The sequence below is a fragment of the Dysgonomonas sp. GY75 genome, assembly GCF_015234155.1.
GTDB classification, from domain to species: Bacteria; Bacteroidota; Bacteroidia; order Bacteroidales; family Dysgonomonadaceae; genus Dysgonomonas; species Dysgonomonas gadei.
Genome location: NZ_JADCLQ010000001.1, coordinates 111132 through 166053, shown reverse-complemented (window position 1 = coordinate 166053; position 54922 = coordinate 111132). Strand labels below are relative to the sequence as shown.

The 54922-nt window shown below is 39.4% G+C and carries 44 protein-coding genes and 1 pseudogene (1 of these 45 running past the window's edge); 27 read left to right on the top strand and 18 right to left on the bottom strand.

Going from position 1 to position 54922, the window contains the following annotated elements:
* Positions 1–12: 12 nt before the first annotated feature.
* The 6 genes from IR083_RS00795 to crcB all read right to left on the bottom strand — a co-directional run bounded on the left by IR083_RS00795 (position 13) and on the right by crcB (position 9967).
* Positions 13–1191: an IS4 family transposase gene (locus IR083_RS00795; RefSeq protein WP_242052319.1), complete on the bottom strand. Its 1179-nt coding sequence runs from the start codon at positions 1189–1191 to the stop codon at positions 13–15.
* Between the two features lie 187 nt (positions 1192–1378).
* Positions 1379–2149, bottom strand: a complete 771-nt coding sequence (locus tag IR083_RS00790) for a M15 family metallopeptidase (RefSeq protein WP_006800432.1) — start codon at positions 2147–2149, stop codon at positions 1379–1381.
* Between the two features lie 69 nt (positions 2150–2218).
* Positions 2219–2611 carry a DUF1573 domain-containing protein gene (locus IR083_RS00785; RefSeq protein ID WP_006800433.1) on the bottom strand — a complete coding sequence of 131 codons (393 nt, stop codon included), beginning with the start codon at positions 2609–2611 and terminating at the stop codon, positions 2219–2221.
* 152 nt (positions 2612–2763) lie between these two features.
* On the bottom strand, positions 2764–3414 hold the full coding sequence (locus IR083_RS00780; RefSeq protein ID WP_194222853.1) for a murein L,D-transpeptidase catalytic domain-containing protein: 651 nt from the start codon (positions 3412–3414) through the stop codon (positions 2764–2766).
* A gap of 44 nt (positions 3415–3458) precedes the next feature.
* A complete protein-coding gene (locus tag IR083_RS00775; protein ID WP_194222852.1) occupies positions 3459–9476 on the bottom strand; it encodes an alpha-2-macroglobulin family protein in 6018 nt (2005 codons plus the stop codon).
* Between the two features lie 134 nt (positions 9477–9610).
* A complete protein-coding gene (gene crcB, locus IR083_RS00770) occupies positions 9611–9967 on the bottom strand; it encodes a fluoride efflux transporter CrcB (protein WP_006800436.1) in 357 nt (118 codons plus the stop codon).
* Positions 9968–10129: 162 nt separating this feature from the next.
* On the opposite strand from crcB, the gene IR083_RS00765 reads away from it, so the two are divergent.
* The 9 genes and pseudogenes from IR083_RS00765 (at position 10130) to IR083_RS00725 (ending at position 21553) form a co-directional block, all read left to right on the top strand.
* The gene (locus IR083_RS00765) at positions 10130–10825 is read left to right on the top strand and encodes a LamG domain-containing protein (protein ID WP_194222851.1); all 696 of its coding nucleotides are present in this window, start codon (positions 10130–10132) and stop codon (positions 10823–10825) included.
* Positions 10826–10836: 11 nt separating this feature from the next.
* Complete coding sequence (locus IR083_RS00760) at positions 10837–11400, top strand: hypothetical protein (protein WP_194222850.1); 564 nt, start codon at positions 10837–10839, stop codon at positions 11398–11400.
* A 613-nt stretch (positions 11401–12013) separates the two neighbouring features.
* The gene (locus tag IR083_RS00755; RefSeq protein WP_194222849.1) at positions 12014–12994 is read left to right on the top strand and encodes a ketoacyl-ACP synthase III; all 981 of its coding nucleotides are present in this window, start codon (positions 12014–12016) and stop codon (positions 12992–12994) included.
* Positions 12995–13142: 148 nt separating this feature from the next.
* Positions 13143–14033, top strand: a complete 891-nt coding sequence (locus IR083_RS00750; protein WP_194222848.1) for a GLPGLI family protein — start codon at positions 13143–13145, stop codon at positions 14031–14033.
* A gap of 21 nt (positions 14034–14054) precedes the next feature.
* Positions 14055–16697 (top strand): TonB-dependent receptor, encoded by a 2643-nt coding sequence (locus IR083_RS00745; protein WP_194222847.1) that lies wholly within the window; start codon positions 14055–14057, stop codon positions 16695–16697.
* Positions 16698–16892: 195 nt separating this feature from the next.
* The gene (locus IR083_RS00740) at positions 16893–17840 is read left to right on the top strand and encodes a glycoside hydrolase family 43 protein (RefSeq protein ID WP_044216377.1); all 948 of its coding nucleotides are present in this window, start codon (positions 16893–16895) and stop codon (positions 17838–17840) included.
* Between the two features lie 753 nt (positions 17841–18593).
* Entirely contained in the window at positions 18594–20075 is a 1482-nt protein-coding gene (locus tag IR083_RS00735; RefSeq protein WP_006800444.1) for a DUF3943 domain-containing protein, read from the top strand.
* A 4-nt stretch (positions 20076–20079) separates the two neighbouring features.
* Positions 20080–20484 (top strand): GNAT family N-acetyltransferase, encoded by a 405-nt coding sequence (locus IR083_RS00730; protein WP_006800445.1) that lies wholly within the window; start codon positions 20080–20082, stop codon positions 20482–20484.
* Positions 20485–20611: 127 nt separating this feature from the next.
* Positions 20612–21553 (top strand): annotated as a pseudogene (locus IR083_RS00725) (aldo/keto reductase).
* 82 nt (positions 21554–21635) lie between these two features.
* On the opposite strand, the gene IR083_RS00720 reads toward IR083_RS00725, so the two are convergent.
* Positions 21636–22253, bottom strand: coding sequence for a peptidylprolyl isomerase (locus tag IR083_RS00720; RefSeq protein WP_006800448.1), 618 nt, complete (start codon positions 22251–22253; stop codon positions 21636–21638).
* Between the two features lie 104 nt (positions 22254–22357).
* Positions 22358–23539: a MalY/PatB family protein gene (locus IR083_RS00715; protein WP_194222846.1), complete on the bottom strand. Its 1182-nt coding sequence runs from the start codon at positions 23537–23539 to the stop codon at positions 22358–22360.
* 88 nt (positions 23540–23627) lie between these two features.
* On the opposite strand from IR083_RS00715, the gene IR083_RS00710 reads away from it, so the two are divergent.
* Positions 23628–23765: a hypothetical protein gene (locus tag IR083_RS00710; protein ID WP_006800450.1), complete on the top strand. Its 138-nt coding sequence runs from the start codon at positions 23628–23630 to the stop codon at positions 23763–23765.
* 128 nt (positions 23766–23893) lie between these two features.
* Here IR083_RS00710 and IR083_RS00705 read toward each other — a convergent pair whose 3' ends face one another.
* Complete coding sequence (locus IR083_RS00705; protein WP_006800451.1) at positions 23894–24529, bottom strand: peroxiredoxin; 636 nt, start codon at positions 24527–24529, stop codon at positions 23894–23896.
* A gap of 264 nt (positions 24530–24793) precedes the next feature.
* On the opposite strand from IR083_RS00705, the gene IR083_RS00700 reads away from it, so the two are divergent.
* The 12 genes from IR083_RS00700 to IR083_RS00645 all read left to right on the top strand — a co-directional run bounded on the left by IR083_RS00700 (position 24794) and on the right by IR083_RS00645 (position 36410).
* On the top strand, positions 24794–25993 hold the full coding sequence (locus IR083_RS00700; RefSeq protein ID WP_194222845.1) for a hypothetical protein: 1200 nt from the start codon (positions 24794–24796) through the stop codon (positions 25991–25993).
* Positions 25994–26088: 95 nt separating this feature from the next.
* Positions 26089–26688 carry a riboflavin synthase gene (locus IR083_RS00695; protein ID WP_194222844.1) on the top strand — a complete coding sequence of 200 codons (600 nt, stop codon included), beginning with the start codon at positions 26089–26091 and terminating at the stop codon, positions 26686–26688.
* Between the two features lies 1 nt (position 26689).
* A complete protein-coding gene (locus tag IR083_RS00690) occupies positions 26690–27244 on the top strand; it encodes a nitroreductase family protein (RefSeq protein WP_194222843.1) in 555 nt (184 codons plus the stop codon).
* Between the two features lie 11 nt (positions 27245–27255).
* Positions 27256–27978, top strand: a complete 723-nt coding sequence (locus IR083_RS00685) for a porin family protein (RefSeq protein WP_194222842.1) — start codon at positions 27256–27258, stop codon at positions 27976–27978.
* A 41-nt stretch (positions 27979–28019) separates the two neighbouring features.
* Positions 28020–28625 (top strand): DUF2238 domain-containing protein, encoded by a 606-nt coding sequence (locus IR083_RS00680; protein ID WP_194222841.1) that lies wholly within the window; start codon positions 28020–28022, stop codon positions 28623–28625.
* A 37-nt stretch (positions 28626–28662) separates the two neighbouring features.
* Entirely contained in the window at positions 28663–29601 is a 939-nt protein-coding gene (locus tag IR083_RS00675; RefSeq protein WP_194222840.1) for a DMT family transporter, read from the top strand.
* A gap of 153 nt (positions 29602–29754) precedes the next feature.
* The gene (locus IR083_RS00670) at positions 29755–30957 is read left to right on the top strand and encodes a hypothetical protein (RefSeq protein ID WP_194222839.1); all 1203 of its coding nucleotides are present in this window, start codon (positions 29755–29757) and stop codon (positions 30955–30957) included.
* Positions 30958–31098: 141 nt separating this feature from the next.
* Entirely contained in the window at positions 31099–31608 is a 510-nt protein-coding gene (locus IR083_RS00665; RefSeq protein ID WP_194222838.1) for a hypothetical protein, read from the top strand.
* Positions 31609–31618: 10 nt separating this feature from the next.
* Positions 31619–32692 carry a tRNA 2-thiouridine(34) synthase MnmA gene (gene mnmA / locus IR083_RS00660; protein WP_194222837.1) on the top strand — a complete coding sequence of 358 codons (1074 nt, stop codon included), beginning with the start codon at positions 31619–31621 and terminating at the stop codon, positions 32690–32692.
* Between the two features lie 93 nt (positions 32693–32785).
* Entirely contained in the window at positions 32786–33421 is a 636-nt protein-coding gene (locus tag IR083_RS00655; RefSeq protein ID WP_006800461.1) for a trimeric intracellular cation channel family protein, read from the top strand.
* Positions 33422–33524: 103 nt separating this feature from the next.
* Positions 33525–35510, top strand: coding sequence for an OmpA family protein (locus IR083_RS00650; protein WP_194222836.1), 1986 nt, complete (start codon positions 33525–33527; stop codon positions 35508–35510).
* Complete coding sequence (locus IR083_RS00645; RefSeq protein WP_194222835.1) at positions 35511–36410, top strand: DUF4835 family protein; 900 nt, start codon at positions 35511–35513, stop codon at positions 36408–36410. It abuts the gene before it with no gap.
* A gap of 57 nt (positions 36411–36467) precedes the next feature.
* On the opposite strand, the gene IR083_RS00640 is transcribed toward IR083_RS00645, so the two are convergent.
* Both IR083_RS00640 and IR083_RS00635 read right to left on the bottom strand, forming a co-directional pair.
* Positions 36468–37754, bottom strand: coding sequence for a hypothetical protein (locus IR083_RS00640; RefSeq protein ID WP_194222834.1), 1287 nt, complete (start codon positions 37752–37754; stop codon positions 36468–36470).
* A gap of 120 nt (positions 37755–37874) precedes the next feature.
* Entirely contained in the window at positions 37875–38627 is a 753-nt protein-coding gene (locus IR083_RS00635; RefSeq protein ID WP_194222833.1) for an RNA methyltransferase, read from the bottom strand.
* Between the two features lie 299 nt (positions 38628–38926).
* On the opposite strand from IR083_RS00635, the gene IR083_RS00630 reads away from it, so the two are divergent.
* The 5 genes from IR083_RS00630 (at position 38927) to IR083_RS00610 (ending at position 47296) form a co-directional block, all read left to right on the top strand.
* The gene (locus IR083_RS00630; RefSeq protein WP_194222832.1) at positions 38927–41332 is read left to right on the top strand and encodes a BamA/TamA family outer membrane protein; all 2406 of its coding nucleotides are present in this window, start codon (positions 38927–38929) and stop codon (positions 41330–41332) included.
* A gap of 135 nt (positions 41333–41467) precedes the next feature.
* Complete coding sequence (locus tag IR083_RS00625; RefSeq protein ID WP_006800467.1) at positions 41468–42289, top strand: tetratricopeptide repeat protein; 822 nt, start codon at positions 41468–41470, stop codon at positions 42287–42289.
* A 605-nt stretch (positions 42290–42894) separates the two neighbouring features.
* On the top strand, positions 42895–43758 hold the full coding sequence (locus tag IR083_RS00620; RefSeq protein WP_242052318.1) for a phBC6A51 family helix-turn-helix protein: 864 nt from the start codon (positions 42895–42897) through the stop codon (positions 43756–43758).
* A gap of 281 nt (positions 43759–44039) precedes the next feature.
* Positions 44040–45476 (top strand): PDZ domain-containing protein, encoded by a 1437-nt coding sequence (locus IR083_RS00615; protein ID WP_194222831.1) that lies wholly within the window; start codon positions 44040–44042, stop codon positions 45474–45476.
* Positions 45477–45682: 206 nt separating this feature from the next.
* Positions 45683–47296: an ABC-F family ATP-binding cassette domain-containing protein gene (locus tag IR083_RS00610; protein WP_194222830.1), complete on the top strand. Its 1614-nt coding sequence runs from the start codon at positions 45683–45685 to the stop codon at positions 47294–47296.
* 228 nt (positions 47297–47524) lie between these two features.
* On the opposite strand, the gene serB is transcribed toward IR083_RS00610, so the two are convergent.
* From serB to IR083_RS00575, 7 genes are all read right to left on the bottom strand, one after another.
* Positions 47525–48745: a phosphoserine phosphatase SerB gene (serB, locus tag IR083_RS00605; protein WP_006800471.1), complete on the bottom strand. Its 1221-nt coding sequence runs from the start codon at positions 48743–48745 to the stop codon at positions 47525–47527.
* Positions 48746–48777: 32 nt separating this feature from the next.
* Entirely contained in the window at positions 48778–50118 is a 1341-nt protein-coding gene (gene argH, locus IR083_RS00600; RefSeq protein WP_194222829.1) for an argininosuccinate lyase, read from the bottom strand.
* Between the two features lie 3 nt (positions 50119–50121).
* Positions 50122–50562 carry a hypothetical protein gene (locus IR083_RS00595; protein WP_006800473.1) on the bottom strand — a complete coding sequence of 147 codons (441 nt, stop codon included), beginning with the start codon at positions 50560–50562 and terminating at the stop codon, positions 50122–50124.
* Between the two features lie 15 nt (positions 50563–50577).
* A complete protein-coding gene (gene pyrE / locus IR083_RS00590; RefSeq protein WP_006800474.1) occupies positions 50578–51207 on the bottom strand; it encodes an orotate phosphoribosyltransferase in 630 nt (209 codons plus the stop codon).
* An 832-nt stretch (positions 51208–52039) separates the two neighbouring features.
* Positions 52040–52747, bottom strand: a complete 708-nt coding sequence (locus tag IR083_RS00585; protein WP_006800475.1) for a lipid-binding protein — start codon at positions 52745–52747, stop codon at positions 52040–52042.
* Between the two features lie 15 nt (positions 52748–52762).
* Entirely contained in the window at positions 52763–53476 is a 714-nt protein-coding gene (locus IR083_RS00580) for a BT_2262 family domain-containing protein (RefSeq protein ID WP_006800476.1), read from the bottom strand.
* Between the two features lie 18 nt (positions 53477–53494).
* Positions 53495–54922 carry the 3' portion of a SusD/RagB family nutrient-binding outer membrane lipoprotein gene (locus IR083_RS00575; protein ID WP_006800477.1) on the bottom strand. It continues 96 nt past the right edge of the window, so only the last 1428 of its 1524 coding nucleotides appear in the window; the start codon falls outside the window, past its right edge; it ends in the stop codon at positions 53495–53497.

Sequence of the window (54922 nt, the reverse complement as noted above, 5' to 3'; positions counted from 1 at the left end):
CACTAGTGTCCACTAAAAAAAATTAAGACATAATTGAGTATCATTTTGATAGTTTATCTGCGTATCATTATTATTAAAAAGATTTTCTATTGGCATTCTTTCAAATAATGATAAACTAAGTATTCGTAATATTTCATAAGTGGACACTTTTATTTTTAATTCATGTTTCATGATTGTAACAAGACAATAGGTTATTATAGCAGAAAATATTTGAATTTTGACGGCATTTTCAGAAGTCCCATAAAACTCCTTTATTCTCAAATGTTGTTTTATCCATTTGAAAAAGATTTCTATATTCCAACGATATTTGTATAGAGTGGCAACTTCTTCAGCTGTTATATCCAGATTGTTTGTCAAAAAAGAAAAAGTAGTTTTCAACTCCTTGCTATAATATACAACAGATCGTAATTTATCGGGATATCCTTTTTGAGCGATTCTGGATGTAAAGATAATAATCTGATCAGCCATGATTCCCGTTTGGGGATTATTATAGTTTTTGTCGGTTAATACTTTATATTTCATATTCTGTTTTTTCCTTACTACAAAAAAAGCATCTATAAGATTAATTGCATATAATTGAGGAGTACTCACATATGCTTTATCAAAAAGATAGAATGCATTGGTTTCGTATGGAATAATATCCATCAGGGTGCAATCGCTGGTTAATTGATCGGTAATGACATTGAAAGTTGGAATTTGGTTCTTTATATCATATAAAGTATACAATTTAATTCCCCCTGTTCCTTTTCGTTGCTTAGCCCACCAGAATGTATTGATACATAAAGTGATTATTGAAGAATCAAATGCATAAATATTACTATCTGTTTCCAGGTCAACAATCTGTGTATTATTGGATTTTATACAATCAATGAGCTTTAAAGAAAATTTTTCAAAAACATCTATACTACGTACTTCATTGGCTTTAGATAAATTACTACGTGTTACGCTTTTTCCAAATCCAAGATGATAAAACTTTTTCTTATGCGCATCAAGTATCCCTATCAAATCCCGAAGGCTTTCCCGATTAGATAACTGACCAAAAATCAGAACTAAAAGGTGATTCCAACAAGTAAATGATTTTACATATTTATTGCCTTCGTATTTATCGACTAAACAATCAAAAGCTCTCTTGGGCAGAAATCTACATAATTGAGTAAAAACGTAATGTCCATTGTGCATTCCTACTATCATTTTGTTACTTCTAACAAAAATAGAGATTTGAAATGTACACGTAAAAAAAACGAATATTATTAATTGCATATCAAATAATTACATCGCTTGTTAATGTTTTTTAGTGGACACTAGTGTATGCAATACGCCCCTACATGAGGCTGAAAAACAGCTTTATGAATTTTGATGCGTTTGCCCTATATAAAAATCAGTCTTCAATCAGCAACTCCGGCCTGTATTCGAAGTGCATTGTATCGTAATGATACCACTTCCCACCCCATATAAAACCATGCTTTTCGAAGATATCTACAATCTGCTGTGGTATACGGTTCTTATATTTCACAGCTATGTCTTCTGATGTACAACGGCAGTCCCATTGCCAATAGTTAGAATATTTGACGTTCAGGTCAATTGCTGTACCGAAACTATGTGAACTCAGACGATCAGTTCCCCGTACTTTCCTCCAGTTGAAAGTCCCGGCACTAAGAAGATAGTCTTTAAGTTCGGGGTATTTGTCCAACTCATCCGAAATTTTCTGAAGTTGCTTATCTACTCCGTTTATATTTGTTACCCTCAACTTCTGATTTATAAGATCGGGGCACCATGTGATTGTGACAAGATTCTGTTGTACTTCGGATGGAGTAGATCCATACATTTTCTTTAGTAATTCCTCGTTGCGTATCCGCCCCGGATCATGGTTCTTTGGTATATTCTTCAGCTCTCCTTGTTTGTAATCATAAGTAAAGATATCCCCTAAATCGGAGCTGTTCATCAGTTCGCTATGGCTTTTTTGTCCTCCTTCATCGTATCTGATTTTAGAACCGTCATACATGATAAGAGACGATCCGTCATAGCCTTTAACCCGTGAGGGATAAGCCTGCATTAACTTTCGCACCCCTGAGGGATATGTCATATCCTGTGCTCCGGCATAAAGCGTGCTAAATAAGAGAGATAAGACTAAAGATAGATAGCTTTTCATGTATTTCCTATAAATAAAAAAGGATATACCCCACACAGGATATATCCTCTTCTTATATTCTATCTCTGATTATTTGCGAATAACTTCACCTTTGATATTCAATCTGTAGATTGAATCCGGAACATTTGAAAATACCGTAACGTCTTTACTGAATGTTCCCGGACGACCGGTAGTAGAATAAGTAACTTTAATCTTACCTTCTTTACCGGGCAACACAGGTTCGTTTGTATAATCCGGCGTTGTACAACCACAACTAGCCTGCACTCTTTGGATAAGGAAAGGCGCTGTGCCTGTATTTTTAAAAGTGAATTCGCAACTTACCGAACCGGCGCTCTCTGCAACTTTTCCAAAATCGTGTACTGCTTTTTGGAAAGTAACCTTAGGCGCTTTTTTACCGTCCTGAGCTGCGATAAAGCCTGTCGATAACACTAATGCAAACAGGATAAGTCCAATTTTTTTCATATTTCCAATTCTAAAATTTACTAATTAATTCTAATGTAGTTTCTAAGTTCATTTAATCTAAATAATTCACAAATGTAATAATAATATTAACTAGATGTTTAACTTTTTAGATTATTTTGCATTAGCACTTAATTCTCTTATTCGGGTTCTTCTTAATTATATATCCACATCAATACAGGCTTTTTAGATACTCTGAGCATCTCATCCACTTTACGCATCATCTCGTTGCTAACAACAGGGCATCCCTGGCTCCAGCCCAAAGGCAGATGTTTGGGATGAATATTGTGATCAGCAACGGGAGTATGTGAATGCAATACTACCCAGCGCTTGAAGGCATTACTATTTGTCTTATCGAGACCATGCATCTTATAATGTACATTGATGCCCCAACTGCTATAGGCACGTGCTCCTATCTTATATTTTCCCAACGAAGAGCAATAACTGCCTTCCACATTACTGAATACAGGCTTCGACTGCGTACTTTCCATTCCATAGCCATGACAGCAAAGACTTGAATATTTGATGGTATCTTGAGCAAAATCCCAGACAAAAAAGCGCTTCTTCCCGGAATGGATACTAAAATCGATGAGATAGCAGTATTCAGTATTGAAACCTTTCGATTTGCAATAGACCAAAGCCGAATCTGCTTTCGATTTAAGACGGGTAAAAGCTGCCTGACTTTCGTCTTCTGTATTTCTATGCTCCGTCTGATTTATCCCACTGTTACAGGACTTGTATCTGATAAAAGATACAAGTCCAACCAGTAGAAGTATGGCTAATATGATAGAGCCAAATATTTTCATATGTATGTAGTTTTAGGTGTAAAAGGTATTTTATATCAATATCACTATTCTTTCACCGTCACCTTTATTCCCTGCGTATGCGATGCAAATTCCGGTGCATACATACATTGAATCGTGGTGATTCCATTTGCATATTCCCCTGTACGATTTACATACACAGGATATTCCAATACATAAGTGCCTTTAGGCAGATGGTCGAAGTAGAAATTAGTGGATGCGTCTTTCCCCATCTGATAGTATATCAGACCGCCTGCCCATCTTGTACCTGAAATAGTTTGCTGCGGCTCGAAACACGGCGCACGCATATCTTTCAGTTGAACGAAATCCATATCTCTGTCGGTGCGTACTGTAAGACGGACAATCACTTTATCGCCGACTGTCAGCGGATTCGACTCAGTTATCAGGGTCAAACCTTTTCCTGCTGCCGATACATTTTCTTTAAATAACTCCTTACTTACATTCAAATCGCCTTTTTGTACTGTTATCTTGTCCAGATTTTCGTAATACTGCCAGTACATAGCGCCATAAGCAGGTTGAGAGGTGGAGGTGGTTACTTCCACTTTCCCCATATCATTTGTTATTTCCGACTTATTCCATGTTTGTTTGAAATAGCCTGTTCCCAGTTCTTTATTCTCCGGTTGGACAATCTGGCTTCCTACCTTAATTGCCGTCGGAGTGGGTTCTGTTACAAACCAGTCCGTACCTGAGCTTAACAAGGCACTAATGGCATCAATAGACGCATGAGTGGATTCCCATACTTGTGTACGCTTCTGATTCAGCAACCAGCGTTTCATCAGATCCATTTCCTCTTTAGATGCGCCGTTTTGTTCCAAAGCGTCCATCAGGAACGTATGTACACTGATGGCGGAGAGAGACATAAATACATTGCTGCGGTTGTTTGGCCAGTACATACCTAGTTTGACGTTTTTAACCGCATGTTCTTTAATGGATTTTACAATCTTATTTGCCTGCTCTTTTTCTCCGTTTTGTTTCAGCACAACAGACAGGATAGAACGTTCATACATGTTCAATTTAGTCCAGTTCTTAGTTGCCACGTCTGTATAGAAACGCTCGGCAGCACGAGCTTCCTGCGAAATAGGTATATCACGATAGAATGAGCGTACATAAGCAAATTCGAGCTGATTGGTAGAAATAGTTGTAACCTTTTCCCAATCTTTATTATACTTTTTCAGGTTTTTGAAATCTTCCGCAATCTGATTATCAATATATTTCAATGCTTTCATTTGCATTTCTTTTATCTCCTGCGGATACTCCACCTGCCCTGTTTTTTGCAAATTAGCATATCCGTAAAGCATATACTGAGTTACCGAACGGCTCGGATAAAGTCCTTTGTACCACGACCAGCCTCCGTCATTTGTAATTAGTTCTGCTAATTTCCTTGTGGCCGCATCGGTTTGTTGTTTAGTATTATTCAGATCGAATAATAATGATAAGCGTTGCATTTGCTCTGTTTCATCTTTGGCATCGAGTACCCAAGGGGTTTCTTCCAGTAAGACAGCTTTCAGTTCCTCATCTTTTTGAAGTTTGGAAACGAGCGTTTGCTTATCTGCTCCCTGTTTTTGCCAAGCCTGTATCATAGAAGCTACTTTCGGATACTGGCGAACGATTGAAGATCCCAATGTATTCACATAATAACTCGCAAACCAGTTCACGGCGTTTTCATTCGACGGATTGCTCATAGCAGGCAATGCCTGTACCGCATACCATGCCGGATTGGATGCGTATTCCAATGTCAGGCGATAGTTGCTCGCTGTGTTTGATGTATTGTTATATAGTTTATCGAATGTGAACGTACTTGTGCCCTGCTTCGTAATATCTATCGGCATGCTTTCGGTTACCAGCATACGATTGGATAATACAGCCAATACATGTTGCTCACCGTCACTGAACGATTCGTTTTGTGCTACAATGCGGCAACCTATCAGCTCTATGCCGGCAGGAATATCGAATATCCAGCTAACTGATGTAGAGGCATCTTTTTCGAGAGAGAATGTTTGTTTTTGGTTTGCAAGGCCTAAATCAATTACTTTATCAGTTGCAGGGTCAAAGAATTCGATATGTACATCTCCGGATAAAGACTTATCCGAGAGATTTGAAATTTTAGTGGAAATACTTGTCTTATCTCCCTGACGGACAAAACGAGGCATATTAGGCGTCACCATCAGTTCTTTACGGGTAATCACCATCTGCTCTAATGTACCTACACGTGCATCTTTATCGTGAGCCAATGCCCTGAAACGCCATGTAGTATTGCTTTCGGGTACAGTGAACGATATAAGTGTCTCGCCTTTTTCGTTAGTCCTCAACTGAGGGAAGAAAAACGCTGTTTCGTTGAAGTTCCGGCGGATTTGAGGGGCAGAAGTAACCGGATTTGAAGAATCAAGTTTATCCAGCAAACCTTCTACACCTCCTGCCGAATCAGCGAGGGCTACAGATTCGTTAAGCATTCCCTGTGGTGCAGCAACAGATGCTACGCCTCTAATCATTATTCCAGGTTCTGCATTAACTGTAATTCCGGCAACTCTGCCTTGCAATGCTTGTGAAACCGAACCTGTAAACATTACTTTCTTCATAGAACCATATCCTATAACGACAGTTTCATTATCGGGATAGTTCATATATTTCAGAGGTATATCCCCCAAAAGGTTATTTCTTCCGTATGAATATATATAACCGAACCAATTGACGATATCTTTTGTCCTTTCGAAAATGTTTTCTGATTCCGGTTTATAGAGGAAACTAAACTGCCGGGTATAATCGTTACTATACCCTGGAAAACTGTAATTTACAGGCGTTACATATTCCCTGCTTGTGTAGGGACGATTAAACGACCACGCCGTATATGGATATAGCTTATCCAGAGAAGTATCGTACATCGAAGCGAGCAATTCAGCCAAAATAGGTTGGCTTGTTGTATCCTTCACGCTTATAGTCCATGTTTCGGCCTGTCCCGGACGAAGCTTATCGCGGAATACTTCCAATTTAATGTTCAACTGCGTATCCGGCAAATCTGTTTTCTTGTATAATGAAGCCTCTTTGTTATAAAGTTTACCATCCCTCACGGATGTGAATGTCATTTTCAGTTCATCACCATACTCATCTTTGTAAGGCACGGTGAATGTCTGGTTCGCATCACTGAGTTTTACGAAACGTTTTTCAAATACCTTCTTATTATTATACAACTGATAAAGGATATATGAATCTTTTTCCGATGAACCGAATATCACTTCGGCCGGCTTGTCTTTCTCAAATAACAGATTCTTTGTTACCAGCCATTCATTTGTCTTTACAGGCGGTTTCTTATCGGCATAAGAATAGAGTACGAAATTCTGCTTTTCACCCACTTCATTGCTTTTGCTATCTAATGCTTTCACCTGTAACTGATATTTACCCGACGCCAATGATTTCAATCTGGCTTTCAGTTCGGTTTGCTCTCCGGTTTTGAATGAGCCGGACAATACATTGCCTTGTATCAGTATCGAATCGTTGTCATCCAGCGCATATATTTCATAAGTCCCCGAAGTTTCTATATCCTGCGCCTGCAAATTACGGGCAGCGATTTTGAGTTCGTAATCACTCGCTTTCTCCATCTGTTGCGGTATATCAATATTGATAACCATAGACACATTCCCAACTGTCAGGGTATAAGTGTTCGACTGTGTTTCGCCGTTCACATCCGTAACTGTAGCTGTAATGTTGAATGTATATATCTGCTTGTCATTGATAGAACGCAGAAGCGCCCTGTTACCGTCTCCGGCTTCGGGGGTAAATGTAATTTCGAACGAACCGTCATCATTTGTTTTCACCGTGCCATCGGTAAAAGGCGTGGTATTACCTGAACGCCAATACCAAAAGCTAAATTGCTCACGGCTTATATTGTATTTCACATCGGCGCCCTGTAAACTGATGCCTGAGAAGTTTTTGGCATAACCTTTCAGCGTTACCTCTTCCCCGAATGTATAAGTTTTATCTACTTTGTCGAAGGTGATTTCAAAGGTAGGGCGTTTGTATTCTTCTACATTAAAATAGGCAGAAGCATCGTCTATCTCGATATGATATCCTCCCAAAAGACCTGTTTGAGGCAAAACAAATTCGCCGGATATAGAGCCGAATTCATTTGTTATTATTTCTTTTTCAGCGATAGATTCACCGTTTGCATTATATAGTTCTACGGTGTATTCTTCGTTTGCCAGTAATTTAGAACCATTATCTATGGCTATTGCTTTGAAATAAACGGTCTGCCCCGGACGGTAAATAGCCCTGTCCGTAAATATACTGATGGCCTCTTCATCTCCGTCTTGCTGAATCTGGTTCCATCTGTAATTCTGAGCTGATAGGGTTTCTGCCCGCAAGCAGGAATCAGCTCCTAATTCAACCTTATATGTAGCTATATTATAACGGTACTGATCTGTACTGATCGTCTTATCATTGTAAACGGCAAGCCCCAAAGCATCTGTTTTAAGTATTGTTATTAACTTCTGAGCAGTTTTACTATTGGGATATTCATAGGTATATATTTTAACTGTGGCATCTTTTACAGGCTTGCCTGTGATTCGGTCTACTACAAGTATTTCGTATTCATCTTTAGCGCTGTTACGGGATAAGGCGATTAAAGAAGATACGGTAAAATCGAATGTATTATTGATTTGTAAATTTAAGTTATCATTCGCATTATCATTTTCCAAACTATCTTTCGAACGACTACTAAAAGAATATTTTCCGACAGGTAAGACACCTAAATCTACAGACAATGTGTCCTGCTGATAGGCTGCTTTTGAAATCAAATTCAATTGAAGATCTTTCACCGGATTATACTTTCCGTTTTCTACCTTATATAATTTGAAGTCCGGCTTTTCCGCCAAAGCTTGTAAATTCTTATGTATCAATGTCAGCTGAAACGGTTGTTTCGGATACTGTAACTGATTTCCTTTTATTGTGAGAGACGGATATTCCATTTCATTTAATCTGGCTTGAAGCACTTTTGCCCCATATGATGCCGGATATTTATCTATTCCTTTCTTTATCCATGTGTAAATCTTTTCGTTTATATCAGCTGACTGCAAATCGAGTATTTGCATATTTGGATATGAATCTACTATCTTGTTTATAATTTCAGTAGATGCTTCACTGTTCTCATATTTCTTTTCCAATGCGATGAAAATATCTAATACTTTATCACCGGACAATGTACGGGAATTCCGGCTAAGATAGTTTGCCTTATCAATCTCGGTGAAAACAAGTGTCGGTATCATATTACGACTCAACAAATCTTTCATATATTGCTGATAATACAGATAGATGACTTGCCGCTTATCCGCTCCGGCGCTAATATTGAGTTTGATATATTCATCCGCCGGGGCTGCCAGTTGCTCCAGACTTGCCCCCGTAAGCGTTACATCATATTCCCGGTAACCCATCGCCTCAATACCCTTAGCTATCTGAATAGCGCGTTCCATCAGGAAGTCGTACAGAGTAGGATAGTATTTCTGACCGTCGGTACCTAATAGTATTATATCGTCATAAGCCTTGGTTGTGGATTGTTTAAGCGCCATAATATCTTTCACCGATAAATCCAGGTTTTCGATAATCTTATTCATAAAGATATTGCTACTCCACTCTTTCATATCTTCAGGGACAACATCCTGTAGATTGGTTCGCTGGTTTATCTGCCACTGGTTGCTGTTATAATAATCGGAATATAACTCAGCTAACATAGAATGCAACAAAGCTTTTTCGTCGGCATTGGTAGTCTGAGCCAATAAAGCCTGTAAGTCTGTGAAGATGGCCTCACTATCGCTCCTGTCTATTTGTTTCTTATATTTATTTTTACAGATCAGGGCTTTGATCACTTGAGTAGTATTCTTATCAGAAATAGCCTTTTGCAGAATTTCATCTACAGATTTTGCTGCCGATTGCGGAAGACTTTGTTGCTCATAATCTTCTACTTGTTTCCACTCATTTTCATATTTCTTATTTGATATTTGTGCTATCATGCTGATGCTCAATAAAAAGAACAGACTAATCAATAATTGCTTCTTCATATTATTACGTTTTGTATTTTCTCTCAATATATTATAGACGGATTTTAGGTGTATTATTCACAAGGAAAAGCGTTAAAATTAGTTATGAGTGTAAATCATGAGTTATATACTTTCAACTCATCACTTACATCTTATCATTTACTAACATACATGCCCAACCATACGGCACCGATGCCCAATACACAACTGGATAAGGTATAAACAAATGCCAGCGTCATCTGGTTGTTGTTAGCCAGCGTTAAAGTTTCGCTGGCAAATGTGGAAAAAGTTGTAAAGCCTCCGCAAAATCCTGTTATAAGCAGAAACCGGAGATTATTGGAAGGTAAAAGGTTTGCGAATAACCCGATACAAAAGCAGCCCAGAATATTGACTGCAAATGTCCCGACAGGAAACGGGAACGGTTCTGATCGCGTTACCAGTACTGAGGCAAGGAAACGCATAACGCTGCCTACTGCTCCTCCTACACTGACTAAAAGAATCTGCTTTAACATAGTTCAAATTTACATGTTTATTTTTAAATAATAGATAAGCTGTTAAAAATACATTTAACAGGATTTGCTATTTATAACATTTTATGTTCAAGATCGTTTCAGGCAATATCAAATTCTATTAACTTTACTGACTAATCTTTTATACTCAAACTGATCATTACTATGAAAAAATATCTGTTTTTATTTGTCTGTATTATTTTTACATCCGGAATATATGCACAAAATCTGAGAAAGGGACTGGTTGCACATTTTCCGATGGATGGAAATGCCCTGGATATGAGTAAATATAAAAACAACGGAATAGCCGAAGGCGTAATCCCAGCCAAAGACCGTTTAGGAAATGAGAACTCGGCCTACCAATTCGGTGGTGATGCCCTAATAAAAATACCGCATTCGAAATCCCTGAATATTAAAAAAGCGATAAGTATTGCCATTTGGATAAAAATGGACAGATATAAATATGGGGGTATGCGTATAATAGATAAAAATACCGCAGGAGGTATAGACGGTTATATGTTCGATACTTATAACTCATATACGAATGAGGGTACCGGATTACGTTTCGGAATGACAAACTTCGGCGCTAATTATTTTGACCGTATTCCTGTTAACGAATGGGTACATATAGCTTTTGTTTGCGGGAAAGGTAAATTCCAGTATTATATAAATGGCGAATTGAAGAAAACATCGAAAGCTCCCCTGAACTATTTCGGACAAAATACCCTTCCATTGATTATAGGTATGAGCCAGGGACAGTATGCCCGAGACGAATATTTCGAAGGGTGCATGGATAATTTGAGGTTATATAACCGCATGTTGACAGAAGAAGAAATAAAACTCATCTATAACGAACAGTGATACGGGTAGAAATGAAAGATTTAATACTATATATTAAAAGTTTTTTTATAGATAAGCACATACGATTTATTTATAAAAATAATTTTAAAAACCGTATTAAGTTGTTTTTTGCACGCCTGTTTTGGAAAAATCCATATAAAAATACAAAAGCCTGCTCTATTTACAAAACAGAAAAGAGTTATAAGATTATTACAGTATACCCTGTATCGTCAGGGCTTTTAACTGAAAAAGAACCTGTTTATATTTTACCGCTAAGTATAAAAGCCGAAGAGCTGAAAGATGCGATCTTTGATGCTGTAAGCGCAAGCAAATTAATTAGTTATAAAGAATACAAAAATACAGCAATAGATTATTTGAAAATGTTAAAAGAAAAATCATTGAAAAATTTATATACAAATTCAAAACATTGCTCCGTTTATTTGAAGAACAATACTGTAGATGTACATTTTTCTAAATATTCAGAAAAATATAAATGTTTAGAATATGATGAAGAACCAAATCTTATAATTGAATATTCAGAAGAAAATAAGTTGAAAATCGTAAATGAAATTATTGAGATTATGAATCATAAGTAATGGGAAAATTTATTGCATCGTTCCCGTTGTAGGAGTGAAACAGCGGCATTAGCCAATTATCATTCGCTCGTACATGCAACCAAAAAAATGAAGATAGAAATATGTAGAAAAAAGAAAATGTTTATCTATATATAGCGGATAGCCTTTAGCTGTTAGCTTGTAGTTCTTTGAAAGATTGATTCGTAAATCTGTAGATTAGCATATTAGCAAATGAGTGAAATAGTGTAACCTTTGTAACCTTTTAACAAGTAATAAGTTTTAAGTAATGAGTACAAAGTTGAAAGAACTGTATTTATGTTTACCCTAAAGTCTCTTGTGCGATAGCCTAAGCTAACGGCTAACAGCTATCAGCTAAAAGCTGAAATATGTGTTACCTTTGTTACCTTTTAATCATACGTAGTTAAAAAACATAAAATAGACAGAATCAAAACAGTAAAAAACTGTCAGCTGTGTCAGATTTTAACCAAATATAGTTAATAAACGTAAATTTGATAATGAATTATGAGTTTTAAGTAATAAGTACCAGGTTGAATTACCTGTATTTTTGTTAACTGATGACTGTTAACTGGACAGTATAATCTTTTTGTAAATTATTATAATTAGCGTATAACAAATGAATGCAATCATTAATTCAATAGGGATTTATGTCCCTGAAAAACCGATAGACAACCATTATTTTGAAAGTATAATAGATACTACTGACGAATGGATAACCACCCGCACAGGTATCAGCCAGCGATTTTATGCTGCGGAGAACGAATATACCAGCGACCTATGTATAAAAGCAGTGCAAAACCTTGCGTCCAAATACAATAAGGATTTATCCGACATTGATTTTATCATTGTGGCTACCACGAGTGGTGAACAGGTTATGCCCAGCATGGCAAGTCAGGTGCAAACCCGTTTGAATATTCCGAATGCGGGATGTATAGATGTTTATGCTGCATGCGCAGGGTTCGTATACGGCATTATTCTCGCCAAAGGGCTGATAGCCGCGGGCACACACAAGAAGGTACTGGTAATAGGTGCGGAAACACTTTCGAAAATCACCGATTTTACCGACCGGACTTCCTGTATACTGTTCGGAGACGGTGCAGGGGCTGTTATAGTGGAAGCCAGTGGCGAAAACCATATATTCGATGCACTGACCGAAACAGATGGCTCGCATGGGAAAGACCTGTATCTCGCGCATCAGAATGTACCGATAAACGGAGAGCCTGTTATTCCCGACCGCAACTTGCACCAAAATGGCAAAGTTGTTTTCAAATGGGCGGTAAGTACTTTAGTCGGAAAAATACAAGAACTGACATCCAGGAACCACCTGAAACTGGAGGATATAGACTGGCTTATACCGCACAGTGCAAATATCCGGATACTCGAATCGGTATGTTCAGGCTTGAATATCCCAATGGATAAATGTCTGGAAAGTATCAGAAATTATGGTAATACTTCGGCCGCATCCATTCCTATCGCCTGGTATAACGGCATAGAATCGGGTAAGGTAAAGCTGGATGACAACTTGTTGCTGATCGGCTTTGGCGGAGGATTGACCTGTGCCGGAATATGCCTGCAAAATAAGATTGAAAAAAAGTAAGAATATCTATCTGACTCACAAGAGGAAATGTATTTAGTTTCATTTCCTCTTTTTTATTTCGTCCCTTTTGTCTAAAAAAATAGACAAAATATTTTTATGTCTATTTTTTTAGACTACATTTGTGGTATAACTAAATTAATATCGCAATATGAAAAAGACAATCTTATTATTAGTATCATTAGCCCTTGCAGCAACTGTATGTTCACAACAGGTAATATCTGTCCGGAAAATAGATAAAGGAGACATAAAACAGGAAAAACTCGATGCCGCAACAATCCGCTGTTATTATAAATTCACACAACCTGTCACAGCAGATAAGGAAACTCATCAGCAAACAGATACGATGACTCTGGATATCGGTCGGAAAGCTTCCCGCTATTATGATGCTGCGCGTATGAAGCGGGATTCATTATTCGGAGACTTTATGAGTAACAAGATAAATCCATCCACAATACAAAGCATGTCTGTACTAAAAGACGGAGATATGTCCGTGTTGAATAACAAAGGTGGAACAACTTTCGATTCTACTACAAAAGGAGAGACCGCTCAATTATTCAAAAAACGCCCGACGGGAGAAATAATTACAATTGACAGGGCAGATAATGCTCCCAAAAAATACAAATGCACCGAAACTATCCCTGCACAGCGATGGAATATCTCGGCCGATACACTGACCATACTAGGCTATATCTGCCAGAAAGCGAATACGGAATTTCGCGGACGGAATTATGAAGCATGGTTCTCACCTGATATTCCGGTAAATGACGGACCGTGGAAGTTTTATGGATTACCGGGATTGATAATGAAAGTATCAGATTCGGAAAACCTGTTTTCATTTGAGATTATAGGCTTGGAAAATCTTGATAATCCGGTTGATATTACTATGGCTCAGGAAGATTATATGAAAGCCAGTATAAAAGATCTCGAAAAATTAAAGAAAAAACAATCGGGAGGTACTGCCGTAAATGTTAACGGAGGGAATGTAATAATGGTACAGAAAAAGAATAATAAAGAATACCTGTCCTTAGAAATTGATTAAACTCCAAGTCCATAAATATAAATGATGAAAAAATATCTCCTCACTCTCTTTATCCTTATATCCGGTTTCACACATGCGCAAACCGTCATCAAAGGGATTGTACTTGATGAGGGCAATAAACCTGTGCCGGATATCAATGTTACTTTACAGGAAAAAGGGCGCTCCCTGATGCTCGGCTATGTATTGACTGATGAGACCGGAAAATATAAGATAGAGTATAAGGGTAAGAGTGACAGTATTGTTATCATTGTTTCGGGCTTTAATATCGGCAAACAATCGAAAACAGTTAGTAACCGGAGCCAGGATGCAGACTTTTCTATTATACAGGAGTCTATCATATTGAATGAGGTGAAAATAAAGCCGCCGAAAATAAGGCAGGCGGGAGATACGTTGAATTATATGGTGGAAAGTTTCAGCGACGCCAATGACCGTACAATAGGTGATGTATTGAAAAAAATGCCCGGCATACAGGTTAAAGACGACGGAGCAATACTTTACCAAGACAGGCCAATAAATAAATTTTATATCGAAAATGCGGATTTATTACAGGGCCGTTACGGCATAGCCACAAACAATATAGAAGTCAAAGATGTATCCACTGTACAGGTAATGGAAAACCACCAACCGGTAAAGGCGCTGAAAGACCGTGAATTTTCGGAAGATGCTGCTATAAACCTCAAGTTGAAAGATTCAGCCAAAGGCACTCTTATCGCAAATGCACAGGCAGGTGTAGGCGCCGCACCCCTGCTTTGGAACAATGAGTTGACAGGAATGTATATTGCAAAAAAATTGCAGAATATAACTACCTATAAAGGTAATAACTCCGGCGATGATGCCGGGCGGGAGCTGAATTCGTTCTATTCGGGCGACGCTTCACGAATGAAAAGTAGCAGCCTGCTGAATGTACAGGCCCCGTCTTCCCCATCGATCAGTGAGAAGCGATATCTGGACAATCAGGCGAATATGGCTTCATTTAATAATCTGTGGAGTCTGAAAACGGATTACCAACTGACTGCAAATATCAACTACCTAAACGATTACCAGCAAAAGAGCAGCTATGCATATACAGAAAACTACCCGCCAAACGACGAGACAATAAAGATAGAAGAACTGCTAAATTCGAGATTGAGAAAAGAAAGAATGGACGCTGATATACAGTTGAACGCCAACAAAGAAAAATATTATTTCAACAACCTGCTGAAATTCGAAGGAATATGGGACAGGGAGCGGGGCGATGCCATTTCCACGGATAGTGTTTATCAGCACTTGAAAAAGCCAAACTATGGCATCAGTAATACATTCAACCTGGTAAAAACGAACGAAAAACATACATGGACTTTCTATTCCTTCAACGGGTACAATACTTCGACTCAGACATTACGTGTACAGCCCGTATTGTATCAGCAATTGTTCGACCCTGTGCCTTCGCCGGAAGCCATGGTGCAAGAGGCCGAACGGAACGACTTCGCTTCATACAACAGAGTTACATGGGGGCTCGGCAAGGGTATTATAAAACAGAATTATACATTCGGATTCGACGCGGACTTACAGCAGCTCAAATCGGCATTACAAGCCGATACAAAAAGTGGATCCGGTAATTTGCCCGACACTCTTAGAAATGACATAAAGCAAAATAAGTTTGTATGGAAATTCTCACCCAATTATACATATTCAAAAGGATATAAACTGAACATATCATTGTCGTTACCGCTCAGTTATACAATATTGGACACGGACAACAATGTATCGGATAAAAAAGAGAATAAGGGCTATTTGTTTTTCAATCCCTCTCTGTTTGCCAATTACAAATTATCGGCTTATTGGGATAGCTATCTGAATGCCAGCTATAGTAATTCGACGGGAAGCCTTAATAATATATACACAGGATATATTATGTCCTCATACCGGAATTTATTGCGCAACGACGGGAAATTATTCAGACAACAATCCCAGAATTACAGCCTTGTGCTAAATTACAGGAATCCGATAACAACCTTGTTTGGGATGGCAAATATATCATATTACCGGAATAAGGTCAATCTGCTTTACGACTATTATTACAGTGGTATATTAAAATTGCAATCGACCATAGATATGCCGAATACAACAAGCGGAATAAATGCAAGTGTGCACGGCAGCAAAGAAATTGAATCCATAAACACAACTGTTTTTATAGGTGGCGGCTACAACAACAGCCAGTCTTCACAAATAAATCGGGGAGAACTTATCGATTATTCCAGTCAAAGCTTTTCGGTGTCGCCGCGCTTTTTGACGAAGTTTAGTTCGAGTGTAAGTTTCGAATATTCAATAAAGTATACGCAAAGCCAGAGTAAGATAAAAGATAGTGGCAGAAGCTTCGATCCTATACGCATAACATCACAAAATGCACAACTGAATATTTTCCCGCTGAAAGGGCTGGTAATAAACCTGAGATATGAGAACTTCTATAATAATACAATCACTTCGGGCAACAGATCTATGTCATTCGGTGATATAGGAGCAAAATATAAATGGAAAAAAGCAGAAATAATCCTCGATTATACCAATATTTTCAATTCCGGACAATATATATCCACATCATACAGTGATGTGAGCAGATATTATTATTCTTACAATTTACGTCCGGCAGAAGTATTGTTGAAAGTGCGGTTCAAACTGAAATAGATTATTCAATGAATAGCTTTATTCCATATTTTAGAGTCTGTTTAACTTTTCGTTGTTGAATAATAAACGACTAAAATTGAATGATTATTCGACTCTTGTTCCTTCATTAATCCCTACATTTATCGTAAAAAAAATTGTATTATGAATAGAACAAGACTGATTCTTTTGGTGTGCTTATTTCTCTCTTCGTTTACGATGACTTCTTATAGTCAGGAAAAGATCCGCACGAATATTCCTCTGGACTCGATTGTATTGAGTGACCCGTGTATTTTAGCCGATCCGGCTACAGCTATGTATTATATGACCGGAACCGGAGGCAAGCTTTGGAAGAGTAAAGACCTGAGGCTCTGGGATGGCCCTTACACGGTAGCGCAAACCGATCCGGACTCATGGATGGGACCACGGCCTATGATCTGGGCGGCGGAGATCCATGCCTATAAAGATAAGTTCTATTATTTTGCCACTTTTACCAACCGTGCCGTAAAAATAGACACTGTAGCGGGAAATATAATCGAACGCAGGGCTTCACATGTATTGGTCAGCGACAAGCCTGACGGCCCTTATGTCCCGATGCAGGATAAAACATACCTGCCTGCGCACATGCCTACATTAGACGGTACCTTCTGGGTAGACAAGGATGGTAAGCCTTATATGATATATTGTTACGAATGGCTGCAAAACCAGAATGGGACAATGGAAAAAATAGAACTCAAACCCGATTTGAGCGGCTCTGTGGGTGAAGGCAAACTGCTTTTTCGTGCCAGCGACTCACCTTGGAGCAGAGAGAAAGATAAGGATGGGAACGACCGCCGCAATAAGGTCACAGATGGTCCCTATCTGTTCGAAACAGGTACCGGACGATTGGGTATGATCTGGACAAGCTGGATATATGATGTATATACGCAAGGGGTTGTTTACTCAGAAAGTGGAACCCTCGATGGCCCGTGGATACACGAACCGGAACCGATCACACCTCCCAATTTCGGGCATGGTATGCTCTTTCGCACACTCGACGGTAAGCTATTGATGTCTGTACACAGCCACAAAGAGATGCAGGATAGACACTACCACCGTGTACCTCATTTGTTTGAAGTGGATATTACGGGTGACAATCTGGTTGTAGGCAGGCAGTATATTCCTTAATCCTGATTAATTTTTTTCCAAAGAAAAGCTATATTAAAATATCAGTACATAGTATAAAATTAATATCTGAAAATATATAAACAGATTAAATAATAATTATCTATATGGCAGAACTTATAATTATAAATATTATAGGTTCTGCGCTCTTTGAAATAATCCTTTAGTGTATTGACCTCCTGAAAAATCGATAAATAAAAAATGAGTAAAAGTTGTAACTTTTGTTACCTTTTTGCTCCTTAGTGTCTTTGTTGAGTTTTTAACCACGAAGTAAAAGGAGTAACACGGAGTTTTTTGTTAACAGAATACTTCGCTTGGCTCAGTATGACAAGATAATTATTAATTTTTCATTCTTAATTATTAATTGTTTTTCGTGTTACCTTTGTTACCTTTTAACTATATATAGTTAGCGAATGTAAAAAATGCAAGATAAAATAATGAAAAAAGTGTCAGATGTGTCAGGTTTTAACGAAATATAGTTAATTAATGTAAATTATATAATAAGTAATGAGTTAGAGTTTTCGTCTTTACGAGAGAAACTTTTTAGGGAAGAAACGCTTCGCTTCGCTCATTATGACAAACAAATTATTAATTTTTCATTTTTAATTATTAATTGATTTCCGTTACTTTTCCTACAGAGAAAAGAAGTTACTACTTTACACTCCATTTACTAAACTTTTTAACATTATTATTGTTGAATCTTTAATTATCTTATCTTTGCATTCTTAAAATGATTTAAATATCAGACATACATTTATGTATAAAAGACTTCTCACAACCTCCGGTATATTCATTATCACTGCAATATCCGTATATTCCCAGTTTGCCATACACAAAACAGTAGTTCCTGCCCAACCTGCCGACTCTATAGATATCGCTTTCTATTCCAAAAAGAAAGGGCTTGGAGCTGCGACCCAGATATTTTCATTCAATATGGGTTTATGGGCTTTTAACAGATATGTCGCCAAACAGGACTATGCGTATATCGATATCCATACCATCAGAAAAAACATCAAGCATAAGTGGGTATGGGATAATGATGATATGGGCAATAATATGTTTCTCCACCCCTACCATGGCAATCTTTACTTCAATTCGGCCCGTTCGCGGGGATATAACTTCTGGGAGTCTGGAGCCTTTGCCCTTGGGGGAAGCGCTATGTGGGAGTTGTTCATGGAAAATGAATATCCATCGGTTAATGATATTATAGCCACACCTATCGGAGGACTTGCCTTAGGTGAAGTATTTTACCGTACATCCGATCTGGTTCTCGACGACAGGAGGGATGGCATGAACCGTTTCGGACGCGAATTAGCAGGGTTCATTATAGCACCTACACGAGGCCTTACCCGTGTACTGAATGGTGATGCTTGGCGTAGGCGTGCCACCACAGGTAAGCAATTCGGGATACCTGATGTATCTGTAGAAATAGCTTCGGGCGTACGTATACTTGAGCTGAAAGGTGAAATACTGGACAAAGGGGTCGGTGCTGCCGTCGATATCAATATCGAATATGGTGACCGTTTCGCTACAGAAAACGAAAAGCCTTACGACTACTTCTCGTTCCGTAGCAACCTGAATGTTCAGGGCTCACAACCGCTGCTCAGCCAATTGAACATCTTGGGACGCCTTTATGTAACAGAAGTGATCGATAATGAAAAAGACTTTCTTAGCTTCGGATTTTATCAACATTTCGATTATTACGACTCTGATACGATATCCGATGTATCGGGCAAAATCCCTTATAAATTCTGTACTCCTGCTTCTGCAGGTTCGGGATTCATATATGAAAATAAGCGATGGAAGGATTTAAGATTCACAGCCTTTATGCACGGCACACTTGTCCTATTGGGTGGTACACTCAGCGACCATTATGTAGTGGACAAACGAAATTACAATCTGGCAAGCGGATTCAGCTCCAAAATAGGAGGAAGCCTTACCTATAAAAACAAAATAAGCGTGTCTACCTCTTACGAGATGTATCGTATGTTTACATGGAAAGGCTATCCGGAAAATGTAGACTGGGAAAACATAAATGTACACGAGTTTGATTATCAGGGTGACAAGTCGCAGGCAATACTCCATGCTTTTACTCTAAGAGCCGATCTGAAAATGACCGATCATCTCTATCTGACCGGGATATATAGTAATTATACCAGAGATACGAATTACAAGTACTTTGAAGACGTTTTCTCCAAAACATCCGAAGGCCGTTTACTGTTAAGCTATAAATTCTAAAAATATGATAATAACCGAAGTACCATACCATGATGTGCTCACCATGCGCCAACAAGTGATGTATCCCGATAAAGATACAGAATTCGTAAAATTATCTGATGATGACCGGGGTTTACACATCGGAGTGTACGAGAAGGACGAACTGGTATCTGTTATGTCCATTTTCCTTCATGGAAGAGACGTACAATTCCGTAAACTCGCGACACGTAACGACATGCAGGGTAAAGGCTTTGCCTCGGCCCTTATGCAGTGGCTTATCGATTATGCCAACGATATGAAGCTAAACCGGCTATGGTGCAACGCCCGTATAAATGCAACCGGCTTTTACTCGAAATTCGGATATGAGGAAACGGATGAGCGCTTCTCAAAAAACGGATATGAATATGTAGTTATGGAACGAAAATTCTAATTTGAAAATTAGCTTATTTTAAATTAGCGAATATGTGAATAAAATTATTCTTAACACTAATTCTAATATCAAACTTTTCCTACACCCCATTTGTTTTAACATCATTATTAACTAGTTATACACTAAAATGGAAAAAAGAAAAATAGGAAAATCAGATCTGGAAGTCTACCCTTTCTGCTTGGGAGGAAATGTTTTCGGCTGGACAGCCAATGAGAAAGCATCATTTGAAATTCTTGATGCATACATCGATGCAGGGTTTAATTTCATAGATACGGCAAATGTATATTCAGCATGAGTGCCCGGTAATGAAGGAGGAGAATCGGAAACTATTATTGGTAATTGGCTGAAGAAATCAGGAAAAAGAAAAGACCTTATTATTGCTACTAAAGTAGGAGCCGCATTTTCTCCGGATAATAAAGGCTTGAAAAAAGATTATATATTAAGACAGGTAGAAGATTCTCTACAACGCCTGCAAACAGATTATATAGACCTCTACTTTTCTCATTACGACGACCTGTTTACTCCTCAGGAGGAAACCCTGGAAACTTATTCCCAGCTGATAAAAGATGGTAAAGTCCGTTATATAGGGGCTTCGAATATGAGTGCAGAAAGACTTGTAGAATCTATTCATAAAAGTAAGGATAACGGATATGCCGAATATATCTGCCTCCAACCTGAGTATAATCTCTATGACAGATATAAGTATGAAACAGAGTACGAGCGCATAGTAGAAAGATACGGACTGGGTGTAGTCAGCTATTATTCTTTGGCTAGCGGTTTTCTTACAGGCAAATACAAATTTGATGAAGAGGTTAAAGGAAATAGATCCGATGCCGTAAATGAGTATATGAACGATAGAGGAAGACGTATTCTGGATGCATTGACTCTGGTCGCGGAACAGTTAAATGCCACACCAGCCCAGGTCGCTCTTGCCTGGCTTATAGCGCATCCATCTATTACTGCACCTATAGCCAGCGTTTCCAAAGCTACCCAGCTCGATATACTGAAAGCTGTTGATCTGAAATTAGATGAAGAGACTGTTGACAGGCTGAGCAATGCCAGCGAATAAGAAAAACATTCAAAGGTCATATATAGAAACAAAAAGGACAGGCCTTCAGACCTGTCCTCTTCTATATAATCAAAATCTTATTTTAGTGTCCGCCACAACCACAGCCTGAACCGCAACCGCCGGCCATTTCTTTCTCATCATGGCTACCGCATCCGCAAGAGTCTTCTTCGCCATCTCCGCAACCACAACCGGAACCACATCCACAACCTCCCTGAGGAGCAAATAATGCCGCTATTTCTTCAGGAGAAGATTCTCTGACATTAAGAACCTTGCCCGAGAAGTTCAAAGTTTCACCTGCTAACGGGTGGTTGAAGTCCATCTTGATAACATCGTCCTTAACTTCTACTACAGAACCGTTCAGGCGGTTACCATTCGAGTCCATCATCGGTACCATATTACCTTCGAAGATCACTTCCTCATTTAATTTGCCGTCTTGCTCAAATATATGGCGGGGTAAATCTACCAATGCGTCATCGTCGTATTCACCGTATGCTTCGTCCGGAGTAAGTACGAAATCGAAAGAATCGCCTTCTGTCAATCCGTCCAGGTTCTTTTCAAAAGCCTCAAGCATCGAGTTTGTTCCGTAGATAAATTCAAGTGGAGTCTCAGCTGTAGCTCTTTCCATTAGTTCACGTTCTTCACCTTCACCTACATTCAGATCATAAGATAAAGAAACAAACTTATTTGTTGAAATTTTCATTTTAAGTATTTGTTTGTTTAATTAATAACCAAAGTCCGTTGAGACTCTTTTGTTTATTCTTTGATGACAACAATCGTGCCTGATTTCGCTTTAAAACAACTTTCTTAGCCTATTTGTTTGGAATCTATCGCCTTTTTAAGATTATCCAACGCTTTCCGGATATTAGCCAAAGGTGTGCCCACATTTAGGCGCATGTATCCTTCTCCTCCCTGTCCGAACATGGTTCCATCGTTAAGTGCCAATTTGGCATCCTTTACAAATAGCGAAACCAATTCTTTTTGCCGAAGCCCGAGCCCTTTACAATCGAGCCAGACAAGGAAAGAAGCCTGTGGCATCATAACCTTTATCTGAGGTATATTCTCTTTCAGGTATTCATCTACAAAAGTAATGTTTTTCCAGATATAGTCCTTAGCCTCTGCAAGCCACTCATCGCCATGTTCATAAACAGCCTGTGCGGCAAGATAGGCAAAGATATGCCCTTCTTCGAGTTCACTGCTCGAAAGATAGGCATTGAATCGGTCCCGTAGATCCTTATTTGGTATAATAGAATAGGAACTTACTATACCTGCTATATTGAATGTCTTACTTGGTGCCATAAATGTTATGCTGTTTTGAGCAGCTTTTTCTGACACACTGGCAAAAGGAATATGTTTATATGGAGTAAATGCCAAATCGGAATGAATCTCATCTGAGATAATAAGGATATTATTATCATAACAGATTTCAGCTATATCAACCAATTCCTGCCGTGTCCATACCCGTCCGCCGGGATTATGAGGATTGCAAAGAATAAGGACCTTACATGACGGATCGATCATTTTTTTCAATCCCTCCAAATCCATTCTATATTGCCCGGACTCCAATATCAACGGGTTATCCGCTACCGGACGGTGGTGCAATGTGGGAATTATACGAAAAGGGTGATAAACAGGCGGCTGAATGATCACTTTATCCTCTTTGGTTGTAAAGCAGTCGATAACAAAAGCAATTCCTTTGACAATACCGGGAATGAATGTTAACCATTCCTGTGCTATCTTCCAGTCGTGTTTTTTGTTCACCCAGTTGATTATAGAATCATAATATGCCTGAGATGGACAGGTATATCCAAATATACCATGTTTTGCCCGCTCTATAATAGCCTCTGTAACTGCCGGAGGTGACAAAAAGTCCATATCGGCTACCCATAGGGGTATCAGATCGGGATTTCCATAGCGCGGCTCCAGTGCGTCAGTTTTAAGGGCATTTGTTCCTTTGCGGTCGATTATCTGGTCGAAATTATATTTCACAATTCGGTTATATTAAATTAGCAACCGCAAAGGTACAGAATAGTTAGCAGAATAAAGTCTTAATAAAAGATAGAAATTATTTATTTGTATGGATCATCAGATAATATTCATTCATTTCAACGGCTTTGCGATAACCGGAATAATAGGTTATGAGATATACATTCTTTTCAAATCAGTACCTATCGATAAAACAGAAAGCCGTAATCTCCCGATTACAGCTTTCTGAACTAAATTAACCTAAAAATATTCCACTAAGGTCTCAGGCCTTTTTATTAGTTCTGTATCTGCAACAACAATAGTTATACTTGAAATATGTTGCATTAATACATTCTATCGCTTATATAAGATTGATCCTTAATGTTTGTGGGATAAATAATCGGATATCCCTTCTTGTGTTGCCTTTAGTGCTTTATCTCCTTTTTTCCAGTTAGCAGGGCAAACTTCGCCATATTCTTCAGTAAACTGAAGGGCATCGATTACACGAAGAATTTCATCCACGCTACGGCCTAATGGCATATCATTTACCACCTGATGGCGCACTACACCTTCCTTATCGATAAGGAAAAGACCGCGATAAGCCTGAGGAGCACCGTTAAATACGTCTTCGCCCTCATCGTTATAATCGAATGCTCCGGCCAATACATCATATGCCGAAGATATCATTAAACTCTGATCCGCCACCAATGGATATTTAACCCCTTTGATGCCACCATCGTTTTGTTCTGTTTGCAGCCACTTCCAGTGTGAAAAAGCCGAATCGGTTGAAGCTCCGACCACTGCAACATTACGGGATTCGAATTCTGCTATTTTTTCCTGAAAAGCGATGATCTCAGTTGGACAAACAAATGTAAAATCGGCGGGATAGAAAAAGAATACGACATATTTCTTACCTTTGAATTGTTCCAAAGAAAAACCTTCTACTATTTCGTTACCGTTTACCACTGCATTAGCCTTGAATACAGGCGCTTTTTTTCCTACTAATACTGACATAATTTATTATTTTTTGAGTTAGTTATTTTCAATTGTGACACAAATATAAACCCTTATTTTCAATAAGTCAAATAGATAATTATTATGTTAATATTGATATCGTTTATACTATTTTTATAAATCGGAGATTCAAAAGATATTCACTATTTTTGCAAGCGTTAAGTTTAGATAGAATTTAATGATATGATCTAAAGCGATAAGCTGATACCCGTTGTTTCGCTTACTTGAATAATAAAATAGGTCTATGACCTTAAATAATTGAAAATGCTTCTCTTCTTCAATCCCGGACATGAAACTGCTGTAAAAAACAGTTCTCCATATTATACAGCGCCGTCAAATATTGCATCGATGCAAAAGGAACTGTCTTTCCTTCCGGCATGGTATGGCGCAGCCTGCGATTCAGTCTTGATTGACGAAAATAATGATACCGGATTTTATCGATTTCTGTTAGAATATTTTCCGTCACTATCTAAGCATATAATTGCCGAAAACTTACATCATTACCCGGAACTGGAGGTGTCATTATGGGGAATATCACCACAAGCCATATATTACTTCTGCGAACTGAATAAAAAATATGATATAAGCCTGAAGATACCGGAATGGAATGAGGCATACACCTACCTTAATAGCAGGCAGGCTGCAAACGATTGTTTAAAAGACATTATTGCAAACATACCCGAAATATCAGAAAATATCGCCACACATTTTTATAAAAAGCTGGAAGATATTGAAGAAGCTGTAAATAGTTCTCCTCAACAATTATTGGCAAAAGCGCCTTATTCCTCATCAGGCCGAGGCTTACTGTGGCTTCCATCAACAGGACTGACACGAACAGAACGACAAATATTGCATGGCATACTAAAAAAGCAAGGCAGTGTATCCATCGAAAGGGTTTTAGATAAACAAGTTGATTTCGCTATGGAATTTATTTGTGATGGACAAGGAGGAATCGACTTTGCGGGATACTCTTTATTCTATACCACCAATAAAGGTGCATATCAGGGAAATTATCTGGGTTCGCAAGAGAATATCGTAAATGAGCTAACGACGAATATCCCGCTATCCCTTCTGGATAAAATCAAGTTAGAACTCATCGCTATTTTAAAAGAGAGATACGCATTTGTTTACAAAGGTTGTATCGGAGTGGATATGCTTATATATAAAGAAGAGGGTGGGTATAAGATACACCCTTGCCTGGAGATAAATATGCGCTACAATATGGGATATCTGGCAATCCGTCTGTTCGAGAATTATATATCGCCCCTGTCGGACGGCAGATATCACCTTGAGTTCAGTTCCGGAGAAGGAGAAATCTTTAATCGCCACAAATTGATGGAAGAGCAATATCCTGCTGTATTTAAAGACAACAGGCTGATCGAAGGTTATCTTCCTCTTTGCCCTGTGAACAAAAACAGCAAATATTGGGCTTATATAATCGTTAAGTCGTTATCAAAAGAATAGAACATTAAATCTCAACTACCGATTCATATAACTTGTAACTTTTTCCGTACCTTTGCACTACTAAATATAATTCAACTAACTAAAATAAAGATATCATGTTTTCAGGTATAGTAGAAGAGGCAGCAAAAGTGGTTTCGTTGCGTAAAGAGGCAGAGAACCTGCATATAACAATGGAGTGTTCATTTACCCATGAGTTGAAGATTGACCAAAGTGTCTCACACAACGGAGTATGTCTTACAGTCGTGAATATCGATGATAATAAATATACCGTTACCGCTATTAAAGAAACATTGGAGTGTTCAAATCTCGGTTTGTTGAAGGTAGGAGATAAAGTCAACCTGGAACGTAGTATGTTGATGAACGGCCGTCTCGACGGACATATTGTTCAGGGACATGTAGACCAGACTGCAAAATGCGTTGAAATAAGGGAAGCCGATGGCAGCTGGTACTTCAAATTTGAATACGAGTTCGATCGTGAAATGGCAAAGAAAGGCTATCTGACAGTCGATAAAGGCTCAGTAACAGTAAACGGCGTCAGCCTGACCGTAGTTGACCCTACCAATAATACATTCGAAGTGGCTATAATTCCTTACACATACGAACATACTAACTTCCACCAGTTTAAATTAGGTAGTGTGGTAAATCTGGAATTTGACATTATAGGTAAATACATCAGTCGTATTACACAATTGTAATATGGATAAATATTTTTTTTACAATCTTGTAAAACAACGCCAGAGCACCCGTGCTTATGATACTGCCCGCATGGTAGACCGTGAAATCATAAGCCGCATACTGGAAGCTGCCCGTCTGGCTCCTTCGGCCTGCAATGCGCAGCCGTGGCATTTTATCGTGGTAGATGACCCCGAACTGAAAAATAAGGTGGCAGATGCGGCCTCGGCCCGGTTGCTGGGTATGAATCATTTCACCAAACAAGCCCCTGTGCATATTATAGTAATAGAGGAGAAGGTGAATATAAGTTCAGGTATTGGCGGTATTGTGAAAGATAAACATTTCGCCTTTCTGGATATCGGTATTGCTGCTTCTCATATTTGCCTTGCGGCTGAAGCCGAAGGGCTGGGCAGTTGCATCCTTGGTTGGTTCGCCGAGTCAAAAATGAAAAAACTGCTGAATATCCCTGATAACAGACGTGTGGTACTCGATATTGTTATCGGCTATCCCGCACAGCCGTTGAGAGAAAAGAAACGCAAGCCTACAGAAGAAGTTATTTCCTATAATACTTACACTTAACCTAAAAAAATATGAAAAAAAACCTGTTACTGGCACTTTTTATTATGGCAGTATGTTCTGCGAATGCCCAATTTCGTTTTGGTGTAACAGCCGGTGGAAATGTATCTAAAATTACAATGGAAGATGGCTTGGGTAACAATAACGGACTCTATAAATCCCGTATTGGATTTCAAGGAGGAGCAGTTGCCGAATACATGTTTTCCGATGTATTCGGACTGCAAACACGTTTGCTTTATACGCAAAATGGCTCTAATATGGATAAAGAGAGGTTGAGCGAAGGCATGCGTATGACTAACGAAGAAGAAATACCTGAGGGTATGACTATGGGAGGACGTACAATTTACAACCAGATTCAGCTGCCTCTTTACGCAAAAGTAAAGTATCCGATAGCTCCGGGACTCGATATATATGGACTGTTTGGCGGTTTTGCCGGATATATTTTTGATGGAAAGGCTAAGATGGAAGCTAAATTGAATGGTGTGACCCAATCCTTTACCTGGGATTTGTTTGATGTGCAGATTTTCGATGGCCAGTCGACAGAAATAAATCCTTATTATACAAAGAGATGGAATGCAGGTCTAGCTGTAGAACTGGGTTTTGAACTTTCAGATAAAATGTTTCTGGGAGTAGGATACAAGCGTATTCTGACAGAAATGTCTGCATATAGCATAGCCGGATACAGATTGAAAACGCATTTAGACGATTTTTCTCTGTCGGCAGGCTATTTCTTTTAAGCAATTACTAAATTATACAAATAAAAAACTACATACGATTAATGGAAAAGAAGCATTGGATATTCCTTATCATATTCTTTATAGTAGGCATATGGTCGGGTGTCAATCCTTACGAAACAGGACTGTGGTTTCTCGAAGCGGGAATGTGCATTGTCGGTGTGGCTATACTAGCCTTTACCTTTAAGCGGTTCAGGTTTACGGATATAACCTATGTTTTTATCCTCATCCATCTTATCATCCTTTTTGTAGGGGCGCATTATTCCTATGCTAAGGTTCCTTTATTCGACTGGATAAAAGAAGTATTTGACCAAAGCCGCAACAATTATGATAAAGTAGGGCATTTTGCGCAGGGCTTTATTCCGGCAATGATTACCCGCGAATTGCTTATTCGTCTCGATGTACTCAAAAAACGTTCATGGCTGCCATTTATTGTTGTTTGTATTTGCCTTGCCATCAGCGCTTTTTACGAATTGATCGAGTGGTGGGTAGGTGCATTATCTGACGATGGGGCTGACGATTTTCTCGGTACTCAGGGATATGTCTGGGATACACAGTCGGATATGTTTTGCGCCATGTTTGGGGCCATCTGTATGCTGATATTCTTTTCGAAATTACAGGATAAGCAAATTAGCAGGCAGGCAAATTAACAAATGGATTCATCATTATTAATTCTTAATTAACACAATGACTCTTTCTCAGAAACAACAGGGACATCTTATTATGCTTGTTGTGATGACAGTTTTCGGACTGAATATTCCCATCAATAAGTATCTGTATAGTACCGGACTTCTTACTCCTATGGCTATGACGATGCTGCGTATGGGTTTTGCTGCCACTGCCTTTTGGGTAGTGTCGTTATTCACGAAAAAAGAAAAAGTAGACAGACGGGATTTACTCATACTGTGTATAGGAGGTATTTCGGGCATGCTCATCAATCAGAGCCTCTTTGCATACGGTCTTGGGCAAACATCATCGGTGGATGCATCTATAATAACTACCAGTGGCCCTTTGTTTGCCATGATACTGGCGGCTGTATTACTCAAAGAACCCATCACATTCAAGAAAGCAGGCGGTGTGCTGCTCGGTGGACTTGGAGCGATATTTCTGGTTTATACGTCCAATCAGGTGGTTACTCCCGGGCAGGGATCAGCCCTTGCAGGGGATATCGCCGTGCTTAGCGCGCAACTGTTTTATGCATTTTATCTGGTAATTACACGTCCGTTGTCGACTAAGTACTCTCCCATAACGATGATGAAATGGATGTTTTTCTTTGCCGCTCTGATCAATCTGCCTGTCAGCTATAATGCTGTATTTACCGCGCAGCTGTTCCGTCAGCCCGATATAATGCCGTATCTGATGCTATCATTTACATTGCTGGGCGCTACATTTTTTACTTATATGATGATTCCCTTAGCTCAGAGGCGTATAAGGCCTACAACTATTTCCATGTATAATAATATGCAGCCGCTCATTGCTTCCGGCGTAGCCATATATATGGGAATGGACCGGTTTACATTCGAAAAACTGCTGGCCGCCATATTAATCTTTGGAGGAGTATATCTGGTGACGGCCAGTAAATCAAGAGCCGATGTAGAACGGGAGTCCAAAATAGAACAACAATAGGCTTGTATTCTGGTTTTCTGAAAAATAAGCTGTATTTTTGCACAGATTTTAAGGTCGCAGACCTATTTATTGCTTTAGTAGGCATGCCAACAACTGGAAGGCTATGTTTGAATAAAGGTGAATAAATACTTACTCTTACTTAATACATACACAATGGACAAAGTTAGCAACCGCATAAAGTATTGCTGTTTCGGCCTTATATTCCTGGGGCTGGTAATCAGGCTGCTTTTATTCAAATATCATTCTACCGACTATGGCGGATTCCTTATTCACTGGATAGATCATATAAAGACATATGGCTTTGCCGGATTTAAGGACGATTTCTATAATTATGCACCTACATATATCTATATGCTTGCTATTGTGGCAAAAACAGATATATACCCCTTGTACGGAATCAAGATATTGTCGGTCATATTCGACTTTATAGCCGCGTATTTTCTTTCGCAGATTGTTTTTCATATAACAAAGAAAGAGTCTTTCAAGTGGATTGCATTTGCTTTGGTGTCAGTACTTCCTACTATTATACTCGATGGCTCATTCATGGCGCAATGTGATTCTATTTACGTATCGGTAATACTGGCGAGTGTTTATTTTTTACTGAAACGGAACAATCCGGCCTCTGTGATTCTTCTCGGGCTGGCATTTGCCCTGAAAGCTCAAACGGCAATTGTGCTGCCATTCTTCTTCGTATATATGCTTAGGGGAGGTATAAAATGGTATTATTTTTTGCTTGTACCCGTTGTGTTTGTCATTATGATTATCCCTGCATGGCTTGCCGGTAGGCCGTTTCTCGATCTATTGCTGGTTTATAAGATGCAATCGGAATATTATGAAGGTATAGTAGGATTCTTTCCTAATATCTATGTGTGGATACAGCAACTTATCAATTACGATAAGAATATTGGTATGATATTCACTATGCTGCTTACTCTTACAGGAGGGTTTATCCTCTGCCGGAAGAAGTATATATTTTCACTCGAATCGTGGATACAATTACTCTTTATCAGTGCGATTGTTTGTCCGTTTTTCTTGCCGGGTATGCGCGAGCGTTACATGTTTCTGGGCGATGTGGTGGCGGTTGCCTATATCCTTATGTTCCCTAAAAAGATGTATTTACCGATAGGGATAATATTCATATCGTTCTTCTCCTACATCAGGTGTTTTTACTACTTCGCGCCTTTTGCCGATTATCCGCAGGCTGTGTTTTCTTTCTTCGAGTTTATTCCGTGGAGGTTGATGGCGTTGGTATATTTTACAATAATTGTGCTGACAGTGATAGACTTTATAAGGACTTTGCAGAATAACAAGCCGGAAGATGAATTTGTGATAGGAGACAAAGCAAACCCAAATTAATTGTCATCTGCAAAATAAAGCGTATTTTTGTACCTTGATTGAAAATGTTAAAGTAAATTATAGTAATTCAAACTTATAACAACCAGTCGTTGTTATACTTGGGTAGCTAATAAATAGGGTCGGTGACCATTGTTGATAAAAATGAAAAAGATACAAATTATATGCTTGTTCCTGCTATTGCCTTTTGCCTGTTCAGCTCAGTTTATAGGTGTCGGGGCGCAGTATGCAGATGCCAAGGATAAAGGGAATGATTTCCAGTTTGCAGCTAATGCATCTTTTCCGGTATGGCATAAGAAAAATCCATTGAATTCGTTCGTCTCCAGTGGTGTGGATTATACAGGAGGAAGTTCTCCGGTCGCAGGCTTGAATCTGAAGCCTATACAATTGACTTCTTTCCTGAGCGAATCTTTATTTAATAATAACAAAGCCACAATTCTGGTTGGCTGCGATGCCGGGTATCTCTTCAATTTCAGGCATGGAAAGGACGGGATTGTGATTACTCCGAATGTATATGCCGATTATAAATTCTTTTTTGTAAAGGCAGGTTATGATTTTAATGTGACGGGGAATGAGCAGCAATTTTTTGTCAGAGCTGGATTTTGCTTTGGCATGGGAACATTTAAAAATTTTGTGAAGACAGAAATCTGGTAGATAGATAATAATGAAAATAGCAGCATTGGTATCGGGCGGGGTAGACAGTTCCGTAGTTGTACATCAGCTAAAGGAACAAGGTTACGACCCTACCATATTTTATATACGCATAGGAATGGAAGATGAGCAGGGTTATATCGATTGCCCTGCCGAAGAAGATATTGAAATTACAACCTATATAGCAAAGAAGTATGGTTGTAAGATGGAGGTTGTGTCCCTGCATGAGGAGTATTGGGAAAATGTGGTGAGTTATACAGTCGATGCGGTAAAGCGTGGACTGACTCCCAATCCGGATATGATGTGCAACAAAATGATTAAGTTTGGATGCTTTGAGCAAAAATGGGGGCACGAATTTGATAAGATTGCGACAGGACATTATGCAACAACTACTGAACTGAACGGCAAGACATGGCTCTCTACTGCAAAAGATCATGTGAAAGACCAAACCTACTTTCTCGGGCAGATAGATTATTTACAAGTGTCGAAATTGATGTTTCCTATAGGTGATCTGCTCAAGAGTGAGGTACGCGCTATTGCCGCTCAACAGGGATTGCCATCGGCCCAGCGTAAAGATAGTCAGGGTATTTGTTTCCTAGGCAAAGTAAATTATAATGACTTTATTCGCCGCTATCTGGGAGAACGCAAAGGTAAGATTGTGGAATTGGAAACAGGGAATGTTCTAGGCAAGCATGATGGTTATTGGTTTCACACTATCGGCCAACGTCGGGGTTTGAAGCTGAGTGGTGGCCCGTGGTTTGTGATAAAGAAGGATACGAAACGCAATGTCGTTTATGTTTCTAATGGCTATGATCCTGAAACACAATATGGGAAAGTGGTAAATCTTGCAGGCTTTTCATTTATCACAGAAGATATCTGGGGAGATTTTGAAGGTAGGAAAGACATCACTTTCAAAATACGGCATACCCCTGAGTTTACCCATGGCTATATAGAAAAAATAGGAGATCTGTATCGCATCCACTCCGATGAAAAGATACAGGGTATTGCCGCCGGACAGTTTGGCGTAGTCTATGATGCCGATTCCAAATTGTGTATTGGCAGCGGGATGATAGCCAATGAGGAATAAACTAAAACTAATGTGCTAATATTTTAATATACCGAAGAAACAATTCCATAATCTAATTCTTAATTTTTCATTATTCATTTTTAATTAATTCCCATGTTTCTCTTTGATGACCTAGCTAAAATCCAGCTTGTCGATGTAATCGAATTTCTGGGGACGATTGCGTTTGCTATCAGTGGTATCCGTCTGGCTTCGGCTAAACGGTTCGACTGGTTCGGAGCAATAGTAATCGGTTTTGTTACCGCTACCGGAGGTGGTACATTGCGCGACCTGTTGCTGGATGTGCCTATATTCTGGACACAGGCCAGCCGGTATATCTGGTGTACACTGTTTGCCTTTCTGATAGTACTGTGTTTCCGTAAATTTCTGGTACATCTCAACAATACCATTTTCTGGTTCGACTGTATCGGGCTGGGACTATTTGTTGTAGTAGGTTACGAAAAAGCTCTGGCTCTCGATTATCCGGTTTGGGTATGTGTATCTATGGCTACTATCACAGGTATAGTGGGAGGTATGATACGGGATATTCTGATAAATGAAGTCCCTATTATTTTTACGCAGGAGCTTTATGCTGTAGCATGTATCTTAGGCGGAATTTTGTTTAGCATCCTTCATTATCTCAATGTGGATTTGGCGGTAATAGAAATCTCTACGGCTGTATTTGTTGTAGTGATAAGAGTATTAGCTACAAAATATCGGCTGAAACTACCTATATTAAAAGGAGAGGATTAGTTAATAAACATGATGATTCTCACTGTTGTAGACAATATTAGACGGATAAATGAGTTATATTTGTGTATTAATTAATGATTGTTAAGTAACAGGTGACAACATCTTGAAAAGATATATTTACTATACATTAGGTTCGATAATATTACTCTCATATTTAGCTTCGTGCAAATCGGTTAAACTGGAAGATGCCGATAAGAAATTTGCACAGGGCGAGTATTTTGTTGCTGCCGATATGTACCGTAAAATATACCGTAAAACACCGGCAAAAAAACGTGAATTGCGTGGTGAAGTAGCTCTTCGTATGGCTGAAAGCTACCGTCTCATAAATTACCCGATGAGAGCAAATGCGGCATATGCCAATGCTATACGCTATAAGGTGAACGACAGTACGGTAACCCTTCAGTATGCACGTTCTCTTCACAAGGCAGGCGATTATAAGCAAGCGGCAAAATATTATCAGGAATTTCTTCAACTATATCCGGGGAATCAATTTGCCCTGAATGGTCTGGAAGGTGTGCGACTGGCTCCGCTATGGAAAGCCAAGCCCACGCTACATCCTGTCAAACGTATGGATTTGTTTAACTCCAACAGAGGCGAATTCAGCCCCATGCTTCTGCCTCCCGATTACGATCAGGTTTATTTCTCATCCAATCGCAAAGAAGCCACAGGCGATACTATCAGTGGGATAACAGGTGCGAAACTGAATGACATTTTCATGTCCCGTAAAGACGAAAATGGTAACTGGATGAAAGTAGAGCATGTAGAATCGGCTATTAACACCGAATCGGATGAAGGAACGCCATCTTTTACCACAACAGGGACAACAATGTACTATACACATACTCCGGTTCCCGATTCGGTAGGAATATTCTTCCCGGGTATTTATGTGTCGCAACGTTCGGGCGGATCGTGGAGTGCAGGTACTAAACTGGATATAGGCAGAAAGGATACACTCAGTGTGTATGCCCACCCTACAATAAATTCGACGGGAGATGTGCTCTATTTTGTATCCGACAGGGCAGGCGGGTATGGAGGAAAAGATATATGGAAAGCTACTTTAGTTGGTGATCTTGTCGAATCTGTTCAAAATCTTGGGCCGGATATAAATACGGCAGGAGACGAAATGTTCCCTTATCTGCGCAATGATTCCACCCTTTACTTTTCATCGGACGGACACCCGGGGATGGGAGGTCTGGATATATTCAGGGCATCTTATAATTCTGTAACCGGACGATGGACTCCTGAGAATATGCAGTTTCCTGTCAATTCGCAGGCTGATGATTTCGGCATAACCTTTGAAGGAGGGAGGGAAAGCGGGTTCTTTAGTTCCAACCGTGGCGACGGGAAAGGCTTCGACCATCTCTATTCGTTCGAATATCCTGTAATCAAGACGCTTGTTGAGGGCTATATAGTAGATACCGATGATGAGTTTGTCACCAATTCCACTATCCGCATCGTAGGCCGCGACGGAACGAATAAAAAATTTCCTGGTAAGAATGACGGGACTTATACTCTCGATGTCGCGCAGGGTGTTGATTATGTATTCCTTGCCAGTGGCCCAAATTATCTGAATACCCGCATGTCATTGAAGACAGTGGAAATGGAAAAGGATTCCACTTATCTGGTCGATTTTATTCTGACTCCGATAAATAAGCCTGTGGTGTTGGAGAATATATTCTATGATTTTGATAAAGCTACTTTACGTCCCGAATCGAAAGAGGAACTGGATGGGTTGATAGATTTACTCAATCTGAATCCGAATGTAACCATAGAATTATCGGCGCATACCGACCGTAAAGGTTCGGATGAATATAATAACAGATTGTCGCAACGTAGAGCTGAGTCAGTGGTCAATTATCTGATTACACATGGCATAGCCAAAGATCGCCTGACTGCAGTAGGTAAAGGAAAGGCCCAGCCAAAAAACGTAACCAAAGCGGTTGTCAAGAAATATGATTTTCTGAAAGAAGGAGAGGTCTTGACTGAGCAATTTATACAGGAGTTGCCGCCTGAACAGCAGGATATGGCCGATCAGGTAAACCGTCGTACAGAGTTCAGAGTATTGAGTATAACTTATAATTTGGAATAGATGAAAAGATTTATCCTGTCTTTTTTACTCTTTGCTGTATCTTTTGTCTTTTTGCAGGCGCAGGAACTGAATGCCAAACTGACTATAAATACACAACAGGTCCCATCTGCCGATAAGCAGTTGTTCTCTTCTCTGGAGTCTGAGCTCAATAAGTTATTAAACGAACAGAAATGGACAGATGCCAATTTTAGCAGGGATGAACGTATAAGCTGCAATGTAAATATAACTGTAACTGGTTTTTCGCCTTCAGATAATAATTATACCGCCGAAATACAGATTACATCCCAGCGTCCGGTTTATAATTCGTCCTATGTAACTTCTCTGATAAATTACAGGGATACTCAATTTGATTTTAACTATTCATCCGGTTTGTCGCTGGATTTTAATAACACGGCAGTTAGCAATAATCTCGTTGCTGTGATCTCGTTTTATGCTTATATTATTATTGGTTTCGATTTCGATTCCTTTTCTCTGAATGGAGGCAGGCCTTATTTTAGTAAGGCCATGGAGATAGCCAATATGTCGCAATCTTTAGGTGTGAGAGGGTGGGAGCCATTCTCCGGAAAGAATAATAACAGATATGATTTAGCACTAGCGCTTACAGAAGAAAGTTCCTCTTCTTTCCATAGTTTCTGGTATAACTATCATCGCATGGGATTGGACGAGATGGCCGCAAATCCGTCGCGTGGAAGGATACGTATTATAGAATCTGTCAGTGATGTGCGTAAGTTATATGATGCCCGCCCGTCCTCGATATTACTTAGTATTATCGCTGAAACGAAGATAGATGAAATCATCCGTGTATCTTCTCAGGCTACAACGGAGGAAAAGCAAAGTATGAAAAAGACATTGAGTCAGATGTTCCCTACCAAGAGCTATAATATAAATATGCTGAAGTAATATAAAGTAACGGTGTAAAAAATGGTTGGTGCTTTTTTGCACCGTTACTTCTTATATTTAGAACTTATAGCCAATACGTACCAACAGATTTCCATACGGTTCATAAGCATCGAATCCTGTTACCGAAGAAGACTCCTTATCACTTATTAATGATATATTATGGCGATAACCTGCTCCGATAAAAAAGATATCGCCGCGTTTGAGTCTGAAACCCAGATCCAACGTTCCCATCGGTCCATAGTAAAGCGTATTGTATCCGCTCCCGACCATACCTCCAAGAACGATATGAGCAGCAGGTATCACATATATTTTACCGAAACAGAAAGGTAACTGCCCGCCTGCAAAAGCATTGACTCGGAATAAGGTACTTTTGGAAAAATCGGTATCTGTAGCAGGAGTTTCCGGTTTACCCGTGATTACCGGATGATTTTCAAGCCATTTTACCTGATCGATATATTTCGCGGAGGCAAAACCGAGATCGGCACCGTAAGTAAGAAATTTGTACTTGGAAGTCCTGATTCCCAAACCGAACTGAGGGCCATACAGGTCGTCTGTCGGGAATGCCGCTTCAAGGGAAAAAAACATCTCACCATCAAAGTCATTTGTCAGTAGGCTTCTTTTTTTCGGCTCTATAACCTTCCCATCTATAACCAATTCATTATTACCTCTATGCGGATCGTAATTCGTTATAATAGTACCTATATTGTCAAAATCCCACTTTTCCTGGCGCATGTGTTCGCAAAGCGTAGGATCATCGAACAAATAATGTGATACTCCACTCCTGAAAGCTGAGCCTTCGAAGTTGATACCTTCTTTCAGAGCAACGTTTACTAAGGCTTTACCTCCTTCTTTGAGCATATATACAGGAAAGCTTGGTTGTATGATAGCTCTGCTTGTCCCGGTGTTTATCACTTGTCGTGTTCCTTCCAGCTTAACAGTACCGTCCGGATTGAGGCTATAACGCTCAGCGCCGATATAAGCCGAAGCATACCGGCCCTCTGCGACCTGTAATACCCATATAGTGCTTGTCCTTCCAAACACTTTTTTTATCGGCATATACCTTACAACTTGGTGGTTGCCGGCATATTCAAACACTATTTTGTCTACATCCGTAGCATTGATAGAGAGTTCGGAGGTATTATCCTGTCCTTTGAACAGTACTGATTTACTTGATGGCTGGGGCATCGTAATATAACCTGTCTTTTTCTCCCCGTTTGAGAGAAAAACAGTTCCTTGATACGTATTGCTTATACCATCCAATGATAGTTTGTTGATTCCACAACTGTAAAATAAGAGAACAAGGCTAATAAACAGGGGTAGTTTGTGTAATTTGCTAGTTTTCATGTAATAATAGTTTTGTTTAGTGTCAATTTGTGCGCAAGAATAAGGTTGTAATATTATAAATAAAAAGTAAATTATAAATATAAATAACTAAATTATTTTTATTATTTAATGATTCAACTCTTATTTACTTCTCCTCCTGAACTCTGCACATACTATGGCTGTCGCTATCGCTACATTCAGCGACTCGGAAGTTGTATTTCCTTCAGGATAATTGGGTATGTAAAGTTTCTTTGTGATCCGCTTCTCTATATCGGGGCGGATACCATTACCTTCATTTCCCATTACAATAATGCCGTGAGAGGTAATATCCTGTTCATACATATTTTTACCGTCCAATAGCGTTCCGTAAACCGGGATATGTTTATTATTATCCAGAAACCGGGCTAAATCGACATAATGGATAGTAACCCGTGCGAGTGCTCCCATTGTGGCCTGCACTACTTTCGGATTGTAAATATCGGCAGTATCGTGTGTGCAAAATATATGTTTTATTCCGTACCAGTCGGCCAAACGGACTATCGTTCCCAGGTTACCGGGGTCTTGTATGCCATCGAGAGCAAGTACGAGCTGATTATTAATATCAATAGCTTCCGGATGTTTAGGTTGATAGAAAACGGCAAGCACCTGTTGCGGATTTTGGAGAAAACTGGCTTGTGCGAGCTGGCTTTCATTCACTTCTATAACTTCTTCAATGTCTGTAATATTCAATTCAGATAAGAAGCCGGGTAGTGCGACCAGTAGCTGACACCTCATATAGGGGAGTAAATCGCTCACCAGTTTATTACCTTCTGCGATGAAAGTTCCATATTCAGACCTGAATTTTTTCTCTTTCAGCGAACGGATATATTTTAATTTATTTTTGCTTAGACTCATTTGTTTACATGTAATTCATAGACTGCCGACTGAAGCAATTGATACAATATGTTTTTATATCAGTCACCCAAATAGTTGAATGATACGCCTTCATATCCGACTCTTTTTCTTAAATTAAACAGTTTCTTGCAACAAAACTACAAAAAGAAACAATTAAAACCCTAAATTTGTCGTTCATTTGATAAATGCTAAGGTCACAGACCTGTTTATTACTATTGTATCTACAACAGTAATAGTTGATTACGGCTAGATTACGTTGCTTTGAATACAGTCTTTTACTTATATTTGTTAGGTTGCCAATGAGGTATAAAATAATAGTTTTTGCGCTTGTAATTAGTTTTTGCGCCATTTTTATTCAATCCTGTAGTTCCACGAAATTTGTTCCTGACGGAGAATATTTGCTGGAGAGCGCTACCGTAAAGAGCGATAAGAAGGTTATACCAACCTACGAAATGGAGACGTATATAAAGCAGAAGCCGAACTATAAGACTTTTTCCATCTTTAAATTACCCCTTTTTATATACAATCTTGCCGGGACGGATACCACCAAATGGATAAGCCGCACATTAATACATGCGGGTGACCCGCCGGTGCTTTATGATAGTTCGATGGTACATCTGACCGTGAATAATCTGGAGAGGATAATGACGAACAAAGGGTATTTGAATGCCGAAGTAGCACCAATTATCGATTTGGATAAAAAGAAGGCGAAGATAACATATGATATAAAAGCCGGAGAACCTTACCGAATCAGTGATTATAGAATAGATGTCAATGACAGTATCATATCCAACCCGCTACTGATAACGCCTCCATCACGTAAAAATGAGAATAAGGATGGTATGATACGGCCTCCTCTGGGTATAGATTCTATACTGAGAAGAAATACCCTGGTAAAGAAAAATTCGATTTTCGATCTCGATATGCTTGATCAGGAAAGGGATCGTATCTCTTCCATTTTCAGGAGAGCAGGTTATTTTGCCTTTAATAAGGAATATATAGGTTTCGAAGCTGATACTACAATGGGTATAAACAATGTAGAATTGGATCTTACTATATATCCTTTTGTTCAGGGAGGAAATGGCGGTAACCAGACTAATCCTGTGCCACATCGTCAATACAGGGTAAAAGCAGTAGAATTCTATGTTGATTATAATCCTCTGGAGGATGGGAATCTGTCCCAATATAAGGAGACAACGGTATATGAAAGAGGTGGATATAAAATAAAATACGGGCCCAGAGGGGAATATATCAAGCCTAACGCGATCCTTAATAATTGCTATATTACACCGGGAAGCTTGTATAATGAAACCCTGACAACGATGACATACAGTGCTTTATCGCAGCTGAAAATTCTTAAAAATGTGAATATTGCCTGGGAAAATGATTCTACGGACTTACGTTGTATAATCACATGTGTACCGGATAAAAAGCAAGGGATCTCGGCAGAGATAGAAGGTACCAATTCAGGGGGATTCTTCGGTCTGGGCGCAGGAGTGGGTTATCTGCACCGGAACGCATTTAAAGGTTCGGAGTTATTTAGTGCCCGTTTGCGAGGTTCTTATGAAGCTATTACACCTAATTTTTCCAGTTTTTATAAAAATTATTTTGAGATCGGAGGAGAAACTTCTCTTACATTTCCCCGTTTTATGTTCCCGTTTCTTAAGCGTGATTTCCGGCGTAGTATACACGCTTCTACACAATTCAATACGAGTTATACCTTTCAGCGGAGACCGAATTTTTTCACTCGCACTGTTTTGTCGGGAGGAGTAAAATATATATGGCAAGATAGGCGATTATCCTTGAACAGGCATGTATTTGATCTGATAGATATCAGTTATGTGCATTTGCCTAAAAGTTCATTAGATACTACATTTTACAATGAGCTGTCTGCAGCAGCGCAGCAATATAGCTTCAATGACCATTTTATTATGAGTATGGGGTATACATTTTCCCGCTCAAATGTAGCCAGTCCTACCAGACGAAACCAGCCTGTCTATTCATTGCGTGCATCCATAGAGACGGCGGGTAATGCGCTGGCCCTTGCGGCAGCTATTGCCAATGCAAAGCCTAACGAAATGGGCTCCAAACAGGTATTTGGAACTAATTTTGCCCAGTATGTCAAAGGCACAGTTGATTATAGTAAAACATATCAGGTGGATGAGAAGAATTCTTTTGCATGGCATGTGGGAGGAGGTATCGCCTATCCGTATGGAAACAGTGAACAGATACCTATACAGAAACGGTTCTTCTCCGGCGGTGCCAACAGTGTAAGAGGATGGTCGATCAGAGAACTGGGGCCGGGTTCGTACTATTTTAAGCCATCGGAAACCGGAAACGAGAAAGACAACTTTTATTACCATTCGGGAGATATTCGTTTCGATGCCAGTCTGGAATATCGTAGTAAACTCTTCTGGGTACTGGAGTTGGGAGCCTTTGTAGATGCCGGGAATATATGGACGGTAAAGGAGTATGAGAAACAAGAAGGAGGAGTCTTTAAAGTGGATAGGTTTTACAAAGAAATAGCTGTTGCATGGGGGCTTGGACTTCGCTTCGACTTCGATTATGTCCTGATTCGTCTCGATTGCGGTTGGAAGGCATACGACCCATCCGGTGATCCTAAAACAAAGAGATGGCCAATCTCGGAACCTTTCAAAATCAGGAAGAATACTGCCTGGCATATCGCAGTGGGGTATCCATTCTGATGCTTTCCTGCAAATGAGTAAAAGAAAGTATAACTGCCTCACCGCTTCTTTTAATTCTTTTTAGGCAATATGTTTTAACAAAGTTAGTTTATAAGACGTACATTTGTTGATGAATAACTAAATGAATATCTGTTGATGAAAAAGATACTCCTGCCCTTATTTATTATTGGTCTTACGCTCAATCTGACAGCTCAGACATACGAAGATATGGTGAGTCGTGCAATGGACTATGTAGAGCAGAATGATTATGCAGCTGCGGAACAGGCAATGAAGGCCGCTTTGCGAAAAGAACCGACCAATCCTAATAACCCCATGCTAATGGTAAATCTGGGAACTATACAACGTAATCTGGGAGAGCTCGATGAGGCTCTGATCTCATATAATGTCGCTATAGAGAAATATCCTGATGCACCTTTCATCAGGCACAACAGGGCTGCACTTTATTGTGAGATGAACAAGTTCGACGATGCACTGAAAGACTACAACACAATACTTGCAACCGATCCGAAAGATTTAGAAGCATTGTATCGTAGAGGATTGATTTATATCAGCAATAGAAATCTTTTCGCGGCAGAAGAAGATTTTGAAAAAATTATAGAATTATACCCCGAAAATCTGAATGGCAAAATGGGGATAGCAGCTATAAAAAAACGCAGATCGGAATGGAAAGAAGCTGAAGAAATGTATGCCGACCTGATTTATAAACATAAATCGAATGCCGATCTGTATTATAACCGTGCCGAATGCTATTTGAGACTTAATAAACTGGCCAGTACAGAGAACGACATAAAGAAAGCGTTGGAACTTGGCTATGATGGCGCGCCTATCTATATTCTGAGGGGACAACTAAGGTTGGCTCAATATGAGAAACGTTTAGCCCGGGAAGATTTTCTTAAGGCTAAAGAACTGGGTGCAGATGAAAGTATTATAGAGGATTTTTTACGGCTTTGTAAATAAGTATGGTTCAATTACATTGGTTATTTTTGAGTCGTCTACACTCCTATATTGTTAATTCGTGACTCGGCAGAAGCAAAATTTATTTTGATTATGCTCTCGCTACTTAAAACGTTCGTTTTTTTACACATAACGCCTATCCCTGTTTACAACTTGCAACCTTATCTCATTACTGCCGCGCCCTTCCGGGCTTGTCCTTACTTTTGGCATTGCCCAAAAGTAAGCAAAAAGCTAGCGCTTCGATCCTCAGCGACCCACAACCGATTTGCCGGCTGAAAGTGACAAACGGGCTATCGCCCAGTCCCTTTCTACGCCGTCTGCACCGTGTGGGTGCCCCGCCTGCGTCACTAATGCGCGAGGGCTGACGCACGTGGGGCTAACGCCTGAAGAACCTTTGTCCTGTCGTCGCATCGCGATTCCGGCCTCGTCCCGCAGGCGGGGTACCCAATCCGTAAAGCAGAGGTGTAGGATAAAATACGGTAGCTGCTATACCCTGCTGATAATTCGGCTAAAGATGACTCCGTATTATTTTGACCCACCGAAGCTGCGGCTTTGGGTCGCCGGGGGATGCAGCCTTGATTTTTTGTTTCGTTTTGCATCAAGGCAAAATGAATTGGAGCGAAGCGGAATTGAAAATCGGCGTTAGCCAAATCGGCGGAGCCAAATACAAGACGGCAGGCGCGTTAGAGAAAACGAACGATTTTATATTTCAAATCATCATTAAATCCAAAATCATTTATCTATACCATAAAAACCTTATGGCAAAGTATAATGAAGAATCAGTAGAAAAAATCGTATCATTGATAGAAGATGATTTTTGTTCGGTGGCTGAAATATGCAGGGTAATGGGTATCAGCCGTAAAACATTTTACACGTGGAAAGACACCAAGCCCGAACTGGTGCGGGAAATATCCAAAGCCGAGAATCATCGGGAGGAAAGAACACGCCAGATGTTGTATTCGTCCCTGAAAAAACGGCTCGACGGCTATATCATGATTGAAGAAAAAGAAATTTACCTGCCTGATCCCGGTAATCCGGAGGGAGTATCCTTACAATCGAAAACGATAAAACGGAAGAATTGCCTGCCCGATCTGCGTACCATAAAGTTGCTGTTGGACAGACAGGATAAGCGAAGTCTTTCCCGCCTTCCCCAAAGGGAGGAGCAAGCCGGTTCATGGAAAGGTGTGGAAAACAGTAGAATTGGAATATTCGAAAAAAACGAGGAGCCGGAGGTTGAATCCGCCCTTGCGCCATCTGAGATACCGGAGGTGGACGATAATATGGAACAGGCCATAGCAGAGAATGATGATGAAGATAGCAGCGAAAGTGATGAAGCGGAAATGAATGAATATTTTGAGCGAATGGATAATGCCTTTGCAGCCCGTCAGGAAATAAAGCGGAAACTGATTGCCAATAATAATCGAAAGGCTGTAAGCCAACAGAATAAAAGGAAAAAGAGACGTAGAAAATGAAATATGTAACAGATGAGAAAAGTGGAAAAAGTGTTACCTTTGTTACCTTTTAATAAGTAGTAAGTATTGAGTAATAAGTTGAAAGTTATATGAGATACGAGTAGACAAGATACGAGATACAAGTTGTTAACTGTTAACTGATGACTGTTAACTGTTGGCTGCTATCTGAAATAGCACCAATTTTCATCGGTTTATCCTAACCTCATAGAGTTATAAATGAGAATATTCACAAAAAAATCATATATTTGCGTCTTAAAAAATTTTCAATTCTTATACCTAAAATGAAAAGATTACTTTTTACACTGTTACTTTTTACAATATTCATTCATTATACAAAATCGCAGGTATACGATAAAAACTGCTATTTCGGGTTTACTTTCGATGTAAGCGAAAATAAAAACTGGGGATACGGCGAGTTGATTATCACAGAGGTAGAACCTAACTCTCCGGCTGAGAGAGCAGGTATAAAGATAGATGACATCATAATGGAAATAAACGGAAAGGCTACTTATCTCCGCGATAATCAGACGATAGCCAATTGGCTGTTCGAAGATATGTATGCCCCAACTGTTACATTTACCATACGGAATATGAACGCATACTTCAAAGAGTACACTCTCTCACGTAAATGCATCGCTACAAATTCGGTAAGTGAAATGGAATTATCTAAAATCTTTTCGTTTTACAGTCTCGAAAACACCAGCGAACGAATATTCACCCTCCCATTGTATGTGCAACCCGATAAAGATGTCGACTTCTACGATTATCATACCTACGATTTCTATAAAGACGGCAAACCCGTACCTGCTATCGATAACCAGATAACTGCCCTGTTGGCAAAAGATCTGGAAGCGAAAGGCCTTGTCCGGGATACATCCGACCCTGACATAGTGGTGCAGGCTTATTATAATTATGAGCCGAATACAAAATTCACAGGATTGAATAACCCGAATTATGCACCGGGAACATGGCGGTTCGATGTAGACAAGCAACAAATGGTATTATTACCTATATTCGATACTAACGAACCTAATGTTGACAAAGCTGCCCAATACATAGTGGAATATGGATTCAGCTTCTACGACCGCAAATATATTAACCCATCAAAACTGACACAGATATGGGATTGCAATATAAAAGATTATCTATCTTCGAAATATACACTGGAGGAATATGTCAGGCTACACACTCCGCTTATGCTAAAGCAATTTCCATATTCGGCACCGAAAACAGAGGCACGATACAAAGTGGATTTTAACAGGTATAATTATACAGGAATGTACTTCGATGCGGATGATCTGGTTACTGTAAAAGACGTAGATATGGATTCTCCTGCTTACCAGGCAGGGATACGTCCCGGATATGTCATAAAAAAGATTAACAACAGGAAATTTGAGCATACTAAAGAAAGTCTGTCGGAAGCCTATAAACGCTTTATTGCCGAAACAATGGTATTCCGCGATCAGGCTACCCGGTTTACCAATGCAGGAGGATATACAGAATGTATGCTCTGGAATGTAGGATACTATCCCGAAATAGCTAAGGAACTGAACAAAACCCAATACCTTGCTCAATTTTCTTATCTGTACGATTTCGAGAAGTATGTGAATAGCAAATCGGACAACAGGATTACTGTAGAAGCTTGGGATGGAATGCAAAACAGGGTATTCAGTGTAACGCCTGAGATAAGGAAGTCTGTTGTTATAAAAGCATTGTAGATACAGACTCCGATCCCATCCGAACGACTAATGCTAAAACAGGAAGTTTTATATAAACTTTATTTTTAGTATACGATGTGATTTAACCCACTATTAACAGCTATCTATTATAAAATCAGGCTAAAAAGTTGTACCTTTGCGCCCGGTTTTCGGTTATGATTTCATAACTGATTTATCTATATATAAAGTATACAAAGAAAGAAAAGATGATAACAGTTTCAAATTTAGGTATTCAGTTTGGTAAACGTGTATTATTTCAAGATGTGAATCTGAAGTTTACAAGCGGTAATTGCTATGGCATAATAGGAGCCAATGGCGCAGGGAAATCCACTTTCCTGAAAATTCTGAGTGGAGAAAAAGATGCAACCAGCGGAACTTTTGCCCTGGGGCCAGGTGAACGGCTTTCTGTATTGGCGCAGGATCACTTTGCATTTGACAGCCAGTCGGTGATGGATACCGTATTACAAGGGCATACAGTACTTTGGGATATAATGAAAGAAAAAGATGCATTGTATGCTAAAGAAGATTTTACAGATGCTGACGGTATCAAAGCCTCGGAACTGGAGGAGAAATTTGCGGAACTGGAAGGCTGGAATGCTGAAAGCGATGCTGCTATGCTGCTTAGCGGACTTGGAATTCCGGAAGAACTGCATTATCAGATAATGGGAGATATAAGCGGTAAGCAGAAAGTGAGAATCCTACTTGCCCGTGCCCTTTTCGGTAACCCTGATAATCTATTGCTCGACGAGCCTACTAACGACCTCGATATAGAAACTGTGATGTGGCTGGAAAATTATCTTGCGAATGCAGAAAATACAATTCTGATCGTATCGCACGACCGTCACTTCCTTGACTCGGTATGTACTCATACTGTAGATATCGACTTTGGCAAGGTAACCATGTTTGCCGGTAACTACAGCTTCTGGTACGAATCGAGCCAGCTGGCGCTACGCCAACAACAACAGCAAAACAAGAAAGCGGAAGAAAAGAAAAAGGAACTCGAAGAATTTATCCGCCGTTTCAGTGCCAATGTAGCGAAGTCCAAACAGACTACCAGCCGTAAGAAAATGATTGAAAAGCTGAATATCGAAGAAATTAAGCCATCGTCCCGTAAATATCCGGGTATTATCTTTAGCCCGGACCGTGAGCCGGGAAATAAGATACTGGAAGTAAACGGGCTAAGCAAGTCTATCGAAGGCAAGAAACTGTTTGATAATGTAAGTTTCAATATAGAGAAAGAAGATAAGGTTATTTTCCTGTCAAAAGATCCGCGTGCCATGACCGCTTTCTTCGAAATAATAAACGAATATGTACAACCTGACACAGGGACATTCAGCTGGGGACAGACTATAACTCCGGCCTACCTGCCACTGGATAACAGCGATTATTTTAAAGATGACCTGAACCTTATCGACTGGCTTGCCCAGTTCTCTGACGATACCAGTGAGATTTACATAAAGGGCTTCTTAGGCAGAATGTTATTCTCCGGTGAAGAAGTACTGAAGAATACCAAAGTGTTGTCGGGAGGAGAAAAGATGCGTTGTATGATTGCCCGTATGATGATGAAAAGCGCAAATTGCCTTGTACTGGATTCACCGACAAATCATCTGGATTTGGAATCTATACAAGCATTTAATAATACACTTATACAATTCAAAGGTAATGTACTGATGTCTTCGCATGACCATGAATTCATACAAACGGTTTGTAACAGGGTGATAGAACTTACTCCGAACGGCACTATCGATAAAATCATGGACTATGACGATTATATCACGTCTGATGAAATAAAGGCTTTGAGAGAGAAGATGTATAAATAAATCCAATTATAAAAGGATGAGAACGGGTGTAGCTAAAAAGCCCGTTCTACTATATAACTTAATATCGGAAACGTTCTTTGAAATATTGGCTTACAGTCTTTTACACAATTTCGGTTCTAAGCCTATCAAACAATGCTTACTAAGGTACGAAAGTTATTTCAGGCAAAACATAAACGGGTTTATCAGGATGCTTTGAAAGTATAATGAAGATTTCGCTTATATTATTATTCACTCTTCGCCTACAAGCATCGAATCCCTGTATCCAAGGAAGTAAAGGATACCATCCAATCCAACAGTGGATAATGATTGCTTAGCATTCGCCTTTACTTTAGGCTTAGCATGGAAAGCAATGCCCAGTCCGGCAATACCAAGCATAGGTAGATCATTGGCTCCGTCTCCGACTGCTACAGTCTGGCGCATATCTACTTTCTCTACCTGGGCCAATAAACGCAGTAGCTCAGCTTTACGTTTGCCATCGACAATATCGCCTACATAGTTTCCGGTAAGTTTACCATCTTCTATCTCAAGCTCATTGGCATACACATAATCGAACCCGTATTTCTCTTTCAAATAGTTGCCAAAATAGGTAAATCCTCCGGAAAGAATAGCCAGCTTACAGCCACTCTTTTTCAATATGCGGATAAGGCGGGTCATCCCTTCTGTTATAGGTAGATTCTCGGCAATATCTTTCATCACGGACTCATCCAGTCCTTTGAGAAGGCTCACTCTTTTCTTGAAGCTTTCGGAAAAGTCGATCTCACCACGCATAGCCGATTCGGTAATGGCTTTCACCTCCTCTCCTACTCCTGCACGTTCAGCCAGTTCGTCTATCACTTCTGTCTGAATCAGAGTAGAGTCCATATCGAAACAAACCAGACGGCGCATACGGCGATACATGCTTTCTACCTGAAATGCGATATCGATGCCCTGATCATCGGCAAGTTTCATAAAGTCATGCTTCAACTGCTGAACATCATCTACGGTACCCCGTATTGCCAGTTCTATGCATGCACGGCTGGGGCGTTCTTCTGTCTCCAGCGGAACACGTCCTGTTAGTCGTATTATCTTTTCTATATTGAGTTTGTACTTCTGACTTATTTGCGCTACAGCCGATATCTGGCTGGGGCTAAGTGTACGCCCTAGCATGGTTACAATATAGCGATTCTTTGTACCTTGCATGCATACCCAGCGCATATACTCTTCTTTGCTAATAGGAGAAAAGCGGATAATAACACCTACTTCTGTTGCTTTAAAAAGGAGATCTTTGATTACCTCTCCCGCATTTTTTGCTTCAAACATAATCGCCAACGACAACGAATGATGTATATTGGCTTGACCTATATCAAGAATATTCGCGTTATGTTTTGCCAATACGGCAGTTAGAGCTGCTGTCACACCGGGTTTATCCTCTCCGGACAGACTAGCTAGTATTATTTCTGAATCTTCCATATCAAGAGAACTTCTTTCTTATAATATCGGGGTTAATTAATGGAGTCGAGTAATGCCTGCTCGGCTGACACCACTTTTTTGAAATTGAACTGACCAATGACTTGTTGCTTCAATAAGTCTATATGGTCGTTGTATAAATTACCTATACTGCCTTCGTGTGTATGGTTCACTTTCTTATTATGGCTGAAGTTTCCTTTTTCGATATCTAAACCTACCTGTTTATACGCATCTCGGAAAGGAACGCCCTCCAACACCAATCTATTCACCTCTTCTACACTGAATATGAGAAGATATTTAGGATCATCAAGTATATCTTCATTTATCTTCACCTCATTCATCATACGTGCCACCATATGCAAACAATCATTCATTTCCTCAAATGATGGAATGAATAGTTCTTTGATAATCTGCAAATCGCGGAAATATCCTGAAGGAAGATTATTTATTATCAAAGTTATATCATTAGGTAATGCCTGCAGCTTGTTGCATTTAGCACGTGTCAGCTCAAATACATCGGGGTTCTTCTTATGTGGCATAATGCTCGAGCCTGTTGTATATTCATCAGCTAATTTAATAAATCCAAAGTTCTGGCTATTATACAAACATGCATCATATGACAGCTTCGATAATGTGCCTGCTATACTTGCTATGGCAAATGACACTATACGCTCCATCTTGCCCCGCCCCATTTGAGCATAAACCACATTGTAGTCCATAGAATCAAAACCTAACAAGTCTGTGGTCATTTGCCTGTTTAGTGGAAATGACGAACCATATCCGGCGGCTGAACCCAAAGGATTCCGGTTACATATTTTATATGCCGCCAGAAGCAATTGCAGGTCATCTACCAGACTTTCGGCATAGGCTCCAAACCATAATCCGAATGACGACGGCATCGCAATCTGCAAATGAGTATATCCCGGCATCAGGATATCCTTATATTTTTCGCTTTGGATAAGGAGAACATCAATCAGGGCTGTAACAGAGTCAACAAGTGTATGAATCTGATCCCGGGTAAAGAGCTTCAAGTCTACTAGTACCTGATCGTTGCGGGAACGTCCGCTATGTATCTTTTTGCCTATATCTCCCAATCTTCTGGTGAGCATCAATTCCACTTGCGAATGTACATCCTCTATTCCATCCTCTATCTCAAACTTACCGGCAACTGCTATGCTATAAATTTCTTTCAGTTCCTTAAGAAGAACCGATAGTTCATCTTTGGTAAGCAACCCGATAGACTCAAGCATTGTGATATGAGCCATAGACCCAAGTACATCATATGGAGCAAGATATATATCCAACTCCCTGTCATGCCCTACTGTATAAGACTCTACATCTTTATTTACCTGAACACTCTTTTCCCAAAGTTTCATTCTTTATTCTATTGTTCCTTTATTCAATATATCGTTGTAGGGTAGTCCGGCCAAACCTTCGGCCACTTTGTCCAATCCTGCCTGCAATGGTTTACTAACCATTGGTTTCAAAAATGGATTCAAATCTGCTTTTATGGTTAGCTTCATTTTAGTTTCAGCGCTATTGATTGATACTAATTGTATCCACATAGTCACACCAAAAGGTAATTGCTCGGCCTGAAACTTAATAGTCTTATTAGGTTCACGCTCTACCACTACAAATCTGATCTTACCTACAGGATCGACAGATACAGTACATGAATCGGTATCGAAAGTAAAATCTTTGACTTTATCCTGAGGTATTATATTTTTGGCTAATTCCAGATTGTTCAGATCGGAAAGCACTGTATAGACATCCGCATCAGAATGCGGGATCGTCTTTATCTCACTAACAAATTCTGTCATGCAATTTTTACCAGTTTATTTCCAATCGGCGGGAGCCTTTCTCCATTCCTGCAAAGTTTCAAGATCAGATTCGGCAATATAGTCTATTCTCAAAGCTTCGTCTAAAACGGCATCATAGTTGGTCAATGTCAATAGCTGAACACCTGCAGCATTAAACTTCTCTGTAGCAATAGGGAAACCATAAGTGAAGTTAGCAACCATACCGATAACATCCGAGCTGTCGCGACGGATAGCTTCCACGGCCTTCAAGCTACTGGAGCCAGTAGATACAAGATCTTCTACAACAACAACTTTACTTCCGGGCTTCAATTCACCTTCTATCAGATTTTCTAATCCATGATCTTTCGGTGTTGAACGAATATATACAAAAGGCAATCCTAATGCATCGGCGACTAATGCTCCGGGAGCAATAGCACCTGTAGCCACTCCTGCAATCGCATCTACCTCCGGAAAGTTTTCTATAATCAAACGGCTAAGTTCGATTTTTATAAATGTACGTATTCTGGGATACGATATCAATTTTCGATTATCACAATAGATCGGTGATTTCCAGCCCGAAGCCCATGTAAATGGATTGGATGGCTGTAGTTTGATGGCTCTGATACTAAGAAGCTTCTCAGCTGTCAGTTTTTCTAAAGTGTTCATATTTATCTTTTCTAAATAACAACAATCAACATTATCTGGCTACAAATATACAATTAATAGGTAGAATAAAAGAAAATATAACATAAAGAAAATGTGAATAAAATATAGACTCTCCCACTATTTTGGTGGATATAACGTCCAATACCAGGCATATGATTGGGAATATACCAGTAAATATTTTCTACTATTTAAGAGGGTAATTAATAATAAAATCAATGGGAATTACCCTTTTCGGATAACTCCCATTGTATATAAAAGTCGTATTGGTGGATATAGCCGAAACTCCGTAAAACAGGATTTGAGCGCTTCGATCCCTTTGTAATCCACCGTGCTAAGCAACCCGGAGGTGTGGCCCGCCATTAGAATCAAAAGCTTGTCTCGGATATTTTATTAATTGATGAGCTTCCCAATCGACCAACACGACTTAGACTAAGCTTTGTTTTATTTTCTATATCAAAAATAGATAGAATAATCCGGATACGCAAATAATATATCAATATTTAACTGACTTCTGCTTTGTACTGCATCCACAATTTGAACATCCGCAACTTCCTTTTTGTTCATTTTTTGAAAAGAAAAAGCCGTATACTTTATAGATTATCAATACAGCTACGCAAAATCCAATTATACCAACTATTATTTCTTGAAACATATCTTATATATCCTCCTTTTCTGTGTTCAAAGGTATATAAGAAATCTGGGTATTGGCGTTAATAGAGGGTTAAAAGAAATAAAAACATATAAACGTAAAACAGTAGCAAGGTATACCTTACTACTGCTTAAATATTTATGATTTTGCAATAAAATACAATAATCTCTCTATAACAATGAATTAATGAGCTGCATCTTCAGGATATCCTGTATAACGATAACCCTCGAGAGTCCATGTCTCATCCCAACCATCGCTATCAGCTGGTGTATTACTTCCATCTTTTAATTCCCACACGAATTCAGGCACACCGGGAACCTTCCAATCCTTCTCAGGCACCAGAACTCCTATAAATTGCACATAATCATGATGCATTATAGTTTTAATATAAACACCATCTGATATATTACCTCCGATAGTTGTAGCACTTTTGGGAGTAACTTTTCCCTCTACCAGCGTTATACGGGTATATAATTGAATACCACCAATTAACTGACCAACTGCAGTCGGTTTTGTATATGTCGCGGGATCATATACACTACCATCTACATATATATAAGACGTCAGGTCTCTTACGTTTTTAACTTCTGCATCTACTCCTTTAAAGCCTGAAGCATCTCCAGTTATTTTGAACTTACCTTTGACTGCTGTACCTGCAACTTTAGCATCAATCCAAATTTCATCTTTTACATTAGCTGCTGAATTATAGATCATAGCCTCTAGCCCATCTTCGATAGGAGTATCATCAGAAGAATATTCTGCACATTTTGTTGCTACAACATAGCGACCGTCCAACGCTGCAGTTTCTGTATACCAGTTATCTTTTTCTTCCAAGCACGATGTTAAAGCCATGCAAATGAAAGCACTTATTATATATCCTAAATTTCTCATATTATTTATACCTTATTATTGATTTTGAACTATGTTCAGGTGAAAAGTAAAGGATGAATAGTCAACCTGAAGCTCCAATGTTTTTGCTTCTGCATTATAAGTTCCTCTTACGGCTGTATGCTTATCCTTCCAAGGTGTCACATTACTGCTTACTAAAGAAAAATTGGTACCATCAAATGCAACAATACCGGATATATCATATGCTGCACCATAACCGCGTCCAATGCTATAGTAGCCGCCAAACAAATCTGATATATAAAATTTCCCAGGCGCTGTCTGATAAATTGTTATAGGCGGCTCTGTTTTAAATTCTGTAGCAGGTGATCCTGCCGCTCCCCCAAGCCCACTACGACTGCTTGAAGCATCTACATGATAGAAGCCCGTTTCTATAACAGAAGGTGTTGTATCATAAACGATTACCTTACGCTCTACCGATGTTGGATATCCATCCGAGTTATTTACCGAATAGACCAAACGATAAAGACCTGCTACTTGCGGATTTACCGTACCTGAGACAGCTACTTTATCTGTAATATCTTCATCATTTTCAGAAGCAATCCATCCCTGTTCGGTGTATGTACCTCCCAACGATACAAATTCTACAGTGCCGCCTTTGAGATCTAACTCACAATAATAGGTGATTCTAGAAATATCTTCTGTGTCTTTATCGCAGGATAAAAGAAAAAATAGAGAGGCGATTATCAGACTATATTTATATAATATTTTCATATTCTTCAATTTTTGCAATTACTTACCTTGTTTTTGATTCCACCATACCTTCTCTCCAACATTTGGCTTCTGTGAAGGTGCATTATTATTTCTGTCCCTATAAGATGAAGGATATAAAGGAGAAGCCGGCAAATTACCGCCCAACAAGGCTCTTCCTCTAACCGATATTGTCAGGTCGCCTACAGGAAAATTGATCCACGCCTTCTTCCTGTCGGCAGCGATATCAATTTCGTTTACTGAAGGATATTTAGTGCGGTTACGTTCCAAAAATGCTTCTATATGTTGATAGTTACAATTAGCCACCCACTTCTGCATGGCAATTTGTTTTATCTGGGTCTCTGCATTACCACCGGTCCATTTAGCATAGCCAGTTTCCAAAATAGAATAATCGGGATTTTTGTTCGCATCAACAATAACGTGCTGATTCAACGATGCTTTCACTCCGGCTTCATAATAATCCTTAGCTTTAGCATCCCCTGCACGGGCATACACTTCAGCAATGTAAAAATTCACCTCCCAATCCGTCATCAACATCAAATCCATATCCTCAGGTAAAACAACAGTAGCATATGCTTCTTTATCGTCTGTAGTGCCGTTTCCATCAGAGTCTTCTTTCGAGTTGAAATCACCGAAAAATGCAGCTTTTGTACCAGAGAACAGCTTAGCCAAACGAGGATCGTCATTTACGACCAAATAATCAAAAAATGATTTACAAGCAATTACATTTGTTGAAATATAGTTAGCCTCCCCCTGTTGAAATTCGCGCATAGGATGGCGTTTACCTTCCATATCATCGTTCCATATTTTGCCGGAGATTTTAGCGCTCAACGTTAACATATCCGTACTCTTAATATAGTTCAATGTTTTAGCATTATCATATTGAGAAGTTTCAGATAGACGTATCATCAATTTCAGTTTCAGCGCACAGGCAAATTTATGCCATTCTGCCATATCACCTTTATATATGTAATCGTAAGTTCCGTCAATGGAAGATCCGGTTAAATCAATTGCCAAAAGATCATCTATCCTCTTTAATAAATCAGCATATATATCTTCCTGCTTGTCCTGCTTGGGATGATAAACACCTTCTTTAGCCTTTAATGCTTCGAAATAAGGCATATCACCCCATACATCGGTAATGATTTGCCAAGTAAAAATAGATAAAGCTTCTGCAACGAAGTAATATCCGTTATTTCCGCTGTCTTTCGTATTGGCCTTAATATATTCCAAATCAAGCATTGGCTGACTTGTCAGAGACTGATAAGCTGTATTGAATTCCTGCGGCAGGTATTCACTTAATGATTTAAATTGAGATGCCGTATAAGACTGAGCCCAGTATTCTACCCAATAAGCTCCACCAAATCCGAAATCCCAGCCCATGAGGTTGTTGGCAACACCCATTTCTACAGCCGGCAGTAATACTTTTGGATCCGGCACTTCTGCTAA

Coding starts and splice junctions, on each gene's coding strand:
- IR083_RS00775 (WP_194222852.1), bottom strand. CDS start 9,476: ATGAAGAAGCAATTATTGATTAGTCTGTTCTTTTTATTGAGCATCAGC.
- IR083_RS00595 (WP_006800473.1), bottom strand. CDS start 50,562: ATGACAGAATTTGTTAGTGAGATAAAGACGATCCCGCATTCTGATGCG.
- IR083_RS00730 (WP_006800445.1), top strand. CDS start 20,080: ATGATAATAACCGAAGTACCATACCATGATGTGCTCACCATGCGCCAA.
- IR083_RS00720 (WP_006800448.1), bottom strand. CDS start 22,253: ATGAAAATTTCAACAAATAAGTTTGTTTCTTTATCTTATGATCTGAAT.
- IR083_RS00790 (WP_006800432.1), bottom strand. CDS start 2,149: ATGAAAAGCTATCTATCTTTAGTCTTATCTCTCTTATTTAGCACGCTT.
- IR083_RS00585 (WP_006800475.1), bottom strand. CDS start 52,747: ATGAGAAATTTAGGATATATAATAAGTGCTTTCATTTGCATGGCTTTA.
- IR083_RS00645 (WP_194222835.1), top strand. CDS start 35,511: ATGAAAAGATTTATCCTGTCTTTTTTACTCTTTGCTGTATCTTTTGTC.
- IR083_RS00625 (WP_006800467.1), top strand. CDS start 41,468: ATGAAAAAGATACTCCTGCCCTTATTTATTATTGGTCTTACGCTCAAT.
- IR083_RS00740 (WP_044216377.1), top strand. CDS start 16,893: ATGACTTCTTATAGTCAGGAAAAGATCCGCACGAATATTCCTCTGGAC.
- IR083_RS00665 (WP_194222838.1), top strand. CDS start 31,099: ATGAAAAAGATACAAATTATATGCTTGTTCCTGCTATTGCCTTTTGCC.
- IR083_RS00695 (WP_194222844.1), top strand. CDS start 26,089: ATGTTTTCAGGTATAGTAGAAGAGGCAGCAAAAGTGGTTTCGTTGCGT.
- IR083_RS00640 (WP_194222834.1), bottom strand. CDS start 37,754: ATGAAAACTAGCAAATTACACAAACTACCCCTGTTTATTAGCCTTGTT.
- IR083_RS00685 (WP_194222842.1), top strand. CDS start 27,256: ATGAAAAAAAACCTGTTACTGGCACTTTTTATTATGGCAGTATGTTCT.
- IR083_RS00755 (WP_194222849.1), top strand. CDS start 12,014: ATGAATGCAATCATTAATTCAATAGGGATTTATGTCCCTGAAAAACCG.
- IR083_RS00795 (WP_242052319.1), bottom strand. CDS start 1,191: ATGATAGTAGGAATGCACAATGGACATTACGTTTTTACTCAATTATGT.
- pyrE (WP_006800474.1), bottom strand. CDS start 51,207: ATGAACACTTTAGAAAAACTGACAGCTGAGAAGCTTCTTAGTATCAGA.
- IR083_RS00745 (WP_194222847.1), top strand. CDS start 14,055: ATGATGAAAAAATATCTCCTCACTCTCTTTATCCTTATATCCGGTTTC.
- IR083_RS00670 (WP_194222839.1), top strand. CDS start 29,755: ATGGACAAAGTTAGCAACCGCATAAAGTATTGCTGTTTCGGCCTTATA.
- mnmA (WP_194222837.1), top strand. CDS start 31,619: ATGAAAATAGCAGCATTGGTATCGGGCGGGGTAGACAGTTCCGTAGTT.
- IR083_RS00680 (WP_194222841.1), top strand. CDS start 28,020: ATGGAAAAGAAGCATTGGATATTCCTTATCATATTCTTTATAGTAGGC.
- IR083_RS00705 (WP_006800451.1), bottom strand. CDS start 24,529: ATGTCAGTATTAGTAGGAAAAAAAGCGCCTGTATTCAAGGCTAATGCA.
- IR083_RS00760 (WP_194222850.1), top strand. CDS start 10,837: ATGAAAGATTTAATACTATATATTAAAAGTTTTTTTATAGATAAGCAC.
- IR083_RS00700 (WP_194222845.1), top strand. CDS start 24,794: ATGCTTCTCTTCTTCAATCCCGGACATGAAACTGCTGTAAAAAACAGT.
- IR083_RS00630 (WP_194222832.1), top strand. CDS start 38,927: ATGAGGTATAAAATAATAGTTTTTGCGCTTGTAATTAGTTTTTGCGCC.
- IR083_RS00765 (WP_194222851.1), top strand. CDS start 10,130: ATGAAAAAATATCTGTTTTTATTTGTCTGTATTATTTTTACATCCGGA.
- IR083_RS00635 (WP_194222833.1), bottom strand. CDS start 38,627: ATGAGTCTAAGCAAAAATAAATTAAAATATATCCGTTCGCTGAAAGAG.
- IR083_RS00580 (WP_006800476.1), bottom strand. CDS start 53,476: ATGAAAATATTATATAAATATAGTCTGATAATCGCCTCTCTATTTTTT.
- argH (WP_194222829.1), bottom strand. CDS start 50,118: ATGAAACTTTGGGAAAAGAGTGTTCAGGTAAATAAAGATGTAGAGTCT.
- IR083_RS00610 (WP_194222830.1), top strand. CDS start 45,683: ATGATAACAGTTTCAAATTTAGGTATTCAGTTTGGTAAACGTGTATTA.
- serB (WP_006800471.1), bottom strand. CDS start 48,745: ATGGAAGATTCAGAAATAATACTAGCTAGTCTGTCCGGAGAGGATAAA.
- IR083_RS00780 (WP_194222853.1), bottom strand. CDS start 3,414: ATGAAAATATTTGGCTCTATCATATTAGCCATACTTCTACTGGTTGGA.
- IR083_RS00735 (WP_006800444.1), top strand. CDS start 18,594: ATGTATAAAAGACTTCTCACAACCTCCGGTATATTCATTATCACTGCA.
- IR083_RS00620 (WP_242052318.1), top strand. CDS start 42,895: ATGAATTGGAGCGAAGCGGAATTGAAAATCGGCGTTAGCCAAATCGGC.
- IR083_RS00675 (WP_194222840.1), top strand. CDS start 28,663: ATGACTCTTTCTCAGAAACAACAGGGACATCTTATTATGCTTGTTGTG.
- IR083_RS00710 (WP_006800450.1), top strand. CDS start 23,628: ATGGATCATCAGATAATATTCATTCATTTCAACGGCTTTGCGATAACC.
- IR083_RS00750 (WP_194222848.1), top strand. CDS start 13,143: ATGAAAAAGACAATCTTATTATTAGTATCATTAGCCCTTGCAGCAACT.
- crcB (WP_006800436.1), bottom strand. CDS start 9,967: ATGTTAAAGCAGATTCTTTTAGTCAGTGTAGGAGGAGCAGTAGGCAGC.
- IR083_RS00785 (WP_006800433.1), bottom strand. CDS start 2,611: ATGAAAAAAATTGGACTTATCCTGTTTGCATTAGTGTTATCGACAGGC.
- IR083_RS00655 (WP_006800461.1), top strand. CDS start 32,786: ATGTTTCTCTTTGATGACCTAGCTAAAATCCAGCTTGTCGATGTAATC.
- IR083_RS00690 (WP_194222843.1), top strand. CDS start 26,690: ATGGATAAATATTTTTTTTACAATCTTGTAAAACAACGCCAGAGCACC.
- IR083_RS00615 (WP_194222831.1), top strand. CDS start 44,040: ATGAAAAGATTACTTTTTACACTGTTACTTTTTACAATATTCATTCAT.